General features: G+C 69.4%; 41 protein-coding genes. 23 read left to right on the top strand and 18 right to left on the bottom strand.

The genetic code is table 11. The features are described 5' to 3' along the window. The first annotated feature begins 187 nt into the window (after positions 1-187). The 11 genes from E3T54_RS02035 (at position 188) to paaZ (ending at position 14,431) form a co-directional block, all read left to right on the top strand. Complete coding sequence (locus E3T54_RS02035; protein WP_092324669.1) at positions 188-571, top strand: TIGR02611 family protein; 384 nt, start codon at positions 188-190, stop codon at positions 569-571. A gap of 100 nt (positions 572-671) precedes the next feature. Further along, positions 672-1,739, top strand: a complete 1,068-nt coding sequence (locus E3T54_RS02030) for an LLM class flavin-dependent oxidoreductase (RefSeq protein WP_092324671.1) — start codon at positions 672-674, stop codon at positions 1,737-1,739. 74 nt (positions 1,740-1,813) lie between these two features. Then, positions 1,814-4,108, top strand: coding sequence for a glycogen debranching protein GlgX (glgX, locus tag E3T54_RS02025; RefSeq protein WP_134474349.1), 2,295 nt, complete (start codon positions 1,814-1,816; stop codon positions 4,106-4,108). Continuing rightward, on the top strand, positions 4,105-6,435 hold the full coding sequence (treY, locus tag E3T54_RS02020) for a malto-oligosyltrehalose synthase (protein WP_134474348.1): 2,331 nt from the start codon (positions 4,105-4,107) through the stop codon (positions 6,433-6,435). The genes glgX and treY overlap by 4 nt, the downstream gene beginning before the upstream one ends. Continuing rightward, on the top strand, positions 6,425-8,320 hold the full coding sequence (treZ, locus tag E3T54_RS02015) for a malto-oligosyltrehalose trehalohydrolase (RefSeq protein ID WP_241977009.1): 1,896 nt from the start codon (positions 6,425-6,427) through the stop codon (positions 8,318-8,320). Before treY ends, treZ begins: the two co-directional genes overlap by 11 nt. Before the next feature lie 12 nt (positions 8,321-8,332). Next, complete coding sequence (locus tag E3T54_RS02010; protein WP_134474347.1) at positions 8,333-8,851, top strand: hypothetical protein; 519 nt, start codon at positions 8,333-8,335, stop codon at positions 8,849-8,851. Then, positions 8,844-9,377: a hypothetical protein gene (locus tag E3T54_RS02005; RefSeq protein WP_134474346.1), complete on the top strand. Its 534-nt coding sequence runs from the start codon at positions 8,844-8,846 to the stop codon at positions 9,375-9,377. Before E3T54_RS02010 ends, E3T54_RS02005 begins: the two co-directional genes overlap by 8 nt. A gap of 109 nt (positions 9,378-9,486) precedes the next feature. Then, on the top strand, positions 9,487-10,671 hold the full coding sequence (locus E3T54_RS02000) for an acetyl-CoA C-acyltransferase (RefSeq protein ID WP_134474345.1): 1,185 nt from the start codon (positions 9,487-9,489) through the stop codon (positions 10,669-10,671). Beyond that, a complete protein-coding gene (locus E3T54_RS01995; protein ID WP_134474344.1) occupies positions 10,672-11,463 on the top strand; it encodes an enoyl-CoA hydratase/isomerase family protein in 792 nt (263 codons plus the stop codon). It abuts the gene before it with no gap. After that, positions 11,460-12,374 carry a 3-hydroxyacyl-CoA dehydrogenase family protein gene (locus tag E3T54_RS01990; RefSeq protein WP_134474343.1) on the top strand — a complete coding sequence of 305 codons (915 nt, stop codon included), beginning with the start codon at positions 11,460-11,462 and terminating at the stop codon, positions 12,372-12,374. The genes E3T54_RS01995 and E3T54_RS01990 overlap by 4 nt, the downstream gene beginning before the upstream one ends. Beyond that, complete coding sequence (gene paaZ, locus E3T54_RS01985; RefSeq protein ID WP_134474342.1) at positions 12,371-14,431, top strand: phenylacetic acid degradation bifunctional protein PaaZ; 2,061 nt, start codon at positions 12,371-12,373, stop codon at positions 14,429-14,431. The genes E3T54_RS01990 and paaZ overlap by 4 nt, the downstream gene beginning before the upstream one ends. A gap of 99 nt (positions 14,432-14,530) precedes the next feature. On the opposite strand, the gene E3T54_RS01980 is transcribed toward paaZ, so the two are convergent. The 6 genes from E3T54_RS01980 to E3T54_RS01955 all read right to left on the bottom strand — a co-directional run bounded on the left by E3T54_RS01980 (position 14,531) and on the right by E3T54_RS01955 (position 20,702). Continuing rightward, positions 14,531-16,000: a dihydrolipoamide acetyltransferase family protein gene (locus E3T54_RS01980; RefSeq protein ID WP_134474341.1), complete on the bottom strand. Its 1,470-nt coding sequence runs from the start codon at positions 15,998-16,000 to the stop codon at positions 14,531-14,533. After that, complete coding sequence (locus E3T54_RS01975) at positions 16,000-17,019, bottom strand: alpha-ketoacid dehydrogenase subunit beta (RefSeq protein WP_134474340.1); 1,020 nt, start codon at positions 17,017-17,019, stop codon at positions 16,000-16,002. The genes E3T54_RS01980 and E3T54_RS01975 overlap by 1 nt, the downstream gene beginning before the upstream one ends. After that, entirely contained in the window at positions 17,016-18,155 is a 1,140-nt protein-coding gene (gene pdhA / locus E3T54_RS01970) for a pyruvate dehydrogenase (acetyl-transferring) E1 component subunit alpha (protein ID WP_134474339.1), read from the bottom strand. The genes E3T54_RS01975 and pdhA overlap by 4 nt, the downstream gene beginning before the upstream one ends. Positions 18,156-18,265: 110 nt before the next feature. Continuing rightward, on the bottom strand, positions 18,266-18,757 hold the full coding sequence (locus tag E3T54_RS01965) for an Lrp/AsnC family transcriptional regulator (RefSeq protein WP_134474338.1): 492 nt from the start codon (positions 18,755-18,757) through the stop codon (positions 18,266-18,268). A 34-nt stretch (positions 18,758-18,791) separates the two neighbouring features. After that, positions 18,792-19,892: a nitronate monooxygenase family protein gene (locus tag E3T54_RS01960; protein ID WP_134474337.1), complete on the bottom strand. Its 1,101-nt coding sequence runs from the start codon at positions 19,890-19,892 to the stop codon at positions 18,792-18,794. Between the two features lie 21 nt (positions 19,893-19,913). Further along, positions 19,914-20,702: an oxygenase MpaB family protein gene (locus E3T54_RS01955; protein ID WP_370254627.1), complete on the bottom strand. Its 789-nt coding sequence runs from the start codon at positions 20,700-20,702 to the stop codon at positions 19,914-19,916. Positions 20,703-21,028: 326 nt separating this feature from the next. Between E3T54_RS01955 and E3T54_RS01950 the strand changes: the two genes are divergently transcribed. Together E3T54_RS01950 and E3T54_RS01945 are read left to right on the top strand one after the other, a co-directional pair. Continuing rightward, positions 21,029-22,078, top strand: a complete 1,050-nt coding sequence (locus E3T54_RS01950; RefSeq protein WP_241977008.1) for a glycoside hydrolase family 3 N-terminal domain-containing protein — start codon at positions 21,029-21,031, stop codon at positions 22,076-22,078. 98 nt (positions 22,079-22,176) lie between these two features. Next, a complete protein-coding gene (locus E3T54_RS01945; RefSeq protein WP_134474336.1) occupies positions 22,177-22,740 on the top strand; it encodes a YceI family protein in 564 nt (187 codons plus the stop codon). A 60-nt stretch (positions 22,741-22,800) separates the two neighbouring features. On the opposite strand, the gene E3T54_RS01940 is transcribed toward E3T54_RS01945, so the two are convergent. The 4 genes from E3T54_RS01940 to sepH form a co-directional block, all read right to left on the bottom strand. After that, positions 22,801-23,838: an aromatic acid exporter family protein gene (locus tag E3T54_RS01940; RefSeq protein ID WP_134474335.1), complete on the bottom strand. Its 1,038-nt coding sequence runs from the start codon at positions 23,836-23,838 to the stop codon at positions 22,801-22,803. 4 nt (positions 23,839-23,842) lie between these two features. Further along, positions 23,843-24,760, bottom strand: a complete 918-nt coding sequence (locus E3T54_RS01935; RefSeq protein WP_134474334.1) for a winged helix DNA-binding domain-containing protein — start codon at positions 24,758-24,760, stop codon at positions 23,843-23,845. An 80-nt stretch (positions 24,761-24,840) separates the two neighbouring features. Beyond that, positions 24,841-25,131: a hypothetical protein gene (locus E3T54_RS01930; protein WP_092324697.1), complete on the bottom strand. Its 291-nt coding sequence runs from the start codon at positions 25,129-25,131 to the stop codon at positions 24,841-24,843. Positions 25,132-25,237: 106 nt separating this feature from the next. Next, entirely contained in the window at positions 25,238-26,341 is a 1,104-nt protein-coding gene (gene sepH / locus E3T54_RS01925; protein WP_134474333.1) for a septation protein SepH, read from the bottom strand. Positions 26,342-26,538: 197 nt separating this feature from the next. Between sepH and E3T54_RS01920 the strand changes: the two genes are divergently transcribed. Beyond that, positions 26,539-26,832 (top strand): DUF4193 domain-containing protein, encoded by a 294-nt coding sequence (locus tag E3T54_RS01920; RefSeq protein WP_134474332.1) that lies wholly within the window; start codon positions 26,539-26,541, stop codon positions 26,830-26,832. Positions 26,833-26,861: 29 nt separating this feature from the next. Here the strand turns inward: E3T54_RS01920 and E3T54_RS01915 are convergent, their stop codons facing one another. Then, entirely contained in the window at positions 26,862-27,326 is a 465-nt protein-coding gene (locus E3T54_RS01915; RefSeq protein ID WP_134474331.1) for a DUF3093 domain-containing protein, read from the bottom strand. 38 nt (positions 27,327-27,364) lie between these two features. On the opposite strand from E3T54_RS01915, the gene dut reads away from it, so the two are divergent. From dut to dxs, 5 genes are all read left to right on the top strand, one after another. Then, the gene (gene dut, locus E3T54_RS01910; protein ID WP_092324703.1) at positions 27,365-27,838 is read left to right on the top strand and encodes a dUTP diphosphatase; all 474 of its coding nucleotides are present in this window, start codon (positions 27,365-27,367) and stop codon (positions 27,836-27,838) included. A 35-nt stretch (positions 27,839-27,873) separates the two neighbouring features. After that, positions 27,874-28,464: a DUF3710 domain-containing protein gene (locus E3T54_RS01905; protein WP_134474350.1), complete on the top strand. Its 591-nt coding sequence runs from the start codon at positions 27,874-27,876 to the stop codon at positions 28,462-28,464. A 21-nt stretch (positions 28,465-28,485) separates the two neighbouring features. Next, positions 28,486-29,283, top strand: coding sequence for a DUF3159 domain-containing protein (locus E3T54_RS01900; protein WP_134474330.1), 798 nt, complete (start codon positions 28,486-28,488; stop codon positions 29,281-29,283). Positions 29,284-29,466: 183 nt separating this feature from the next. Further along, positions 29,467-32,301 (top strand): aconitate hydratase AcnA, encoded by a 2,835-nt coding sequence (acnA, locus tag E3T54_RS01895; RefSeq protein ID WP_134474329.1) that lies wholly within the window; start codon positions 29,467-29,469, stop codon positions 32,299-32,301. Between the two features lie 104 nt (positions 32,302-32,405). Continuing rightward, positions 32,406-34,361, top strand: a complete 1,956-nt coding sequence (gene dxs / locus E3T54_RS01890) for a 1-deoxy-D-xylulose-5-phosphate synthase (RefSeq protein WP_134474328.1) — start codon at positions 32,406-32,408, stop codon at positions 34,359-34,361. Between the two features lie 88 nt (positions 34,362-34,449). Here dxs and E3T54_RS01885 read toward each other — a convergent pair whose 3' ends face one another. The 4 genes from E3T54_RS01885 to E3T54_RS01870 all read right to left on the bottom strand — a co-directional run bounded on the left by E3T54_RS01885 (position 34,450) and on the right by E3T54_RS01870 (position 39,675). Continuing rightward, entirely contained in the window at positions 34,450-36,606 is a 2,157-nt protein-coding gene (locus tag E3T54_RS01885) for a 3-hydroxyacyl-CoA dehydrogenase NAD-binding domain-containing protein (RefSeq protein ID WP_134474327.1), read from the bottom strand. Further along, positions 36,603-37,808 carry a thiolase family protein gene (locus E3T54_RS01880; protein WP_134474326.1) on the bottom strand — a complete coding sequence of 402 codons (1,206 nt, stop codon included), beginning with the start codon at positions 37,806-37,808 and terminating at the stop codon, positions 36,603-36,605. Before E3T54_RS01880 ends, E3T54_RS01885 begins: the two co-directional genes overlap by 4 nt. 78 nt (positions 37,809-37,886) lie before the next feature. Next, a complete protein-coding gene (locus E3T54_RS01875) occupies positions 37,887-39,083 on the bottom strand; it encodes a ribonuclease D (protein ID WP_134474325.1) in 1,197 nt (398 codons plus the stop codon). Continuing rightward, positions 39,076-39,675 carry a DUF3000 domain-containing protein gene (locus E3T54_RS01870; RefSeq protein ID WP_134474324.1) on the bottom strand — a complete coding sequence of 200 codons (600 nt, stop codon included), beginning with the start codon at positions 39,673-39,675 and terminating at the stop codon, positions 39,076-39,078. Before E3T54_RS01870 ends, E3T54_RS01875 begins: the two co-directional genes overlap by 8 nt. Before the next feature lie 65 nt (positions 39,676-39,740). Here E3T54_RS01870 and E3T54_RS01865 point away from each other — a divergent pair, with 65 nt between their 5' ends. Beyond that, positions 39,741-40,982 carry a S9 family peptidase gene (locus tag E3T54_RS01865; RefSeq protein ID WP_134474323.1) on the top strand — a complete coding sequence of 414 codons (1,242 nt, stop codon included), beginning with the start codon at positions 39,741-39,743 and terminating at the stop codon, positions 40,980-40,982. On the opposite strand, the gene E3T54_RS01860 is transcribed toward E3T54_RS01865, so the two are convergent. From E3T54_RS01860 to E3T54_RS01850, 3 genes are read right to left on the bottom strand one after another with little or no spacing between them, the layout of a single operon-like run. Next, positions 40,894-41,676 carry a dihydrofolate reductase family protein gene (locus tag E3T54_RS01860; RefSeq protein WP_134474322.1) on the bottom strand — a complete coding sequence of 261 codons (783 nt, stop codon included), beginning with the start codon at positions 41,674-41,676 and terminating at the stop codon, positions 40,894-40,896. The two genes, E3T54_RS01865 and E3T54_RS01860, sit on opposite strands and share 89 nt — an antisense overlap. Then, positions 41,673-42,113 (bottom strand): SufE family protein, encoded by a 441-nt coding sequence (locus tag E3T54_RS01855; RefSeq protein WP_092324719.1) that lies wholly within the window; start codon positions 42,111-42,113, stop codon positions 41,673-41,675. Before E3T54_RS01855 ends, E3T54_RS01860 begins: the two co-directional genes overlap by 4 nt. After that, positions 42,110-43,018, bottom strand: coding sequence for a sulfurtransferase (locus tag E3T54_RS01850; RefSeq protein WP_134474321.1), 909 nt, complete (start codon positions 43,016-43,018; stop codon positions 42,110-42,112). The genes E3T54_RS01855 and E3T54_RS01850 overlap by 4 nt, the downstream gene beginning before the upstream one ends. A 146-nt stretch (positions 43,019-43,164) precedes the next feature. On the opposite strand from E3T54_RS01850, the gene zapE reads away from it, so the two are divergent. The 3 genes from zapE to E3T54_RS01835 all read left to right on the top strand — a co-directional run. Further along, the gene (zapE, locus tag E3T54_RS01845) at positions 43,165-44,217 is read left to right on the top strand and encodes a cell division protein ZapE (protein ID WP_134474320.1); all 1,053 of its coding nucleotides are present in this window, start codon (positions 43,165-43,167) and stop codon (positions 44,215-44,217) included. Positions 44,218-44,403: 186 nt separating this feature from the next. Continuing rightward, positions 44,404-45,624 carry an ammonium transporter gene (locus E3T54_RS01840; RefSeq protein WP_134474319.1) on the top strand — a complete coding sequence of 407 codons (1,221 nt, stop codon included), beginning with the start codon at positions 44,404-44,406 and terminating at the stop codon, positions 45,622-45,624. 481 nt (positions 45,625-46,105) lie between these two features. Next, the coding region (locus E3T54_RS01835) for a DUF222 domain-containing protein (protein WP_134474318.1) at positions 46,106-47,093 on the top strand (988 nt) is incomplete at its 3' end.

The following is a 47,093-nucleotide window of genomic DNA, read 5'->3' as shown; positions in this document are numbered from 1 at the left end:
GCCCTCGGGCCTGCCGTCCCCGGGCTTGCCATCCCCGAACTCATTGTCCGGGTAAGTCAGGTACTCAGTGATGAGGTCCATGAGAACAGTCAATACCCGACCACCGACATTCGAAGCGGCCTCGGATTCGTCCGGAGCCTGACGGTTCACTAGCCCTCTCCCAGACTTGCGGTTTACGCTGGCTGTTGTGTCCAGACAACCCCCCGGCGATGACGACCTCGCACGCAACGATGGTCTGCCACGCGATATCGAGATCGGCATCAGCCCGAGGCAGCCGATCCGGCGCTTCCTGCGCCGCTCCCGGGAATGGGTCGAACGCTACCCTCGGCTGCGCTGGGCATATCGCCTCGGCATCGCGGTGCTCGGCACGCTCATCGTCATCGTCGGCCTGATCCTGGTGCCTCTGCCCGGACCCGGCTGGCTGATCGTCTTCCTCGGGCTCGCAACGCTCGGCACCGAGTTTCCCGCGGCGGCCCGTTTCGGCGCCTACGTGAGGCGGATCCTCACCCGGCTCTGGCAGCGGTGGCGCGACCGGGGGACCCGAAGCGCGACCCAGACGCGCGGGGAGTGACGCCGCGCAGGAGTGACACCGCGGAATAGTGCGCGGGCGCGCGCGGTTCACTAGATGGATGCATATGCATGCACCGCAACCTCGGAAGGGCGCCTGCCGCATGACACACGAGCTTGAACTGGGTCTGGACACCTTCGGTGACGTCACCTGGGATGCCGACGGCCGGCCGCTGCCCCAGTGGCAGGTGCTGCGCAACGTCGTCGCCGAGGCCGTGCTGGCCGACCAGGTCGGACTGGACTTCTTCGGGATCGGGGAGCACCACCGGGAGGACTTCTCCGTCTCGGCCCCGGAGGTCGTGCTCGCCGCGATCGCGGGACAGACCGAACGCATCCGCCTCGGTTCCGCTGTGACCGTGCTCAGCTCCGACGACCCCGTGCGGGTGTTTCAGCGGTTCGCCACCCTCGACGCGGTCTCGAACGGCCGCGCGGAGGTCATCCTCGGGCGGGGGTCGTTCACCGAGTCGTTCCCGCTCTTCGGCTACGAACTCGACCAGTACGAACTGCTGTTCGAGGAAAAGCTCAACCTCTTCACCGAGCTCCTCACCGAGGAACCGGTGACCTGGCAGGGCGAGACCCGGGCCGGTCTCGACCGGCAGCGGGTCTTCCCGCCGACCGAGTCGGGGGCGCTCCGCACCTGGATCGGCGTGGGCGGCAGCCCGCAGTCGGTCATCCGTGCCGCTCACTACGGCCTGCCCCTGATGCTGGCCATCATCGGCGGCGAGCCCCTGTCTTTCGCGCCTCTCGTGGACCTCTACCACCGCGCCCTGGCCAAATTCGACCGAACGACGCTGCCGATCGGCCAGCACTCGCCGGGCTACATCGCCGCGACGGATGCGCAGGCCCGAGACGAGATGTGGCCGCACTTCGCCGCCATGCAGGAGCGCATCGGCCGCGAACGCGGCTGGGGGCCCATGTCCCGCGACCGGTTCGAGCATGACGCCGGCCCCGACGGCGCACTCTTCGTCGGCTCTCCGCAGACCGTCGCCACCAAGATCGCGAAGGTCGCGGAGGGCCTCGGACTGTCCCGGTTCGACCTCAAGTACAGCCTGGGCACCCTGCCGCACGAGAAGCTGATGACCAGCATCGAGCTCTACGGCAGCGAGGTCGCGCCCCTGGTGCGCGCTCGCCTGGCAGCGAACGCGCCCACCCCCGGCGACCCGAGGCGGTAACGTCGTTGGTGAGCCCGCCGGCGCAGCTGGTCTCTCACCCGACCACCCGATCTCCTATCCCCTGGAGGAGTCCCTTGGAAACCTGGCCCGGAACCGCCTACCCCCTCGGCGCAACCTACGACGGCAGCGGCACCAACTTCGCGTTGTACAGCGAAGCAGCCGAGCGCGTCGAGTTGTGCCTCTTCGACGACGACGGTGTCGAGACCCGCGTCGAGGTCATCGAGTCCAGTGCGTTCATCTGGCACTGCTACCTGCCGCACACGCAGCCGGGCCAGCGCTACGGCTACCGCGTGCACGGCGAGTACAACCCGGGCGAAGGCAAGCGCTCCAACCCCAACAAGCTCCTGCTCGACCCCTACGCCAAGGCGACCAGCGGCGCGATCGACTGGGATCCCGCGCTCTTCTCCTACAACTTCGGCGACCCGGATTCCCGCAACGACCAGGACTCCGCCCCGCACATGATGATGGGCGTCGTGGTCAACCCCTACTTCGACTGGCAGGGCGAACAGCCCCTGCACACCCCCTACAGCGAGACCCTCATCTACGAGGCCCACGTAAAGGGCCTCACCCAGCTGCAGGATGCCGTGCCGGAGGACCAGCGCGGAACCTACGCCGGCGTCGCGCATCCGTCGGTCATCGACCACCTGCAGAAGCTCGGCGTCACGGCGATCGAGCTGATGCCGGTGCACCAGTTCGTCAACGACGGCACCCTCGTCGAACAGGGCCTGAACAACTACTGGGGCTACAACACGATCGGCTTCCTCTCGCCGCACAACGCCTACTCGGCCAGCGGCGACCGAGGCCAGCAGGTGCAGGAGTTCAAGGGAATGGTGCGTGCGCTGCACGCGGCCGGTATCGAGGTCATCCTCGACGTCGTCTACAACCACACCGCGGAGGGCAACCACCTCGGCCCGACGATCTCGTTCAAGGGCATCGACAACGAGGCGTATTACCGCCTGATGGACGGTGACTTGCGCCACTACATCGACTACACGGGCACCGGCAACACGCTGAACGTGCGGCACCCGCACTCGCTGCAGCTGATCATGGATTCGCTGCGCTACTGGGCGATCGAGATGCACGTCGACGGATTCCGGTTCGACCTGGCCTCCGCCCTGGCCCGGGACCTGTACGACGTCGACAAGCTCTCCACCTTCTTTGAAATGGTGCAGCAGGACCCGATCGTCTCCCAGGTGAAGCTCATCGCGGAGCCGTGGGACGTCGGCCCCGGCGGCTACCAGGTGGGCAACTTCCCGGCCCAGTGGACCGAGTGGAACGGCAAGTACCGCGACACCGTGCGCGACTTCTGGCGCGGCGAGCCGTCGACGCTGGGGGAGTTCGCCTCCCGGATCACCGGATCGGCCGATCTCTACGAGCACTCCGGCCGGCGCCCGGTGGCCTCGATCAACTTCGTCACCGCCCACGACGGGTTCACGATGAACGACCTCGTGTCGTACAACGAGAAGCACAACGACGCCAACGGCGAGAACAACCAGGACGGCGAATCGCACAACCGCTCCTGGAACTCCGGTGTCGAGGGGCCGACGGATGACCCGGAGATCCGCGCCCTGCGCGCCCGCCAGCACCGTAACTTCCTCGCGACGATGCTGCTGTCGCAGGGCGTGCCGATGATCCTGCACGGCGACGAGCTGGGTCGCACCCAGCAGGGCAACAACAACACCTACGCGCAGGACAACGAGCTGAGCTGGATCCACTGGGACGAGGCGGACCAGCCGCTGGTAGAGTTCACCGCGGCCGTGTCGAGGCTGCGGAAGGAGCATCCGACGTTCCGGCGCAGCCGGTTCTTCGACGGCCACCCCGGGAAACGGGTCGACGGAGCCCCACTGGCCGACATCGTCTGGTTGAACAGCGACGGCGCGGAGATGCAGCAGCAGGACTGGGACGAGAACCGTGCCCGCACGGTCGGGATGTTCCTCAATGGCGACGGCATCCGGGAACGCGACGTGCGCGGCGAGCCGGTGATCGACGTGAACTTCCTGCTGCTCTTCAACGCGGATCCGGAAGACGTGCGCTTCACCCTGCCCAGCGCGGAGTACGCCAGGGCATGGGAGATCGTGGTCGACACGGCGGGCGCCGGAGCCGACTCCTTGCCCCGGCCGGCCGGGGAGACCCTGACGCTGCCGTCACGATCGCTGCACGTGCTGCGCGCGTACCAGCCGCCGGAAGTCGCTCCGGACCACTCGGTCGCCGCCTCCCTGGCGGCGCAGTCGGCGTCGCCGTCGCTGCCGTCGTTCAGCGCGGGGGCGGCGTTCACGCCGCCCGGCGAACCGTCGCCAGAGGCGGCCCCGCAGGCCAGGAAACCCGCGTCGGGGAGGCGCAAGGCCGCCACGCCCAGGGAATCGGAGTGAAGGCTCCGGTCACCACCTACCGGCTCCAGGTCACGGCCGGCTTCGACCTCGATGCGGCCACCGGCGTGCTCGACTACCTCGGCGACCTCGGCGCCGACTGGCTCTACCTGTCACCGCTGCTCAAAGCGGAGGACGGCTCCGACCACGGCTACGACGTCGTCGACCACTCCCAGGTCGATCCGGCACGCGGCGGCGCCGCAGCACTCGCCCGGCTCGCGGCGGCCGGGGCGGCGGCCGGGCACGGCATCCTGGTCGACATCGTCCCGAACCACATGGGAGTGCAGACACCCGCGCTGAACGCCTGGTGGTGGGACCTGCTGCAGCACGGCCAGGCCTCGCGCTACGCCGAGGCCTTCGACGTCGACTGGTCCTTCGGGGCCGGCAGGATCCGGCTGCCCGTGCTCGGCGACGACGAGGACGTCAGCCGGCTGACGGTCATCGACGGTGAACTGCGCTACTACGACCACCGGTTCCCGCTGGCTCCCGGCACCGCCGACGACGGGGCGGATGCCCAGGCCGTGCACGCCCGGCAGCACTACGAACTCGTGGGCTGGCGCCGGGCCGACGCGGAACTCAACTACCGGCGCTTTTTCGGGGTGAACAGCCTCGCCGGAATCCGGGTCGATGTGCCCTGGGTGTTCGCGGAATCGCACGCGGAGATCATCCGCTGGCTCCGGGAAGGCCTCGTGCAGGGCCTCCGGGTCGACCACCCCGACGGCCTCGCCGATCCGGGCGGGTACCTCGACCAGCTCGCTGCAGCCACGAACGGCGCTTACGTGCTCGTCGAGAAGATCCTCGAGGGGCGCGAACAACTTCCGACGAGTTGGCCGACCGCCGGAACCACGGGCTACGACGCCCTCGCCGACTTCGACCGCGTGCTCGTCGACCCGGCCGGGCAGGCACCGCTCGACGCCCTGGAGACCCGCCTCCAGCGGGACGCCGGCCGGCCGGAAATGTCCTGGCCGGAGCTGGTCTACCAGCGGAAGCGCGCCATCGCCGACGGGATCCTCCGCTCGGAGGTACTGCGCCTGGCCCGGCTCCTGCCCGCCGAGACCGGCACCGACGACGCGATCGCCGAGCTGCTGGCCTGGTTCCCGGTGTACCGGTCATACCTCCCGGTCGGCGCCGCCGACCTTCGGACGGCCGCCCGGCTCGCCGGCCTTCGCCGGCCCGGGCTGGCCCCGCTGATCGACCGGCTGCTGCCCCTGCTGGCCGACCCGGCGCATCCGGCCGCCGTGCGGTTCCAGCAGACCTCCGGCATGGTGATGGCCAAGGGCGTCGAGGACACCGCGTACTACCGCTACAGCCGCCTGACGTCGCTCAACGAGGTGGGCGCCGACCCGGAGGAGTTCGCCGTCGCCGTGCCCACATTCCACGAGCGCCAGCAGGCGCGGCAGGCGGCATTCCCCACCTCGATGACGACCCTGTCGACCCACGACACGAAACGCAGCGAGGATGTCCGCGCCCGCATTTCCGTGCTCGCCGAGATCCCCGCCGAGTGGGAAGCGACCCTGGCCGAGCTCCGGGCGGCTGCCCCGCTCGGCGACGCCCCGTTCGAGAACCTGCTCTGGCAGGCCATCGTCGGCGCCTGGCCCGCCTCCACCGACCGGCTCGCCGCCTACGCGCTCAAGGCGGCCAGGGAGGCCGGCACCTCCACGACCTGGACGGAACCGAACGCCGAATTCGAGGCCGCCATGCAGGCCCTCGTCACCGCCGACATCGACGACCCGGCGGTTCGAGGGCTGGTTAAGGAGTTCGTCGACCGCGTGCGACAGGCAGGCTGGAGCAACTCGCTCGCGGCCAAGCTGCTGCAGCTGACCGCGCCGGGCGTTCCCGACGTGTACCAGGGCAGTGAACTGTGGGAGACCTCCCTCGTCGACCCCGACAATCGCCGACCGGTCGACTACGGGCTGCGGCGCGAGCTGCTCGCCCGGATCGACGACGGCTGGCTGCCGCCGATCGACGAATCCGGCGCCGCCAAGCTGCTCGTCACCTCCCGGGCCCTGCGCCTCCGGCGAGACGAGGCCGAGCGCTTCGTGCGCTATGCCCCCGTCGAGGCCATCGGCGCCGCGGCGGTCCACGTGGTCGCGTTCGACCGCGGCGGGGCCGTCACCGTGGCGACCCGCCTGCCGCTCGGACTCGAGGCATCCGGCGGCTGGGGCGACACGGCCATCGTGCTCGCGGGCCGTGCGGTCGTCGACGTGCTCACGGGCGAACGGTTCGACGGCGGGCTGCTGCGCGTCGCCGACTTGCTCGGCCGCTACCCCGTCGCGCTGCTCGTGCCCGCGCCGCACCATGACGAGGGGAATTCCACTCATGATCGCTAAGCCGCAGAACGTGACCTTCGAGGTCTGGGCCCCCGCCGCCACAACCGTCGACCTCGTCTTCGCCCTCCCCATCCCCATCCCCGACTCCGATTCCCGCGAAACCGCAATTGTGCGCGCTAAAACGCCCCCAGAACGCGCACAACTGCAGTTTCGCGGGATGGAACGGGGGGAAGGGGGATGGTGGCGAGGGACGGTTGACGGCGGCGACGGGACAGGCGGCACGGGCGACGGGACAGGCGGCACGGGCGACGGGGCAGGCGGAGGGATGGACTACGGGTTCCGGGTGGACGGGGAGGGGCCGTATCCCGACCCGCGGTCCCGACGGCAGCCGCACGGCGTGCATGAGCTGTCGCGCACCTTCGACGCCGGAGCCCATTCCTGGCAGGACGCAGCCTGGACCGGCCGCCAGCTGGCCGGCAGCACGATCTACGAACTGCACCTCGGCACGTTCACCCCGGAGGGGACGCTGGATGCCGCGTCCGCCCGGCTCAACCACCTGAAGTCGATCGGCGTCAACTTCGTCGAGCTGCTCCCCGTCAACGCCTTCAACGGCACGCACAACTGGGGCTACGACGGTGTGCTCTGGTACGCCGTGCACGAGGGCTACGGCGGGCCCGCGGCCTACCAGCGCTTCGTCGACGCCTGCCACGCCGCAGGCATCGGCGTCATCCAGGACGTCGTCTACAACCACCTCGGGCCGAGCGGCAACTACCTGCCCGTCTTCGGGCCATACCTCGGCGAGGCCGGCGGCACCACCTGGGGATCGTCGGTCAACCTCGACGGACCCGACTCCGACCCGGTGCGCGCCTACATCATCGAAAATGCACTCATGTGGATGCGCGACTACCACGTCGACGGCCTCCGGCTCGATGCCGTGCACGCGCTCCACGACGAACGCGCGACCCACCTGCTCGAGGAGCTGGCCGCCGAGGTCGCCGCCCTCAGCGCCTCGGCGGGACGTCCGCTCACCCTGATCGCGGAATCCGACCTCAACGACCCACAGCTGATCACGCCGCGAGAGGCGGGCGGCTACGGCCTCGACGCCCAGTGGAGCGACGATTTCCACCACGCCGTGCACGTCGCGCTCACCGGCGAGACGGTCGGCTACTACGCCGATTTCGAACCGCTCGGGGCCCTGGCCAAGGTGCTCACCCGCGGCTTCTTCCACGACGGCACGTACTCCAGCTTCCGCGGCCGCGTGCACGGCCGCCGCATCGACACCGAGCGGATGCCCGCCTGGCGTCTCGTCGTCGGCTCGCAGAACCACGACCAGATCGGCAACCGCGCAACCGGAGACCGGCTGACCGCCCAGCTCGACGCCGGCCAGCTGGCGATCGCCGCGGCGCTGACCCTGCTCGGACCGTTCACCCCGATGCTGTTCATGGGCGAGGAATGGGGGGCCCGGACGCCCTGGCAGTTCTTCACCTCGCACCCGGAACCCGAGCTGGGCGAGGCCACCGCGAAGGGCCGCATCGGCGAGTTCGCCCGGATGGGCTGGGACCCGAACGTCGTGCCCGACCCGCAGGATCCCGCCACCTTCGAACGCTCCAGGCTCGACTGGGACGAGCTCGCCGAGCCGGGCCACCGGCGCGTGCTGGCGTTCTACCGAGCCCTCGGTGCGCTCAGGCGCGGGCATCCGGACTTCACCGACCCCAGGTTCGACCGGGTACGGGTAGGGTTCGACGAGGCCGAGCACTGGCTGCGCTTCCGCCGCGGCGAGACCGAGGTTCTGATCAACTTCGGCGTGGAGCCTCGAGTCGTGCCCTCGGGCGCCGGCGCGGTGCTGGTGTCCTTGGCTGCGTCCGGGGATGCCGTGCTCGGCCGCGAGCCGGGCTCCCTGTTGCTCGCGCCGCACGCCGTCGTCGTGCTCGATGCCGCGCGCTAGCGTAGGACCACCATGGGCATCTTTCTCGCACCGACAACGAGCGCCGCGCTCGCACGCCTCGCCGAACTCGACGGCGACACCGGTTCCGCGCCGCTCGAGCGGCTGCGCGCCATCCGCGCGCTGCTCGTCGCCCTCGACACCGACCCTGCCAGCCTGGCCGGCGTGCGCGCGGCCCGCGAGCAGGGCGCAAGCTGGGAGCAGGTCGCCGATGCCGCCGGGCTGAAGCCCGCCGCCGCCAAGTGGCGTTGGCAGGGCAGCGACGCGGAAATCGCGGCCAGGCAGGATGCCGGACGCAAGCGCGCGGCGCGCCCGAGCAGCGTGCCGACAGACCTCCCCGGGCTCTCGGTCGCCGAGGCGGCGGCGCAACTCGGGATCACCCCGCAGGCGGTGTACCTTCAGGTGAGCCGGGGCAGACTCGCCAGCCGAACGGTCGAATTGCCCGACGGGCGCAGCTACAAACGCGTGTTCCCCGGCGAGCCGCCCCAGGCAACGCCGCACAACCACCAGGACGACGGAGTGAGACATGACTAACCTGCCCCCAGCCACGCCAACCCGAACGCTGCCGATCGCCGAGACCGAAGTGTTGTCGTATGCCGAGGGCCGGCGCTCCGACGACCCGCCGGCCACGACCGCGGAGCCCGCGCCGTACCGTCCCGCGCCCGCCCCGTCTGCCGCCCGCCCGGCGGTTCCGCAGCGCACGACGCTCGTCATCCTCGCGGCCATGGGCGCGCTGGCGATCGCGTTCATCGTGCTGATGGTCGTGGGCGTCACGAACGAGTCCATCAACGCACTGGCCGTGTTCGCCACCCCGATAGCGTCGATGGTCGCCGCGTACTACGGCGTCACACTCAGCATCCAGCAGGTGAAGAACGAACGGGCCGAGAAGGAAAGGGCCCTGGAGCGGGCGGATGCCGCCGTCACGGCGAGCCGGGAAACCGAGGTCTGGGCCGCGCAGATGGAGTCCGGCCTCCGCGTCGCAATGGCCAAGCTCAACGCCGCCCGGGTCAACACCGACGAGGTCACGAAGGCCGCCGGCACTCCCGACGACTTCTTCTAGCCGGCCGCCACGGGCGAGCCGACGCGGTTTGACCGCCCGGCCATTCCTGTGACATTCTTTACGGAACGAACGGTCAGTTAGTAATTCGTAGGTCGAAGGTGATGGAGCCATGTCCGAAGCATTCCTCGTCGATGGTGTCCGCACTCCCATCGGCCGATACGGCGGGGCGCTTGCGGGGGTGCGGCCGGACGATCTCGCGGCGCTCGTGCTCGCATCCGTCGTCTCCCGCTCCGGCATCGATCCGGCCCTGATCGACGAGGTCATCCTCGGCGGGGCCAACCAGGCCGGCGAAGACAACCGCAACGTCGCCCGGATGGCGATCCTGCTGGCCGGACTGCCCGACAGCGTGCCCGGCATCACGGTCAACCGGCTGTGCGCCTCGGGCCTGTCCGCGGTGCACATGGCCGCCAACATGATCAAGGCCGGGGAAGCCGACCTGGTGATCGCCGGCGGCGTCGAGTCCATGACGCGCGCGCCCTGGGTGCTGGCCAAGCCGGAGAAGGCCTTCGCCAAGCCCGGCGAGATCGTCGACACCTCGATCGGCTGGCGTTTCACCAATCCGCGCCTCACCGCCAGGGACAAGGCCACCTTCTCCATGTCGGAGACGGCCGAAGAGGTCGCCACCCTCGACGGGATCACCCGCGAGGATGCCGACGCCTTCGCCCTGCGCTCCCACCGGCTGGCCGTGGCCGCCCGCACCGAAGGCACCTTCGCGCCGGAAATCGTGGGCGTGCCGACGAAGGCCGGCCTTGTCCTGGACGACGAAGGCCCCCGGCCCGAGACCACCCTGGAGAAGCTGGCCGGGCTCCGCTCGGTCGTGCGCCCCGGCGGCGTTGTCACCGCGGGCAATGCGAGCTCCCTCAATGACGGCGCCTCCGCCATCATCGTGGCCAGCGAGTCGGCCATCGCCCGGCTCGGGCTCACCCCCCGCGCCCGCGTCGTGGGCGGAGCGAGCGCCGGCCTGGCGCCGGAGATCATGGGCCTCGGCCCGGTCCCGGCCACCGAGAAGCTGTTGGGCCGCCAGGGGCTGACCATCGGCGACATCGACGCCGTCGAGCTCAACGAGGCCTTCGCCACCCAGTCCCTGGCCACGATCCGCCGGCTCGGGCTCGACCCGGAGATCGTCAACCGGCACGGCGGGGCCATCGCGCTCGGGCATCCGCTCGGCTCGTCCGGCAGCCGCATCCTGATCACGCTTCTCGGCCGGATGGAGCGCGAAGGCGCCCGGCGCGGGATCGCCACCATGTGCGTCGGTGTCGGCCAGGGTGCGTCCCTGCTCGTGGAGCTCGTCTAGATGGCCGGCGATTCCGTGGCCGAGGATTCTGCGCCTCGGGACTCTCTGCCCGCGGAGTTCTCCACCCTGCTCATCGACCGGGGCCCGGATCGGCTGCACGTGCAGCTGAATCGCCCGGAGGTCCGCAACGCGATCGACCAGGCCATGATCGACGAGCTGCACCTGGTCTGCGCCGAACTCGAACGCGAGCCGCGCATCCTGATCATCTCCGGCGCGGGCGGAATCTTCGCCTCCGGAGCCGACATCGCCCAGCTCCGCGAACGACGCGCGGCCGACGCGCTGCAGGGCATCAACTCCGGCCTGTTCGGGCGGATCGCCCGCCTGCCGATGCCCGTGATTGCGGCCCTCGACGGCTGGGCGCTCGGCGGCGGCGCGGAACTCGCCTACGCCGCAGACTTCCGGATCGCCTCCACCACGGTGCGCCTGGGCAACCCCGAGACCGCACTGGGCATCATCCCCGCCGCCGGGGCGCTCTGGCGCCTCGCGGAGCTCGTCGGGGAGCCCGTCGCCAAGGAGATCATCCTGGCCGGCCGGATCCTGAACGCGGACGAGGCGCTGGCCGTGCACCTCGTCACCGAGGTGCACGAGCCGGGCGCCCTCCTCGCCGCCGCGCACGCCCTCGCGGACCGCATCGCCAAGCAGGACCCCCTCGCCACGCGCATCGCCAAGCAGGTCTTCCACGCCCCGGCCGACGCGCATCCGCAGGCCGACAACGAGGCGCAGGCCGTGCTCTTCGAATCAGAGGCGAAATTCGCCCGCATGACCGCGTTCCTGGAAAGGAAGAAGCGATGACGACAGCCCAGGAGGCCCTCGGCCTGCCGAACACGGCCGGCGCGCCCGATTCTGTCGGAGTGCCCGCGTTGGTCGGAGTGCTTGGCGGCGGCCGGATGGGCGCGGGCATCGCCCACGCCTTCCTGCTCGCCGGGGCGCGGGTGACCGTCGTGGAGCAGGGTGACGACGCGGCCCGGGCCGCCCGCGACCGGGTCATGTCGGCCGTCGACAAGTCGCTCAGCCGCGGCACAGTGTCCGCCACCCGCGCCGACCTCGACAACCGGCTCACCGTTTCCACGGATGCCGCGGCCTTCGCCGGCTCCGGGCTCGTCGTCGAGGCCGTGCCCGAGATCCCCGCGCTCAAGACCCAGGCGCTCCGCACGGTCGAGGCGCACCTGGCCCCCACCGCCTGGCTGGCCTCGAACACCTCGTCGCTCTCCATCACGGAACTCGCCGAAGCCCTCGACCGCCCCGAACGCTTCATCGGACTGCACTTCTTCAACCCGGTCCCGGTGTCGACCCTGATCGAGGTCGTCACGGGGGAGGGCACCAGCCCGGAACTCGCCGACCTCGCCCGCGGCTGGGTGAGCGCCCTCGGCAAGACCCCGATCATGGTGCGCGACGCCCCCGGCTTCGCCAGCTCCCGCCTCGGCGTCGCGATCGCCCTCGAGGCCATCCGCATGGTCGAGGAGGGCGTCGCCAGCCCCGAGGACATCGATGCGGCCATGGTGCTCGGCTACAAGCATCCGGTCGGCCCGCTCAAGACCACCGACATCGTCGGCCTCGACGTGCGGCTCGGCATCGCCGAACACCTGCAAAAGACCCTCGGCGACCGGTTCGCCCCACCACAACTGCTGCGCGACATGGTCGCGCAGGGAAACCTCGGACGCAAAAGCGGCCGTGGCTTCTACGACTGGAAGGACGCATCATGACACTCCTCGAACCCACCACAGTGGCCCCCAGCACCGTCGTGCCGAGCTATGTGAAGGATGCCTGGTGGTCGCCCGCCGAGGGCGCGAAGACCCAGTCCGTACTCGACGCGAGCACCGGGGCCGAGGTCGCGAAGGTCAGCGCCGACGGGCTCGACCTCGCCGCCGTGGTCGAACACGCCCGCACGGTCGGCCAGGCCTCGCTCGGAAAGCTCACCTTCCACCAGCGCGCCCTTCTGCTCAAGCAGCTCGCGCAGTACCTCGGCGGTGTCAAGGAGGAGCTCTACGAGCTCTCCGCGAGCACCGGCGCGACCAAGCGCGACTCGATGGTCGACATCGACGGCGGCATCGGCGTGCTCTTCACGCTCTCCTCGAAGGGGCGTCGCGAGATGCCCAACAGCCAGGTCTACGTCGACGGCGACGTCGAGGCGCTCTCCCGCGACGGGTCGTTCAGCGGCCAGCACATCTACACCCGCATCCCGGGCGTCGCCTGCCAGATCAACGCGTTCAACTTCCCGGTCTGGGGCATGCTCGAGAAGTTCGCGCCGGCCTTCATCGCCGGCGTGCCCTCGATCGTCAAGCCGGCAACACCCACCGGCTACCTCACCGAGGCGATCGTGCGCCACATGCTCGCCTCCGGCATCCTGCCGGCCGGCTCGCTGCAGTTCGTCTCCGGCAGCGCCCGCGACCTGATCGACCACCTCGACTACCGCGACCTCGTCGGCTTCACCGGCTCGGCCTCCACCGCCCGCGCCCTCAAATCGCACCCGAACATCGTGCACGGCGGGGTGCGGTTCACCAGCGAGACCGATTCCCTCAACGCCGCGATCCTCGGCCCGGATGCCGTTGCCGGCACCCCGGAGTTCGACGCCTATGTCGCATCCGTCGTCACCGAAATGACGTCGAAGGCCGGCCAGAAGTGCACCAGCATCCGCCGCGTCATCGTGCCGGCCGGGATGCGCGACGACATCGTCGCCGCCGTCACCGAGCGCGTCGGCAAGCGGGTCAGCATCGGCGACCCGCGCACCGAGGGCGTCACGATGGGGCCGCTCGCGAGCATGGACCAGCGCGGAGAGGTGCTCTCCAGCGCCGCCCGCTTGGTCGACGGCGGCGGCCGCATCGTGATGGGCTCGCTGGATGCCCCGGACGGGACCGACCCGGCCGGCGCGTTCGTCGGCCCGCTGCTGCTGGCGTTCGACGACGCCGAGAGCGCCGCCGTGCACGAGATCGAGGCCTTCGGCCCGGTCGCCTCGATCATCGAATACGACAACCTCGACCACGCCGTGGCCCTCGCCGCGCTCGGCGGCGGTTCCCTGGTCGCCACGGTAGCGACCCACGACCCGGAGGTCGCCCGTGCCCTCGTGCTCGGAATCGCCGCCCACCACGGCCGCGTGCTCATGCTCGACCGCGACGACGCGCGCAGCAGCACCGGGCACGGCTCGCCTGTCCCGCACCTCGTGCACGGCGGCCCCGGGCGGGCCGGCGGCAGCGAGGAGCTCGGCGGCATCCGCTCGGTGCTGCACCACATGCAGCGCACGGCCATCCAGGGTTCGCCCGACATGCTCACCGCCATCACCGGCGAGTGGCACACCGGAGCCATGGTGCGCACCGGCATCCACCCGTTCCGCAAGTCCCTCGCCGAGCTCCGCGTCGGCGACCAGGTGGCCAGCGGGCTGCGCACGGTGACTCTGGACGACATCAGCGCGTTCGCCGAGTCCACCGGCGACAAGTTTTACGCGCACACCGACGAGGAGGCTGCCGCGGCGAACCCGTTCTTCCCCGGGATCGTCGCGCACGGCTACCTGCTGCTGTCCTGGGCGGCCGGGCTGTTCGTGGATGCCGCGCCCGGCCCGGTGCTGGCGAATTCGGGCCTCGAGCGCCTGCGCTTCGTGACCCCCGTGGCCGCCGGCGACAGCATCCGCGTCACCCTCACGGCCAAGCGGATCACGCCGCGCGAGACTGAGGAGTACGGCGAGGTGCGCTGGGACGCCGTGCTGCACAACCAGAACGACGAGGTCGTCGCCACCTACGACGTGCTCACCCTGGTCGCCAAGGTCTAGCTGTACTGGGCGACTTTCAGGTTGAGTTGCGGAAAAAGTACCTTCAATTTGCCAACGAAGGTACCTTCTCCGCAACTCAGCGCGTAGGTGAGGCGGGTCCTAGAGGTCGGCGAGCATCGCCACGGGGTTCTCGATGCAGCCGGCGATGTAGGTGAGGAATCCGGCGGCGGTTCCGCCGTCGCAGACCCGGTGGTCGAAGACCATCGACAATTCGACGACGGTGCGCACAGCGAGCTCGTGGTTGACCACCCACGGGCGTTCGATCATCCGCCCGATGCCGAGGATCGCGGCCTCCGGGTGGTTGATGATCGCCGCGGACCCGTCGACGCCGAGGGAGCCGAAGTTGTTCAGGGTAAACGTTCCGCCGGTGAGGGTGCTGGGCGGGAAGGTGCCGTCGGCCGACGCAGCCACGATGCCGGCGATGGCATCGCGCAGCTGCCGCGTGGTCATCGTCTGCGCCCCGTGCACGACCGGCACCATGAGGCCGCGTGAGGTCTGCGCGGCGAGCCCGAGGTTGATCGCCGCGTGCTGCAGGATCTCCTGGCTCGCGGTGTCGACGGAGGAGTTCAGCAGCGGGTACTTCCGCAGCCCCGCGACCACGAACCGGGCAATCAGCGCGGTCACGCTGAAGCGTTCCCCGGTGGCCGTGAGCAGGCGGTCCCTGGCGACGAACAGCTCAGTGGCATCGACGTCCATCCAGATGGTCGCCTCCGGGATTTCCCGGCGGGACGTGGTCAGGCGCTGCGAGACGACCTTGCGCAGCCCGGTGATCGGGATACGGATGTCTTCGAGCACGGCGGCAGGCAGGGCCGGCGTCGCGACCGGCCGGTCGGCAGATCGCGCCGGGGTTTGGGCGGGCGCTGCGGCGGGCGCTGCGGCTGGGGCGGCGACGGCCTGTTTCGACGCCTGCCGGCTTCGGATGTACGACTCGACATCGCCGCGCAGCACCAGGGACTGAGCGCCGCTCCCGCTCAGCTGGCTCGCGTCGAAGCCGTTCTCCCTGGCCAGCCGACGCACGAGGGGCGAGACCACCGGCGACCGGCGGGCAGGGTCGAGCAGCGCGACGGCCGGGCCCTGAACTGCGGGAGCGGCGGAAACGGCGGCCGGGGAAGCGGCGGCCGGAGTAGCCGGGGCAGCAGCGGCGGCCGGCCCAGGAGCCTCCGTCGGCGCAGCGGGCCGGCCGAATCGTCCACCGGCAGGCCGGCGAACCCCACGGGTGCTTTCGCCCGGCCCGTAGCCGACGAGCGGGCGCCCGGTTTCCCCGGCCGGGTCCTCCGGGGCAGCAGCCTTGACGGGCGGAACGGTCGCAGGGGCGGGTGCGACGGCGGCGGAGTCATCCGCCACCGTCAGCAGCACCGAGCCGGCGTGGATGACCTCGCCCACCTCGCCGAAGAGCTTCTCGACGACGCCGCCGAACGGCGACGGCAGCTCGACGATCGACTTGGCCGATTCGACCTCGATGACGGGCTGGTCGATGGCGATCGTGTCGCCCACGGCGACCAGCCAGTTGACGATCTCGGCCTCGGTGAGTCCCTCACCGAGGTCGGGCAGCAGGAAATCGCGTCCCATTATGACCACTCCCAGGTTCCGAGTGCGGCCAGGATACGGTCGGGCGTGGGCAGGAAGTACTCCTCGAGCTTGGGCGACGGGTAGGGGATGTCGAACCCGGTGATGCGCAGGATCGGCGCGGACAGGTAGTAGAAGTTGCGTTCGGTGAGGCGGGCCGCGACCTCGGCGCCGTAACCACCGAACTGGGCGGCCTCGTGGATAACGGCGGCGCGGGAGGTCTTGCGCACGGAGGCGCTGACCGTCTCATCGTCGAACGGCGACAGGCTGCGCAGGTCGATGACCTCGATCGAGAGGCCCTCCTCGGTGGCAAGTTCGGCGGTGGCCAACGCGGTCTTGACGGTTGGACCGTAGGCGATGAGCGTGACGTCGGTGCCCTCCCGGACCACAACGGCGGTGCTCATCGGCGCGGTCCGCACCGGCAGCGCGAGCTCAGCCTTCGACCAGTAGCGGCTCTTGGGCTCCATGAAGATCACCGGATCGTCGCTGGCGATGGCTTCGCGCAGCATCGAGTAGGCGTCGGCCGGGTTCGACGGAGTCACCACGGTGAGGCCCGGCGTGGATGCCCAGTAGGCCTCCGAGGAATCGGAGTGGTGCTCGACACCGCCGATGTCGCCGGCGTAGGGGATGCGGATGACGATCGGCAGCTGGATCTTGCCGCGGGTGCGGTTGCGCATCTTGGCAACGTGGGAGACGATCTGCTCGAACGCCGGGTAGCTGAAGGCGTCGAACTGCATCTCCACCACCGGGCGCAGGCCGTAGATGGCCATCCCGATCGCGGTCCCGATGATGCCGGACTCGGCCAGCGGGGAATCGCTGACCCTGGTCTCGCCGAACTCGGCGTAGAGCCCGTCGGTGACCCGGAAGACGCCGCCGAGCGGGCCGACATCCTCACCGAACAGCACGACCGACGGGTCGTCGACCATCGCGTCGCGGATGGCCGCATTCAGTGCCGCGGCCATGGTCATCGGGGCGGCCGGGCGCGTGGCCGGTGCGGTCTGTGTTCTGGTGTGCGAGGTCATGCCGCTTCACCCGTCGTTGTGGCGGCCGCAGCCTCGTGCTCGGCGATTTCGTTCGCCAGGAAGTCCCGCTGCTCGGCGAGGGCCGTGCGGGGGGTGGCATAGACGTGTTCGAACAGCTCGAGCGGGTCGATGACGGCTGTCTTCGTCATGCACTCACGCGTCGCAGCCGCGAGTTCTTCGGCCTCCCGGGTGATATCGGCCCGTTCGCCGTCCGTCAGCACGCCCACGGAGACGAGGTACTTCTCGAGGCGTTCGATCGGATCGCGGCCGCGCCAGGCCTCGACATCCGAGGAGTCACGGTACCGAGTCGGGTCATCCGAGTTGGTGTGCGCCTCCATCCGGTAGGTGAGTCCCTCGATCAGAGACGGTCCGCCGCCGTTCCGGGCGGTGTCGACGGCGGCCGAGACGACCGCATACATGGCGGCGACGTCGTTGCCGTCGACGAAGTAGCCGGGCATGCCGTAGCCGATGGCCTTGTCGGCGATCGTGCGGCAGGCCATCTGCTTGTCCAGCGGCACGCTGATCGCGAACTGGTTGTTCTGCACCAGGAACACGACCGGCGCCTGCCAGACGGCCGCGAAGTTGAACGCCTCGTGGGCGTCGCCCTCGCTGGTCGCGCCGTCGCCGAGCAGGGTCAGCGCGACCGTGTGGTCGCCCTTGAGCTTCGACGCGGTGGCCAGGCCGACCGCGTGCAGCGCCTGGGTGGCCAGCGGGGTGGCCTGCGGGGCGATTTTGTGCTGGTAGTAGTCGTAGCCGCTGTGCCACTCGCCGCGGAACGAGGCGAGGATGTCTTCCGGCGGCACCCCGCGGGTCAGCAGGGCGATGCTGTCCCGGTAGGTCGGGAAGAGCCAGTCGTCGGTTCCGAGCGAGGCGACGGCCGCGATCTCGCAGGCCTCCTGTCCGAGCGCGGAGGGGTAGGTCGCGAGGCGTCCCTGCCTCGTCAGGGCCGTCACCTGCACGTCGAAACGGCGGGCGACGACCATCCGTCGGTACAGGCCCAGCAGGATTTCGGGCGCCGGCAGGGCGAACCCGCCGGCCTCGGAAGGATCGACCGCGCGGCCGGCGTCATCGATCAATCGGAGGGGTGTGGGTGCCGCCTGCGTTAACACGGGCGCACTCTCGACGTTGAGGCTCATGACGTAATCGTGCGGCATGCGCGCCCCGCTGGCCGCATCATCGGGACAGTTGTGAACGATTGGCACGGTGTTGGTCGCGGCCGTGACAAACGGCTGGGATCAACGTGTTTTCAGCGCCAGATGTCCGGCGTCTCGCCGGGCGAGTGGCCCGCGATTTCCTCGAGGATCAGGTGCGAGCGGGTGGAGATCACGCCGGGCATGCTGTGGATGTCCCGCAGGATGGCCTGGCTGAGCTGCTCGTGGTCCGGGGCGCTGACGGTGAGGATGATGTCGATGTCGCCGCTGACAGCCTGGGCCTTCTCGACGAAGGGCAGTTCGGCCAGCTTCGAAGCGATAACGGCCCACGAGACGTCCCCGATCTTCACGACGACGAGGGCGGAGACGTGCAGCCCGAGGGACTTGCGGTCGATCTGCGCCCCGAACCCGGTTATGACGCCCCGACGCACGAGGTTCTGCACGCGCGTGTGCGCCGACGTGCGCGAGATGTGAACCAGTTCGGCGATGGCACGCATCGAGAGGCGGGCGTCGCGGGAGAGGGCGGCAACGATCTTTCGATCGATGCTGTCGAGCGCGGCGGGCTGGTCGGATGCCGAGTGCTGCATGGTCAAAACCTCAGGATGATCAGGGGTCTTCAGACTATCGCCCGTGGCCGGTGACTTCGTCGGTTTCGGCCGCCAGCGCGGCGACGAGCTCCGCCGCGGGGCCGCCCCGGCGAAGCGGCGCCGCCTGCCCCGCCCACAGCGAGACGAGATCGGTGTTGCCCTGGGCGACGGCGGCCGGCTTGAGGCGCCCGGTGAGCCAGTTCTGGGCCGGGAAGGGCGCCGTCCGGGCGGCAATCGTGAGCTCCCGCAGCATCCGGTTGGGGATGCCGCGGGCGAGGCGGCCGCTGAAGACTCGCGTCAGGGTCGTGTGCGCGGCGTCCTCGTGCCGCAGGAGCGCCTTGTGCTCGGTGCTCGCGGTGGACTCGTCGGTGCCGAGGAACGCGGTCCCCAGCTGAGCGGCAGCGGCGCCCAGGGCGAGCGCGGCGGCGATCCCTCGGCCGTCGGCGATGCCCCCGGCGGCAATCACCGGCACGCTCACGGCGTCGACGACCTGGGGAACGAGCGCGAACAGCCCGGTCAGGGAATCCTCGGCCGGGCGGAGGAACGACACCCGGTGCCCGCCGGCCTCGAATCCGGTCGCCACGATCGCATCCACGCCGGCTCGGTCGAGGGCTACCGCCTCGTCCACCGTCGTGGCCGTGGCGACCGTGCGGATGCCCGCCGCGCGGCACCGCTCGAGCACGCTCGCCGGGGGAACCCCGAAGACGAAACTCGCCACCATTGGTCGGGCGGCCAGGAGCGCCTCGAACTGCTCGTCGAAGCCGGGCAGGAAACGCTCCGGCGGGCTCGGCAGCGGCACCCCGAGTTCGGCGAAATACGGGGCCAGCGGCTCCAGCCACGAGGCGAACTCGGCCTCGGTGGGTCGCAGGTCGCTGCTTTCCTCGAACTCGAGCCAGAGATTCAGGGCGAAGGGCCGGTCCGTGAGGGTGCGCAGCTGCCCGGCGATGTCGCGGATGCGCTCCGGGTCGCAGCCGTAGAGCCCGACCGAGCCCAGCCCGCCGGCGTTGCTGACGGCCGCGGCGAGCGGCACGGAGGCAAGCCCGCCGAAGGCGCCCTGCACGATCGGAAGGTCGATGCCGAGCAGGTCGGTGACCGGCGTTCTGCGCCAGGGGCGGGGTGTGGCGCTATCCGTCATGCTGTCGAGCCTACGGGGTCGCTACTCCGACGTGCCCGGCTTCACCGACGCGCGCAGGGCGCGCAGGAAGTGCTCCTTGGGCCAGTGCCGCAGCCGGCGGGGGAGTGCCGGGTAGACCACCGCGATGAGGCGCACGGTGCGATCGAACCGGCGCTGCGAGGCGGCCGTCCACGGCAGGTTGTAGAGCCGGTGCACCTCCGGGGGCAGGAGCCCGACGGTGAGCAGACGGCCGAGCGGCATCGCCAGGCGCAGCCAGACCGGCCCGGTTCGCGGATGAAGCAGCTGCACGGCCACGGACCGGGTCGTGGCATCCGTTCTCAGTTCGGTGAGCCGCCGCCGCCAGTAGGCCCGGAAAGCCGCGCGGTCCGGCGGCCACAGGTCCGGCGGCACCTGCAGGGCCGTGCCCAGGCTCGCATACTCCCGGTAGACGGTGTCGGCCACCTCGTCCTCCATCGGGCCGTACACGAGCTCGTGCATGGTCACCGCGGAGTCATACAGGGTCGCGGCGACCCAGAGCTGGAGCTCGGGGGTGAAGGCGCTGTAGGCGGGTGTGCCGTCGGCGCCGTCGCCTCGCACCGGCCCGTGGGCGCGGTTCACCTGGCGGGTGGCCTGCGCGGCCTCATCCTCCGTGCCGAAGGTGACGGCGTAGACGTAGGTCAGGGTTCCGCGCAGCCGGTCGAGCGGCCTCGCGGCGAAGTCGCTGTGCCCGGCGACGCCGTGCCCGATGGCAGGATCGGCTATCTGCAGCAGGATTGAACGGCCCCCCGCTGCGATCAGCACGGCTTCGCCGCCCATGTCCTGGATCCCCACGCGTCACCTCCCGTTCGAATCCCGAGTGTATTGCGCAGCCCGGATCGCGCGCTCAGTTGCGGACAAAGTACCTTCCCCGGCGCCACGAAGGTACTTTTTCCGCAGTTCAACCCGGAGGGAGGTGGGAGGGGAGCCGCGGCGGGGTTAGCCTTGGCTGATGACCGGGGGCAGGCGAGTGCGGGGTGCGACCCGGCGCCTCCGCGCACTGGGAGCGTTCGCCGTCGCCGTGCTGCTGGACCCCCCTGGCGCTCGCCGGTTGCACGACCCCTGCCGCTCCGGGCCAGCCGGGCGGTCTCACCGCTCCGCGGAAGACATCCGCTGAACGCGTGGCGGCGTATGCCGACGACCGGCTCGCGTCGATGACCCTGACCGAGAAGGTCGCCAGCCTGCTGATGCTGCACCGACCGGGAACGGATGCCGCGGAGCTGCGTTCCTTCGCCGATTCCCACGGCCTGGGCGGGCTGATCCTGATGGGCGACAACGTTCCGACCAAGACGGCCGACCTGGCCGCGCTGACGGCCGGGGTCAGCTCCGACCCCGGGCTGCCGCTCCTGCTCGGCATCGACCAGGAGGGCGGAACGGTGTCCCGCCTGCCCGGCGATCGGGCATCCGGCGCCGACGAGCTGAAGTCGCTGCCGGCGCGGGCGACGACCGAGGCGTTCACCAGCCGGTCGACCCTGCTCGCCGGCGCCGGGATCAACCTCAATTTCGGCATCGTCGCGGACGTCACCCCCGATCCGCACTTCTTCATCTACGACCGGGTACTCGGAACGGATACCGCGCAGGGAGAACAGCGGGTCGCCGCTGCCGTCTCCGGTGAGCACGGCCGGGTGCTGAGCACGCTCAAGCATTTTCCCGGACATGGCGCCACCAACGGCGACTCGCACCGGGGCGTCCCCTCCACGGCACTCGGCCGCGCCGACTGGCTGGCCGAGGTAGCGCCGCCGTTCCGCGCCGGGATAGCCGCGGGGGCGGAGGTGGTCATGTTCGGCCACCTGGCGTACACCGCCGTCGACCACCGCCCGGCCAGTCTGTCTCCCGAGTGGCATGCGATCCTGCGCACCGAGCTGGGGTTCGACGGCGTGGCCATCACCGACGACATGCTCATGCTCCAGCAGAGCGGCCTGCCCCAGTACGCCGACCCGGTCGAGAACGCGATCTCGGCCCTCGCCGCCGGTAACACGATGCTGCTCTATGTGCTGCCCGCCGATCCGGCTGCCGCCGGGGTCGACATCCCGCTGATGATCACGGGAATCGTTGCGGCCGTCGACTCGGGCAGGATCCCTCTCGCCACGATTGACGACGACGTCCGCAGGCTGCTGGTGCTCCGCCGGACGCTGTCCGGCAGCACCGGGCCGTTCGTTCCGGTCGGCTGAAGATTCCTTTTTTCGTTCTCGGAATAACTGGAGAACATATGCGCTTGCATATACCTGAGGGCGCTACCTGTGTCGCCCCACGGACCTGAGGAGCACGCATGAGCGGCATCACCACCACGAACATCCCCGGCTACAAGGCCGGCACCTGGACGATCGACCCGACCCACAGCGAGGTCGGCTTCAGCATTCGCCACATCATGATCAGCAAGGTCAAGGGCACCTTCGACAGCTTCGAAGCGACCTTCGTCACCGGCGAGAACCCGCTCGACTCGACCGTTTCGGCCTCGGCCACGGTTGCCTCGATCAACACCAACGAGGCCAACCGCGACGGTCACCTCCGCACCGGCGACTTCTTCGATGCCGAGACCTACCCGACCATCAACTTCGTGTCGACCGGCGTGCGCGAGGAAAAGGGCGACTTCCTCGTCGACGGCGACCTCACCATCAAGGGTGTGACCAAGCCGGTCACGTTCGACTTCGAATTCGGCGGCTTCGCCGTTGACCCCTACGGCAACTACAAGGCCGGCGCTACGGCCAAGGCCCAGGTCGAGCGCGAAGACTTCGGTCTCACCTACAACGCGGCCCTCGAGACCGGCGGCTTCCTGCTCGGCGACAAGGTGACCATCACCCTCGAGCTCCAGGCCGTGCTCAAGCAGGACTAGGTCTTCGACCATCGACGGGGTCTCGCCACACGGCGGGGCCCCGTCGGGCCGTTAACCGAGCTATTCCCCGACGATTTCCTCGCGCACCCGGCGAAGGTCCTCCATCAGGGATCCGATCAGGATCCAGTGCTCCGGGTGCGGGGTGCGGATGATCAGCGGTGCGGTCAGGGCGGCGGGCTCGCCCGGTGACGGCATGCGTTCGCCCGCCGCGGCATCCGCTCCGGGCGCGCGCAGTCGGAGATCGTGCGCGGCCCGGCCGAGTTCCTGGGAGAAGGCCTGCACGGTCGGCTCAAGGTGCAGCGCATCGTCGTAGTGGTCACGGAACGCGCGGGTCATGCCGATGCTGCGGGTGACGAGCGCTTTCAGCCGCTTGTACTCCTCGATGTCGGCGTCCAGCACCCGACGGTGTTTGGCCTGCCGGGGGTTGAAGGCGAGGCTCTCCTCCGCGTCTTTGATCGCGCGTTCCGCCGCCTCCTGCATGGGACGGAGCAGGCGGGCGGTGAGCATCAGCTCCTCGAGCGCGAACGGCCGCTGGGGCGAGCGAAGTGCCGCCGCGAGCCGGTCGAGCGTGTCGGCCACCTCCCCGGCAAGCCGCCGGACGGCCCCGTGCGAAGGCCCCAGCAGCACGGGCGGCACGATGAGCACATTGACGATGAGGGCGATGCCGGCGCCGATGACGGTTTCGATGATCCGGTCGAGGGCATACGCGGGGGTGGACGTGCCGATCGAGAGCACGAGCATGGCGCTGATCGGAACCTGGTTGGCCGACCCGGGCGGCAGCTTCAGTGCCCAGGCGAGGAGGATGCAGATGACGATCGTCAGCAGCACGATCCAGCTCGACTGGCCGAACAGCAGGCCGACGCCGTAGGCGATGATCACACCGCCGATGACACCAAGGCTGCGCTCGACCGCCTTGCCGACGGACTGGTTGATGCTCGGCTGCACGACGAGCAGCGCGGCGATGGCGGCGAAGATGGGCAGCTCGCCGGGAAGCAGGAGTTGCGCGATCAGCCAGGCCAGGACGGTCGCCACCGCGGTCTTCACAGCCTGGAGCAGGGGAACCCGGCTGGAGGTTCGCAGGCTCGCCGTTAGTCGCACCTTCCTAGGCTAGTGGCGGCTCAGGCTCCGCCGGCGCGGTGGCCGGCGCGGCGGTGGGGTTGCCGCCCACTGAGAGGCCCAGGAGGTGCGCGTACTGGGCGACGGCCCGCTCGAATTCACGCGCCTGGCCGGCCGAGAGGGGGTCGAACGGTCTCGGTTCGAGGCTCACGGACCGCGCCGTCTTCGTTTGCCGCCAGGTGCCGATCACCCGCCCGGATGCCAGGATGAGCGGAAGGAACATGCCGTTGCCCCCCGGCACGACTCGGCCGAGGCTGCCGTCGTCGATCGCGAAGCTGCGGTCCTGGTAGCCAATCAGATACTCGTCGAAGGCGGGCAGCGCAAGCAGGGGGCTGCGCTGAGTCGGATGCCCCTTGGCCGCGTCGGCGTCGCCGGTGTCCGCCGCGGCCGCCAGGTAGTAGGTGACGCCGTCGACGACCAGCTCGGCCAGCCGGTCCGCGGCGACCGCGAGTCCCGCCCGAGCGTCGGCGACGGTGAGCTGCGACCACCAGGCGAAGTCCCGGAGCGTCGCCGGCCCGTGCCCGTCGAAATAGCGCAGGACGAATTCCCCGAGCGCCTCGTCCCGGTCGAGTCGCCGGGGGGAGCGCACCCACTCGTCCAGCAGCACCAGCACCTGCTGCCTCGGCTGGATGCAGCAGAGGTCGGCGGCGGGAACGAAGTGAAGCGTGCCTCGCATCGGCCAGGACCGCACGATCCGGCCGGAGTTGATGGCGGCGTCGACGTCGGCGAGCGTCGTGCCGGGCGCACGCACGCCGAGGGCCCACTTGGCGGCGGCGTAGTCCTGGGCCTGGAGGGCGAGCAGGCGGTCCGTGACCTCCGTCACGCCGCGCAGCCGGCCGTCGAAAAGTCCCTGGCGGACGAGCCGAATCCGGATCACGTGCCGGCGTGAGGCCTGCGTCGACATGCTCACAGTATGGCCGGTCAGGTCAGGGATGTCGCGGGGTCCAGGGCGCGGGGGCGAGGGCACGGGGCTGAGGAACAGGGCTAATCGAAGATGCGCACGAGCCGCCAGCCCAGGTCGCCGTCGCCCGGCTGCACGTCGAACACGTGCGTCTCGCCGTTGTCGGCCGTCGCCTGGAATCGCCAGCCGGCAATGGTCAGCGGCGGATGGCCCACGCCGAAGGTGTGCGGCTCGAAGGGGCGCCACCACTCGCAGGTCCCCACCAGTGCCGTCGGGGTGTCGGTCACCCGGAACCGCCGGGAGCGCCAGACCAGGCGCTCCGGCGTGCCGGCTTCTCCGGTCCAGATCATGACCGGTTCATCCACAGGGGGCATTGTGCACCGCCTCGATTCGTCGTCATTCGAACATACGTTCGATGAATCGACTATAACCCACACCTCACCACCGCGGAGGGGGTGGGTTTGGAAAGGAGGAGGGGAGTCAGGCGAGGTCGTCGTCGGTGCGGGCGCCGAAGACGATTTCGTCCCAGCTCGGCATCGAGGCTCGGCCGCGCTTGCCCTGGTTGCCGGTTGTGCGAGCCTGCGCCTTGGCGGCCTGGTTCACCCAGGCGTTCCGCGGCGGCTCTTCGACCGCAGGGGCCTCTTCGAGTTCCGGGAACGACTCCGCGGGGACATCGACGAGGCGCACGCCGGCGCTGGGCGCCAGGCGGCTCGTTCCGGGCGCCTCGGTCTCGAAGACGGCGGCTTCACGCTCGCCCCGGCGGCGACGCAGGGATTCGAGCAGGTCGGCCGTGTCGCCGAGGATCTTGGCGGGCTCGTCGGCACGCTTGATGGCCGCCTTGGAGACGGCATCCGTTGTGCCTGCCGTGCGTGAATAGGGAACGGGGTCGAGGATCGGGGCCGTGTCGTTCAGGATCTCGTCGGCCAGGGATTCCTTGAAGGCAAAGGCGCCGCTGTCGAAACGGGACACGTCGGCGAGGCTCGTTTCGGCGCCGACGGCGCGCAGCCGGGGGATGAGCGCGCCCTTGAGTTCACCCTGCTGGGACAGCGCGATGGCCTCTCCGCCCAACGGGGAGAGCGAGTTCTTCTTCGGTTCGAAGCTCCAGCGGGCGTCGTGGTCGATGTCGCCGGCGGTGAAGGAGAGTTTGACGATCCAGCCGCCGCCTGGCTCTTTCCAGCTGGCCCAGCGTTCGTCGGACGCCCCCAGTGAGGCGAGGCGTTCCCGGATGACGCTGCCGAAGTTCGCATCGTCGTCGAGCGGATCCGGGTCGATAGCCGTGTGCACGGGCACGCTCAGTGCCGACGACACGATGTATTCGCGCTCGGCCACGACCGGGCCCTCGAAACGGCGCACGTAATCCAGGGAGGCCCCCGTCACCGCGGCGACGTCTTCGGCAGACATCCCGGAGCGGATATGGGCCTGGATCTCCCGGGGGGAAAGCTTGGGACCCGACGTCGTTTCGGTCTGGGTTTGGCGAAGCCGGGACTGGAGAACTTCATCGATGGGGATCCTAAAACGATCACCCTCCTCTGACGCTGCGAGCAGCGCGCCGTTCTCGACTCCGATAACCTTCAATTCCTGCATGGCGAAAGCCCTCTCGCGATCACTGGTAGGTCTCAGAGTGCCATGCGATGGCCCCAATTCGAGGGAATACGCCGGGCGTGCCGGAAGTTGATCTCTGTGCCGGCCGAGATGTGAGGCGAACGGTTTGCTATTCGTCTCGGTTTGTTGCAAACTATGGCCGCCGATTCGTTCTCTCGGCGTAACTGAAATGGATGGGCATGGCAACCGATTACGACGCACCGCGGAAGACCGAAGACGACTCTGAGTCGATCGAGGCCCTGAAGGAGCGCGTGCCCGACAAGATGTCCGGAGTCGTTGATGTTGACGACGCGGACAACCCCGGTGGGTTCGACCTTCCGGGCGCCGATCTGTCCGACCTCGACCTCGATGTTGTCGTCCTGCCCCCGCAGGCCGACGAATTCACTTGTGTGGAGTGTTTCCTGGTGAAGCACCGCTCGCAGCTGTCGCACGAGACCAAGCTCGGCCCGGTCTGTAACGAGCACGACTCCTAGAAACGCACTCGGCTGAGCTGTCTACGAGCTCACGAAGCCGACGTACCTGACGCTGGTCGTCGCGATTCATTGATCGCGGCGGCCAGTTTTTTCGGGTGCCGGCTCGAGATCAGCCAGTACGGCGCGGGGTCCGAGACGTCCTCGATCGGCACGCGCACCACCGGGTCGACCCAGCCGCGGATGAGCAACCACGCCCGCATGTCAACCTTCGGTCCGCGCTCCCGCCGCGCATCCTCACCCTCGAATGCGATCGCCTCGCCGAGCACGGCCGTGCTGATCCGTGCCTTGCCGGCCTCCAGCACGCCGTCGTGCACGCGCACGACCGGCGACCAGGCGATGAGCAGCACGACGCAGCCGAGGTAGAGCCCGGCCGCCGTCAGGATGCCGACCGGCAGCGAAATCGGGACGAAGACGAGGATGCTCGCCGGGATCACCAGCGCCGTGGCCAGGAAGAGCCAGGGTGCGGCCCAGAGTTTTTCGCGATATTCAGGCATGGCTCTATTCGACCAGACTTCTGCACTACCCTCGACACGTGACAGAAAGCGTTGAAGTGCTGATAACCGCGTCCGTCCTCCCGAATTACGCGCATCCGGGCGATGCCGGGGCCGATCTGCACTCCTCGGAGGCCGTCGAACTCGCCCCCGGAGCCCGCGCTCTCGTCGGCACCGGGGTGTCTATCGCCCTGCCCGACGGCTTCGCCGCGTTCGTCGTTCCCCGCAGCGGCCTGGCCGCGAAGCACGGCATCACGATCGTGAATTCGCCGGGGACCGTGGATGCCGGCTACCGCGGTGAGATCAAGGTGACGCTGCTCAACACCGACCTGACGGAGCCCTACCGGGTCGCCGTCGGCGATCGCATCGCCCAATTGATCGTCATGCCCGTCGCCCGGGCCAACTTCGTTCCCGTCGAACGGCTGCCCGGCAGCCAGCGAGGAGAAGGAGGGTTCGGCTCGACCGGGCTCACCGCACAGCTCACTGGCGCAGCCAGCAAAGGAGACACCCCGTGACCGATATCGCGAACCAGAACCAATTCCCCGAACCCATGCCCAAGTCCGCTCCGGAGGACCGCGCCACCGAGGGGCCCCTCGACGAGACCGAGGCCAACCAGGTTCGCCCCTACGTCGATCTCGGCGGGGTGAAGGTCCTCCCACGTGAGGGACTCCACCTCCGCCTCGAGATCGAGGAGGGCAGCAAGCGCGTCGTGGCGATCGGCCTCGACTACGCCGGGTCCACCCTCCAGGTGCAGCCGTTCGCGGCGCCGCGCTCCAGCGGGCTGTGGCACGAGATCCGCGACCAGATCGCCGACCAGATCGGCAAGCAGGGCGGAACGACCAGCGAGCGCGAGGGCCCCTTCGGCCCCGAGCTCGTCGCCGAGATCCCCGTGGCCGCCGGCCAGGGACCGGGCGGAACCACTCGTCTGGCCCGCTTCATCGGTGTCGACGGCCCGCGCTGGTTCCTCCGCGGCGTGATCGCCGGTGAAGGCGCCGTCAACTCGGAAGCCGCAGCCGCGATCGAAGACCTCTTCCGCAGCATCGTCGTCGTTCGCGGCGACACTCCGATGCCGCCGCGCGACCTCATCCCGCTGCGGATGCCGGCGACGCCGGCCGGCGCCCCGGGTCCGAGCGACGCCTAGGCCGCCAGGGAGAACGCCCGCATGACGGACTCACCCGCCGCACCGGACGCACCGGAAGAGAACGAGAACGGCGCCCGGCCCCGGTCGGGACAACCGAACACGCCGCCGGCCCCGGCGCCGAGCGCGCCCGGCGCCGCCTTCGCCGACGGGATGGCCGCGGCGGCCCGGCGCGCCGGCTTCGCCTCGGCGGCCGAGGGGGAACCGATCAGCGGGCACACGCTGCTGGCCTCGATGGGCGGCATCCGCGGTCTCGTCGAGGCGGTGCTGCCCGGCCTGGTTTTCCTGGTCATCTACACGCTCACGCGTGACCTGGTCCTGTCGCTGATCGCCCCGGTTGCGGTCGGGCTCGTCTTCGTCGCCTTCCGCCTGGCCGCGAAACAGACCCTCGCCCAGGCGATCGGGGGGCTCGTCGGCATCGGAATCAGCGCCGTGCTCGCCCTGTTCACCGGGAAGGCCGAGGACTTCTACCTTCCCGGATTCTGGACCAACGGCGTCTACGGCTTCGTCCTGCTCGTCTCGGCGCTGATCGGCTGGCCGCTGATCGGTCTCGCCGTCGGCTTCCTGATGGGCGAGGGAATCGCCTGGCGGACCAACCCGTCGAAGCGCCGGGTGCTCACGATCCTCACCCTGTGCTGGGCCGGGCTGTTCGCGGCGCGGCTGATAGTGCAGCTGCCGCTGTACTACTCGGGCAATGTCGAGGCCCTCGGCGCGATGAAGCTCCTGATGGGGCTTCCGCTGTATGCCCCGCTGCTGGTCGTCTCCTGGCTGATGGTGCGCTCGATCTACCCCAAGCAGAGAGAACCGTCCGAGCCGGAATAGGGCGGGAATCCGTTCCCGGCACTGCTAGAGTTATCTCGACGTCAAGATAGTTTGACGCTCAGACTCGGCCGATCAACACACGCCCAGCTAGGCTGACCATGCCGGCACCGGGTGTGTTCGGCCACACGGATTGAGGATGGCCGCCGGGTTTCCCGGGCGGTTTCCCACAAAGGAGAGGACCTCGTGTCTGCGGTTAATAGTTTTGGAGCAAAGGACACCCTGCGCGTCGGTTCGACGGACTATGAAGTCTTTCGACTCGACACCGTCGCAGGCTACGAGAAGTTGCCGTTCAGCCTGAAGGTGCTGCTGGAAAACCTTCTCCGCACCGAGGACGGCGCCAACATCACCGCCGATCACATCCGTGCCCTCGGCCAGTGGGTTCCTTCCGCGGAGCCCGACACCGAGATCCAGTTCACGCCCGCCCGCGTGATCATGCAGGACTTCACCGGCGTGCCCTGCATCGTCGACCTCGCCACCATGCGCGAGGCCGTCGCCGAGCTCGGCGGCGACGCGAACAAGATCAACCCGCTCGCACCGGCGGAGCTCGTCATCGACCACTCCGTCATCGCGGACCTGTTCGGCTCGGAAGACGCCCTCGAGCGCAACGTCGAGATCGAGTACCAGCGCAACGGCGAGCGTTACCAGTTCCTCCGCTGGGGCCAGACCGCGTTCGACGACTTCAAGGTCGTCCCGCCGGGAACCGGGATCGTGCACCAGGTCAACATCGAATACCTGGCCCGCGTCACGATGACCCGCACTGTGCTGGATGCCGCGGGCAACAGCGTGCTCCGTGCCTACCCCGACACCTGCGTCGGCACCGACTCGCACACGACCATGGTCAACGGCCTCGGCGTGCTCGGCTGGGGCGTCGGCGGAATCGAGGCCGAGGCGGCCATGCTCGGCCAGCCCGTCTCGATGCTCATCCCCAAGGTCGTCGGGTTCAAGCTCAAGGGCTCCATCCCGGCCGGCGTCACCGCGACGGATGTCGTGCTCACCATCACGCAGATGCTGCGAAAGCACGGCGTGGTCGGCAAGTTCGTCGAGTTCTACGGAGAGGGCGTCGCCCAGGTTCCGCTGGCCAACCGCGCCACCATCGGCAACATGAGCCCCGAGTTCGGCTCGACGGCCGCCATGTTCCCGATCGACGACGTGACCCTCGACTACCTGCGCCTCACCGGCCGCAGCGACGAGCAGGTCGCCCTGGTCGAGGCGTACTCGAAGCTGCAGGGCCTCTGGCACGACCCCGCGCAGGAGCCCGCCTTCAGCGAGTACCTGGAGATCGACCTCGGAACCGTGGTTCCCTCGATCGCCGGACCGAAGCGTCCGCAGGACCGCGTCGAGCTCAGCCGCGCGAAGGAGCAATTCGAGACGGACCTGCAGAGCTACGCGACCCAGGACCTGTCCCGGATGGATGCCGCCGTCGAGGCGACCTTCCCCGCCTCTGACCCGATCGGCTTCACCGCCGAGGACGAGCAGAGCGCCCACCAGCTCTCGCACCAGCACGTGAGCCACGCTCCCGTGTCGGTGTCCAGCCCCGTCCCGATCACCACCAAGGACGGCGCGAGCTACACCCTCGACCACGGAGCGGTCGCCGTCGCGGCCATCACGTCGTGCACGAACACGTCCAACCCGAGCGTGATGCTCGCCGCGGGCCTGCTCGCCCGCAACGCGGTCAAGAAGGGCCTCACGAGCAAGCCGTGGGTCAAGACCACGCTGGCACCGGGCTCGAAGGTCGTCACCGATTACTACGCGAAGGCCGGCCTCACCGACGACCTGGAGGCCCTCGGCTTCTACACCGTCGGCTACGGCTGCACCGTCTGCATCGGCAACACCGGTCCGCTCATCGACGAGGTGTCGGCCGCGATCAACGAGAACGACCTGGCCGTCACCGCGGTGCTCTCGGGCAACCGCAACTTCGAGGGCCGGATCAGCCCCGACGTGAAGATGAATTACCTCGCCAGCCCGCCGCTGGTCATCGCCTACGCCCTCGCCGGGTCGATGAACTTCGACTTCGAGACGGATGCCCTCGGCAAGGGCACCGACGGCAACGACGTGTTCCTCCGGGACATCTGGCCCGACTCCGCCGAGGTGCAGGCCACGATCGACAGCTCGATCGACACGGCCATGTTCACGAAGGAGTACGGCGAGGTCTTCGAGGGAGACGAGCGCTGGCGCTCACTGCCGACGCCCGACAGCGAGGTCTTCGAATGGGACCCCGAGTCGACCTACGTGCGGAAGCCCCCGTACTTCGACGGCATGACGCTGGAGACCAGCCCGGTCACCAACATCGTCGGGGCGCGCGTTCTCGCCAAGCTCGGCGACTCCGTCACGACCGACCACATCAGCCCCGCAGGCAACATCAAGGCCGACAGCCCGGCCGGCGCCTACCTGCTGGAGCACGGCGTGGCTCGCGGCGACTTCAACTCCTACGGTTCGCGCCGCGGAAACCACGAGATCATGATTCGCGGAACCTTCGCGAACATCCGTCTCCGTAACCAGCTGCTGGATGGCGTCGAGGGTGGCTACACCCGCGATTTCACCGTGGAGGGTGCTCCGCAGGCGTTCATCTACGACGCGGCCCAGAACTACGAGGCCGCCGGCACCCCGCTCGTCATCTTCGGCGGCAAGGAGTACGGTTCGGGTTCGTCCCGCGACTGGGCGGCCAAGGGCACCAGCCTGCTGGGCGTCAAGGCCGTCATCGTCGAGAGCTTCGAGCGCATCCACCGCTCGAACCTGATCGGGATGGGCGTCGTTCCGCTGCAGTTCCCGGCCGGCCAGAGCTGGGGCTCGCTCGGGCTGGACGGCACCGAGGTCGTCACGATCACGGGCATCGACGAGCTGAACAACGGCAGCACGCCGAAGACGGTCCGCGTCACCGCCGCGCCGAGCGCGAACTCCGCGGCCGGCAAGGAGACCGTGGAGTTCGACGCGGTCGTCCGGATCGACACACCGGGTGAGGCGGACTACTACCGCAACGGCGGCATCCTGCAGTACGTGCTGCGGTCCCTGGTGGCCTAAGGCTCCCAGCTCCTCCCGCCCCTGGCGCGTAGACTCGACCTGTTCGAGTGCGCGCGCCAGTGGCATTTTCGGGCGCGAGTGCGGCAACGCGAAAGGTGGTATCGATGTCCCTTCTGGAGACGATCACGGGTCCTCGCGACCTCGACGCCCTCTCGAAGGAGCAGCTGGTCCAGCTCGCGGCCGAGGTCCGCGCGTTCCTGGTCAGTGAGGTCTCGAAGAGCGGCGGGCACCTTGGCCCCAACCTCGGCGTCGTCGAACTGACCATCGCGATCCACCGGGTCTTCGAGTCGCCGCGGGACTCGATTGTGTTCGACACCGGGCACCAGTCATACGTGCACAAGCTGCTCACCGGTCGGCAGGACTTCAGCAGGCTGCGCCAGCTCGGCGGACTCGCCGGCTACCCGCAGCGCTCCGAATCCGTGCACGACATCGTCGAGAGCTCGCACGCCTCCAGTTCGCTCTCCTGGGCGGACGGCATCTCCCGCGCCTTCGAAATGACCGGTCAGGACGACCGCCACGTCGTCGCCGTCGTCGGCGACGGCGCGCTCACGGGCGGCATGACCTGGGAAGCGCTCAACAACATCAGCGACGACAACACCCGGCGGCTGATCATCGTCGTCAACGACAACGGCCGCTCCTACGCGCCGACCATCGGCGGGATGGCGCGGTTCCTCAACACCGTGCGCACCCGCCGCAGCTACCGCAGCCTCTACCTGACCAGCCAGCGGGCCTTCGACCGGCTCGGCGCGCCCGGGCGGGCGCTCTACCGCGGCATGCGCGGCGGACTGCACGGCTTCCTCAGCCGGTTCTCGAACAACGAGGCGCTGTACTCAAACCTCGACATCAAGTACATCGGGCCGGTCGACGGCCACGACATGGACGCCATGCTCGAGGCGCTCCGCCAGGCCAGGGGCTACGGCGCCCCGGTCATCGTGCACGCCATCACCCAGAAGGGCAAGGGCTACGACCCGGCCATGCAGGATGCCGCCGACCAGTTCCACGCGGTCGGCCAGATCGACCCGGAGACGGGGGAGTCGACCGAATCGGCCGGCGCTCCATCGTGGACCTCGGTCTTCGCCGACGAGCTCGTGACCCTCGCCAGCGCGAACGAGCGCCTTGTCGGGATCACCGCCGCGATGCTGCGGCCGACCGGCCTGCACAAGATGGCCGAGCGGTTCCCCGGCCGCGTGCACGACGTGGGCATCGCGGAGCAGCACGCCGTGGCATCCGCCGCCGGCCTTGCCTTCGGCGGCCTCCACCCCGTGGTCGCGCTGTACGCGACCTTCATCAACCGCGCCTTCGACCAGGTGCTGATGGATGTCGCCCTGCACAAGGCCGGCGTCACCTTCGTACTCGACCGGGCCGGTGTGACCGGGCCGGACGGACCGAGCCACCACGGCATGTGGGACCTCGCGATCCTGCAGGCCGTGCCGGGCATCCGCCTGTCCGCGCCGCGCGACGGGGCCCGGCTGCGCGAGGAGCTCGGGGAGGCCGTTGCCGTCGATGACGGGCCCACCGTTCTGCGTTTCCCCAAGGGCAGCGTCGGAGTCGAGTTCGAGGCGGTCGACCGGCTGGAGGACGGGGTGGACGTGCTGCACGCCGGTTCCCAGAAGGACGTGCTGATCGTGACCGTCGGCCCGATGGCCGGCATGGGGCTCGAGGTGGCCGAGCGGCTCGCCGACCAGGGCATCGGTGCCACCGTCGTCGACCCGCGCTGGGTCGTTCCGGTGCCGAAGAGCATCATCCGCCTCGCCGCCGAGCACCGGATCGTGGTCAGCATCGAAGACGGCATCCGGGTCGGCGGCATCGGCACCCGCATCCGCCAGGACCTGCGCGAGGCCGGTGTCGACACCGCGGTCACCGAGCTGGGCCTGCCCGACGAATTCCTCGACCACGGCTCACGCGCCGAGATCCTCGAACGCGTCGGCCTGACCCCGCAGCACATCGCGCGCGACGTCGTTGCGATGGTGCTCGGCAGCAAGATCCCGCACGCCCGCCCGCTGCCCGAGGGCCACACGCCCACCGGCTCCATCCCCGTCACCCGCCCCCGCCGCGACTAACCGACCCCGCGAAGGGCCTGTTTCGCGAGACTGCAGTTGTGCGCGTTATGAGGCAGGTTTAGCGCGCACAACTGCAGTTTCGCGGGGATTAGGCGACGGGGGAGGGAGCAGCGACGCCCACGCCGCGGATCGGCGGGGTGTGGAAGGCGCCGCCGAAGGCCCGCTCGCTCGCGCCGACCCGGTCGAGGTAGGGCGTGACGCCGCCCATCTGTGAGGGCCAGTTCGCGCCGAGGATCATGCACAGGTCGATGTCTTCGGCCGCGTGCACGACGTCGTCGTCCAGCATCCGCTTGATCTCGTCCGCGAGGCCGTCCTCGACCCGCTGCTGGATCTCCTCCGCCGTCATTGGCGATGTGCCGCCCGCGACGATCTTGACGGCGCCCTTGTCGAAGCCCTTGATCTTGCCCTTGGCGTCGCGGTCGAGGACCTTGCCGTACTCGGCGAGCGTGTGCAGGTTCGTGCTTTCGAAGAACCGCTCCGGGAACGCCGCATGGTGGGTGTCGAGCACGTGCGCCCCGACCTTCAGCCCGACCAGCTCGAGCAGCTGGAACGGGGTCATCGGGAGGCCGAACGGCGCCAGGGCGCCGTCGACGACCTCGAATGAAGTGCCCGTGTCGACCGCGTGCATGGCCTCGCCGAGCAGCTTCGCCAGCAGCCGGTTGACCACGAAGCCGGGGGTGTCCCTTGTGATCACGGCGTTCTTCCGCAGTTTGCCCGCGACGACCATGGCCGTCGAGAGCGTGGCGTCGTTGGTCACCGGCGTCTTCACGACCTCGATCAGGGGCATGATCGCGACCGGGTTGAAGAAGTGGAAACCGACGAGCCGTTCCGGGTGGGCGAGCTTTGCGCCGATCTTCTCCACCGCCAGGGAAGAGGTGTTGGTGGCCAGGATCGCCTCGGGGGAGATGTGCTTCTCGATCTCGGCGAAGACGTCCTGCTTGACGCCGAGTTCCTCGAAGACGGCCTCGATGACCCAGTCGGCGTCGGCGAAGTCGGCCTTGTCCGTGGTGCCGGTGACGAGCGCGCGGAGGCGGTTGGCCTCATCCGCGCTGATGCGCTTCTTGGCCAGGAGGGTCGCGATCTCACCATGGATGTATTCGACGCCCTTGTCGACGCGGGCCTGGTCGAGGTCGGTGATGACCACGGGTACGCGCAGGCGACGCACGAACAGCAGGGCGAACTGGCTGGCCATCAGGCCGGCGCCGATGACACCCACCTTGGTGATCGGCCGGGCGAGCGCCTTGTCGGGCGCTCCGGCCGGCCGCTTGGCCCGCTTCTGCACGAGGTTGAACGCGTAGATGCTGGCCTGCAGCTGGTCGCTGGCGATGAGCTCGGCGAGGGCGTCGTCTTCGCGCTCGAAACCCTCGGCCTTCGTGCCGCTCTTCGCCGCCTTGAGCAGGTCGAGGGCGGCGTAGGGAGCGAGCGCGACGGTGCCGATGCTGGACTCGAGCGACTTGCGGGCGATGCCGATGGCGACGTCCCATTTCACCAGGCGCTCGATCTTGTTCGGTCGGTTCGGCCGCTCCACCTTCGTGCTGCCGGCGATGACGCCGTCGGCCCAGGCGATCGAGTTCTCCAGGAACGAGACCGAATCGAACATCGCGTCGGCGATGCCGAGCGCGAGCGCGTCGGCGCCCTTGAGCGTGCGGTATTTGAGCGGGTTCTCGATGATCACCTTGAGCGCGTTCTCGATGCCGATCAGGTTCGGCAGCAGGTACGACCCGCCCCAGCCGGGGATGAGCCCGAGGGAGACCTCCGGCAGGGCGATCGCCGGCACGGATGCGTCGACGGTGCGGTAATCGGCGTTGAGGGCAATCTCCAGTCCGCCGCCGAGGGCGAGGCCGTTGATGAAGACGAACGAGGGCACGCCCAGGTCGGCCTCCTTGCCGAAGGCGTAGTGGCCGAGCTGCGCGAGCAGCTTGCCGGCCTCCTGCGATGGGATCTCGCCGACCTTGCTGAGGTCGGCGCCGGCGGCCAGGATGAACGGCTTGCCGGTGATCGCGACGCCGTGGATCTCGCCCCGGCCGGCACGGGCGCGCAGCTCGTCCAGCGTTGCCGCGAACTCGAGCAGGGTGGCGGCGCCGATCGTGTTCGGACGGGTGTGGTCACGGCCGTTGTCCAGCGTGACGAGGGCGAGCGTGCGATTGCCGGAGAGGGGAATGTCGCGAACGAAACTGTGCGTGACCACCTCGTCTTCGGAGAGGGCAAGCAGCGGGGTGAAGTCGATTGCGGAGTAGTCGGTCATCGCTTTTTTGCCTTCCGGTTGAAGTGCGGGTTCTCCCAAATGATGGTGCCGCCCATGCCCAGGCCGATGCACATGGCGGTGAGCCCGTAGCGCACCTCGGGGTGCGCTTCGAACTGGTGCGCGAGCTGGTTCATCAGGCGAACGCCCGACGAGGCGAGCGGATGCCCGATGGCGATCGCGCCCCCGTACTCGTTGACCCGGGGATCGTCGTCGTCGATGCCGAAGTGGTCGAGGAACGAGATGACCTGCACGGCGAATGCCTCGTTCAGCTCGAAGAGTCCGATGTCGGTGATCGCGAGGCCGGCCTTGCGCAGCGCCTTCTCGGTCGAGGGCACCGGGCCGAGGCCCATCACCTCGGGCTCGACGCCCGCGAACGCGAAACTGATCATCTTCATTTTGACGGTGAGTCCAAGTTCCCTGGCGGCGTGGCCGCTGGCGAGCAGGCTGACGGCGGCGCCGTCATTGAGCCCGGAGGCGTTTCCGGCGGTGATGCGGCCGTGCGGGCGGAACGGCGTCCGGAGGGCGGCGAGGCCCTCCATCGTCGTCTCCGGCCGGGGCGCCTCGTCCTGCGTGGCCAGGCCCCAGCCGGCCTCGCTGCGGGTGGCGACGGGGATCAGGTCGGGCTGGATCTTGCCGGCGGCATACGCGGCGGCCACCTTCTGCTGGCTGCGCAGCGCGAAACGGTCCGAGCGCTCCTTCGTGTACGAGGGGAACCGGTCGTGGATGCGTTCGGCCGTCGCGCCCATGACGAGTGCGTCCTCGCTCACCAGCCGCTCGGACAGGAACCGCGGGTTCGGGTCGGCGTTGGCGCCCATCGGGTGTCGTCCCATGTGCTCCACGCCGCCGGCGATGGCGAGGTCGTAGGCCCCGTAGCCGATCGCCGAGCCCATCGTGGTCACGGCGGTCATCGCCCCGGCGCACATCCGGTCGATGGCGAATCCGGGGACGGATTTGGGCAGCCCGGCCAGGAGCGCCGCGGTGCGCCCGAGGGTGAGGCCCTGGTCGCCCGTCTGCGTCGTGGCGGCGATGGCGACATCGTCGATCCGCTCGCCGGGAACGGAGGGATTCCGCTCCAGCAGGCCGATCATGGCCTTCACCACCAGGTCATCGGCTCGGGTGTTCCAGTACATGCCCTTTTCGCCGGCGCGTCCGAACGGGGTACGAACCCCGTCCACAAAGACGACTTCTGCTCTCTCGGCCACAATGCCTCCATCAATCAGCTCAGGTCTGATTCGATCCTATGGGGGCGCCAATTTGCCGACGGAATCCTTTGACTCTTCCTACGAGTCCGACTCCGAAGGCAGGCAGATGCTTTGGTGGACCTCGACAAAGGCATCGGCAATCAGTTGTGCGGTTGCGGCAACCTGCCACGCCCGCGCACCGAGGTCCGCGAGGGCGGATCCGATCGAATCCGCGCTCACCGACTCGGGCGGCGACCAGGCGACCCGGCGCAGGAAATCGGGGGTGAGCAGGTTTTCCAATGGGATGGCCAGCTCGTCCGACACGGTCGCCAGGGCGGCGCGCGCCGCCTTGAAGCGCACGTCGGCCTCCGGATTGCGCTCGGCCCAGGCCCGGGGCGGCGGCAGCGTATCGCTGCTCGCCTTGAGCGCAGGCAGGTCGGGGCTGGACAGACCGGCCTGGATGGCGGCCCACCAGCGGTCAAGTTCGCTGCGGCTGGCTCGGCCGCTGAATTCGCGCAAATCGGCCAGGGCCTGCCGGCTCTCGGGCATCACCCTGGCCGCGGCGACCAGGGACGCGTCGGGCACCAGCCGGCCGGGGGAGACGTCCAGGTGCTGGGCCAGGGCATCCCGGGCGATCCAGAGCTCGCGGGCGACCGCCAGGTTCCGCTGGCCGCGGATGGAATGCACCCCGGACAGTCGGCGCCACGGGTCCACCCGGGGGGCCTTCGTCTCTCGCGCGAGCACGGCGGCGAACTCCTCGGCCGCAATCTGGGTCTTCTCGGACTCGACCAGCATCTCGACCATCCGGTCGCGCAGGTCAGGCAGCAGTTCGACGTCGAGCGCCGCATAGACGAGCCAGGCCTCGGGGAGCGGCCGGGTCGACCAGTTGGCCGCCGAGTGCTCCTTGGCGAGGTGGATTCCGAGCAGCTCTTCGACCACCGTGCCGAGGCCGACGCGCGGGAGGCCCAGGAGCCGGGCGGCCAGCTCCGTGTCGAACATGTTGACCGGGTCCAGGCCCACCTCGCGGAGGCACGCGAGGTCCTGGCTGGCGGCGTGCAGGATCCACTCAGCGTCCCGCAGCGACTCGTTGAGTTCACTGAAGTCACCGATGGCGGGCGGGTCGAACAGGAACGTGCCGGCATCACGCCGGTAGATCTGGATCAGGTAGGCGCGCTGGGAGTAGGTGAAACCGGATGCGCGTTCTGCGTCGATACCGATCGGCCCGGTGCCACCGGCCAGGGTCTCTATCGCTTCGAAGTAAGCGTCTCGCGTCTCGACGACACCGTGCTCAGCCACGTTTGGCTCGGCGCGCGGACAACGTGCTGACTCCTTCGCCGCCGGCAGGGGGAAGGCCGGCGAGCATGCAGAGAAGCTCACCCCAGCCTTCGACGTGGGCGGTGAGATTGTGGTCCAGGGGGGTCCACGAGGCTCTGAGCTCGATCTGGGCGCCGTCGCCCTGGCTGGCGAGTTCGCCGAAGCCGGAGGAGATGATCTTCGTGGCGGTGCCGGATGCCGCGGTGTACTGCGCCCCGTGGGCGTCGAGTGCGTCAACGAGCCAGGCCCAGGCGACCTCAGCCAGGAAGGGATCGAGCCCGATGTCGGTCTCCAGCGGAGCCTGTGCGAAACAGACAACGCGGAAGCGTCCGCCCCAGGCCTCGGGCTCTTCGGGGTCGTAGAGCAGGATGAACCGGCCGGTGCCGAGGTCGGAGTCGCTGCCGTGTCGGACGGGGCGCACGTCGGCGGCCAGAGCCACGGCGTGCGGAGCGAGGCTGCCCGGCGCGGGGATTTCGGTGACGATGAGTTCCGGCCGTCGGTGAGCGCGCCGAATCGCGTCGAGCGCTGCGGCAAATTCCGGCGGAAGCGTTTGCCTGTCCTCTGATTCGGGCACGTTTGCAGACTAGAGTTTTTTTCGGGCGCTGTCTGCGAGGCACGCCGACCGGTTCGGAGGTCTACGTGACCAGCACAAGCTCACGAGAACGCGGGCCGGGCACGGCCCTGCTCGTCACCGCCGCCGCCGTGGTCGGGACGGCCGCCCTGCTGGCCGCTACCGTCAGTGTGCTGTCGGCCGTGATGGCCCGCCGCATCGTCACTCCGCCGACCAAACGTGAGCAGGACACTCGCATCCATGCCGTCGATCTCGCCGCCGGCACGATCACCCTGCAGACCACCCCGGATACCGTGTTGCCGGGCGAGTACAGCCTCTGGTTCACGGACGAAACCGGGCACGCCCGGCTGGGTGAGATCATCCGCAGCGACGCCGCGGGCCTCACCCGGCGGCTGACCGCCGTCGACTTCGGGGACCTGGCGAGTGCGCGGCTCGGCCGCCTGGCCGGTTACCACTACCTCGGCCCGGCAGACCTCGGCTTCCCCTTCGAGGACGTCGTCATTCAAACCGGGCTCGGCGACGCGCCGGCCTGGCTTATCCCCGCGGCGGAGCCGGACGGCCGGTGGGTGATCCAGGTGCACGGCCGCGGGGTGCAGCGCCCGGAGACCCTGCGCGCCGTTCCGGCCTTCCGGGAGGCCGGGTATACCTCGCTGCTCGTGTCGTACCGCAACGACCGGGAGGCGCCGGCCAGCCTGGACGGCCGCTACGGGCTGGGCGACACCGAATGGCTGGACGTGGAGGAGGCCATCGGGTTCGCCCGGAGCCATGGCGCGACCAGCGTCGTGCTGATGGGCTGGTCGATGGGCGGCGCCATCGCCCTGCACGCGGCGAGCCGCACCGAGCACAAGGACATCCTGGCCGGGATCGTGCTGGATTCGCCCGTCGTCGATTGGGCCGATGTCGTGAGCTTCCACGGTGAGGCGCTCGGGTTCCCCTCGCCGATCATGGCCGGGGCGATGAGGGTGATGGGGCAACGCTGGGGCGGCCTGCTGACCGGTCAGGCGACGCCGATCGACTTCCGGCGGCTGGATGTCGTGGCCAGGGCCGACGACCTGTCCCTGCCGATCCTGCTCATGCACAGCGACGACGACGGCTACGTGCCGTCGACCGGCTCCCGGGCGCTGGCCCTGCGCCGGCCCGATCTCGTGACCTTCGTGCCGTTCACCATCGCCCGGCACACCAAGCTGTGGAACTACGACCCGGTGGGCTGGAACCGGGCGATCACGCGCTGGCTGGACGCGCTCGCTCCCAGCGGGCATACGTCGCCCCCGCATCATCCACCAGCAGCTGGCGAAGACCGAACCGAGTAGACCCGGCTGCGGGGGAGTCGAGCAGCGGGGAGTCGAGTGGCGGGGAGTCGAGTAGCGGCCGGCCGCCGAGCGTCACCTGCGGGCTCGTCGACAGGCAGAACTCGTCGACGAGGTCCGCCGCGAAGAGCTGCCCGGCCAGCACCGGGCCGCCCTCGCAGACGATGCGGTCAAGGCCCCGGTCGGCCAGGGCGCGAACGATCGCCGCCACCGTGATGTCCCCGCCCTCGTCGTCGAGGGGCACGATCGTGGCGCGGGCGGTCCCCACGCTCGCCCGGGCACGGTCGAGGTTGCTTCGGGCGCACAAGATGAGCACCGGATGCCCCGCGGCATCCGCCGGCCTGGCGTCGAGTCGGTGCCCGCTGAGGTCGCCGCTGGAGGTGACGACGGCCAGGGCCGCCTTCGCGGGCACGACGTAGCCTTCGGCGCGCACGCTGCCCGCCCCGACGAGCACAACATCGGACAGTTCCCGGATGACGCCGAGGATGCGCCGATCGAGCCGGCTGGTCAGCGTGTTGGAGGTGCCGTCGTCGCCGGTGGCGCTGCCGTTGAGGCTGGCGATCATGTTGACGCGGAGGAATGGACCGTCGCCCTGGCGGTAGTGGGCCAGGAGCCAGTTGCGGCCGGCCGCATCCATCCCGTCGAGCGACGGCGCGGGGCCAACCGGCTCGGTCGGGAAGATGCGGGTGAGGCTCACGCAGCCGCCAGTGCCCGCAGCTGGCGCTTCGTGCGGGCGAGCATGGCGGTCATCCCGCGCATCCGAAGGGGAGAGACGGCCCGGGTGATCCCGAGGGAGCTCGGGTAGTCGTCGGGCACGGCCAGCGCCTGCTCGACGGTGAGACCCTCGACGCCCTGGGCGATGATCGACACGAAACCGCGGGTCGTCGGCGATTCGCGCGGCGCGGTGGCGTGCAGGTGTACCGCACCGGCCTCATCCACCTCGACGAAGATGTACACCGGCGACTGGCACTCGACCACCCGTTCGAGCAGGTCCGGGTGGTCCTCGAAGCGCGCGGGCAGCGCCGGCAGCTCGTTGGCGAACTCGAGCAGGAGCAGCAATCGGTCCTTCTCTTCGAGTTCGAGGAACTCGTTCCTGATCTCGGCCAGCTGCTCCGGCAGTTCCACGGATGTCATCGGCGGGGCTTCGGCGCGTCGCCCGGCTCGGTGCCCAGCACGATCGGAACCCGGATGGCGTTGCCCCACTCGGTCCAGGAGCCGTCGTAGTTGCGCACCCCCTGGAAGCCGAGCAAGTGGGTGAGGACGAACCAGGTGTGGCTGGACCGCTCGCCGATGCGGCAGTAGGCGATGACGTTGTCGCCCTCGGCAAGGCCGGCCTCGCCGCGGTAGATGGCATCCAGTTCCTCGCGGGTGCGGAAGGTGGCGTCGTCGTCGGCGGCGCGGGCCCACGGCACAGAGACGGCGGAAGGGATGTGCCCGCCGCGGAGCGCGCCCTCCTCCGGGTACGCGGGCATGTGGGTGCGTTCGCCGGTGTACTCCTCCGGGGAGCGCACGTCGATCAACGGGTTTCCGAAGTGAGCGAGCACGTCGTCCCTGAACGCCCGGATCGGGGCGTCTTCGCGCGGGACGACCGGGTAGTCCGCCGTGCTCGTCAGCACGGTCTTGTCGGTGGTCATGTCGCGGTCCTCGGCGACCCACTTGTCCCGACCGCCGTCCAGCAGGCGCACGTCCTCGTGGCCGAAGAGGGTGAACACCCACAGGGCGTAGGCCGCCCACCAGTTGTTCTTGTCGCCGTAGATGACGACGGTGGAGTCGCGGGAGATGCCCTTGGAGCTCATCATGGCCGCGAACTCGCGGCTGCCGATGAAGTCGCGTTCCACCGGGTCGTTGAGGTCGGTGTGCCAGTCGATCTTGACCGAGCCGGGGATGTGGCCGACTTCGTAGAGCAGCACGTCTTCATCGGATTCGACGACGACGAGACCGGGGGTGCCCAGGTGCTCCTGCAGCCAGTCGGCGGAGACGAGGCGCTCCGGGTGCGCGTACGCGGTGAACTTCGGGGACGGATCGAGTTCAACGGACATGGGGGACCTCCGGGAGGGCGACTGACGCGGCGCGAGATATGGATTGAGTGCGGATTAGGCTTGTCACCTTCCCACACGTTAAATCTACGCGGTGTGGGCGCCGGCCGCACCGCGGTCATCCCTCCATACAGAAACGGGTGTTCCCCATGGCCCCAGAGGCCCACCGCCAGGCCCTCCGGCTCGTCGACCGCTCCCCGAGCATCACCGGTGCCGAAATCGTCGCCGAGCTGGTTCCCCCGCCGCAATTCGAACACGCCTCGTTCGAGTCCTACCGGCCGGACCTGAACTTCCCGTCACAGCTGGAGGCGGTCGAACGGCTCAACTCGTTCGCCGCGGCCTGGCGGTCCCAGCGCCCCAGCGGATTCTTCTCCCGCACCCGGAAGCCGAAGGACGACCTGCCGGGGATCTACCTGGACGGCGGCTTCGGGGTCGGCAAGACCCACCTGCTCGCCGCGCTCTGGCACACGGCGCCCGGGCCGAAGTACTTCGGCACGTTCATCGAGTACACCGCCCTCGTCGGGGCGCTCGGCTACGCCAACACGGTCAAGCAGCTGCGGGGCGCGAAACTGATCTGCATCGACGAGTTCGAACTCGACGACCCGGGCGACACGATGGTGATGACCCGGCTGCTCGGTGAGCTCGTGGCCTCCGGCACCCGGGTGGCGGCCACCTCCAACACACCACCGAACTCCCTGGGCGAGGGCAGATTCGCCGCGGTGGACTTCCTCCGCGAAATTCAGGCGATGTCAGCCAACTTCGAGACGGTCAGGATCGACGGTCTCGACTACCGCCGCCGCGACGCCGCCGGCAACGCCGTAGCGGTTCCGGATGAGTCGCTGCGCCACATGGTCGGAACGCTGCTGGGGCGGGGGTCGCGGGTGACCGAGGACGGCTTCGGCGCGCTGATCCGGCACCTCGGCACGGTGCATCCGTCGAAGTACATCAAAATGATCAGCGCGATCGACGTCATCGCCCTGACCGACGTGTTCCTGCTGACCGACCAGACGGATGCCCTGCGCCTGGTGGCCTTCATCGACCGCGTCTACGACGCCGAGATTCCGATCATCGCCAGCGGCCTGCCGCTCGGCGAGGTCTTCGATGCCGAGATGATGGCCGGCGGATATCGGAAGAAGTACCTGCGCGCCCAATCGCGCATGGTGGCGCTGACGACGGGGGAACTTCCCCCGCACGCCGAATGATCCGGCGAAACACGCTATTTACCCACGGGCCTCGCGTGTAACCGGCACGAAACATTGCGGTAGGCCCGGCGAAATCTCCGCGCCGCAGAATGATGCCGTACCCGAGACCTGACCGTCGACTACCTGCGTTCATTTTTGGACCTCGCGGTACACCCTGCAAACATTCGAGAGGTGTGAGGACAATCTATGGACACGGGAAGCATTGCATGGGGGATCACAGCAACCGCGCTGGTGCTGTTCATGACTCCGGGAGTCGCGTTCTTCTACGGCGGACTGGTGAAGGCGAAAAGCGTCGTCAGCATGATGATGATGAGCTTCGGGGCACTGGGGCTGATCAGCGTCCTGTGGATCCTCTACGGCTTCAACATGAGCGCCGTCGACAGCCCGCTGCAGTTCGCGGGTAACCCCTTCTCGGACTTCGGCCTGTCAGCGCTGGCATCCGGGGAGACCGGCAACACCGACCTCCTCGGCGCGACCTACGGCGCGACCTTCGCCATCATCACCGTCGCCCTGATCTCCGGGGCCGTCGCCGACCGGGCCAAGTTCGGCTCCTGGATGATCTTCGCCGGGATCTGGGCCACACTGGTCTACTTCCCCGTCGCGGCGTGGGTCTGGGGCGGCGGCTGGATCATGAGCCTCGGTGAAACCCTCGGCCTCCCGGGCGTCATCGACTACGCCGGCGGTACCGCGGTGCACATCAACGCCGGCGCGGCGGCCCTCGCCCTCGCCCTGGTCCTCGGCAAGCGCGTCGGCTTCCAGAAGGGCATCACCAAGCCGCACAATGTTCCGCTCGTGCTGATCGGCGCGGCCGTGCTGTGGTTCGGCTGGTTCGGCTTCAACGCCGGCGCGGAATGGCTGAACGGCCTCGAGAACGTCGGCATCATCGTCATCAACACCTTCGGTGCGACGGCGGCCGCGATCCTCGGCTGGATGATCGTCGAGAAGTTCAAGGACGGCAAGGCCACCTCGGTCGGAGCCGCCTCCGGAGCCGTTGCCGGCCTGGTCGCGATCACCCCGGCCTGCGCGAACCTGGAGCCCGGCTGGGCGCTCCTGCTCGGTGCCGTTGCCGGTGCCGTGTGTGCCCTCGCGATCGAACTGAAGTTCAAGCTCGGCTTCGACGACTCTCTCGACGTGGTCGGCATCCACCTCGTCGGCGGCGTGATCGGCACCCTGTACCTGGGCCTCTTCGCCACCGACACCGGCCTCTTCACGGGGGGCGACTTCGGCCAGCTGGTCGTGCAGGCGATCGCCGCGTTCTCGGTGCTCGTGTACTCGTTCATCGTGGCCTACCTCCTTGGCCTGGCGATCGAGAAGACCATCGGCTTCCGGATCAAGAGCGAAGACGAACTCGCCGGAATCGACACCATCGTGCACGGCGAGGAGGGCTACGCCCTCGACCGGGTCTAGGAAATTCCCGCGCGGCCGGTAGCCGCGCGCACCACGCCAAGGGCGGTGGGGCGGTTCGATACCAGCAGATCGAACCGGCTCGCCGCCCTGTCGCGTGGGCGGGGCCGCATTAATAGCCGTCCCCGTCCAAGATTGCTACCCCCTGCCACCCGGATTCAATCTCGGCCACACTGTTGGAACTGGTGGTGGACCCGAACACCGCGAGAATCCCCGTCAAGGATCCGGATTAGTCCGGTCCCTTGACGGGATCTTTGCGTTTACGGGGCGTTTCCGCCGAGAGTCGCCATTTCTACCCAGGGTCGCCGTTGCAACGGCAATTGTCGGCAGGAACGGCGACTCTCGCTGCGTGCGGGGGTGCGCGAGTGGCGCCGTTCCTGCGCCTGTCCTCCACGGGTCGGGCGTGCCGGAAGTTATGCACAAGAGCCGGTCAGGGGTGGTTTCGGGCCGCAGGAATGTCGGTGGTTCGCCGTACCGTTGGAGTATGAAAACCTTCACAGGACCACCCGGTCGGGCACTCCCGGCCGGCCCGAACCCGGGCGCGGACCCGGGAATGAACCCGGGCGCTGGCCCGGGTGTCGCCCCCGACCAGGGTCCGCCGTTGACACCAACAGCGGTCCACCTGGAGGAACTCGGCGCCCTCATCGACGACGTCACCGCCATCGACAAGGCGATGGCGGTGCAGGCCGCGGCGCGGGTGGTCGCGATCGACGCGGCCCGGGTCTGCAGCGAGCGGGAGCTCGGCGGCAGTGCGTTCAGTCCGGCGTTGACCCGCCGGTCGCTGGTGGCCGAGCTGGCCTGCGCGTTGCGGATCCCGGAGTCGACCGCTTCGGGCCTGCTGGAGAGCAGCCGCAGCCTGGTCCACGACCTGCCCGACACCCTGGCGGCCCTGGCCGCGGGGCGGATCGGCTACCGGCAGGCGATCATCCTCGTCAACGAAACCGCGGGACTTCCGGAGGCGGCGGCCCGGCAGCTGGAGCAGGAGGCGTTGCCGTCGGCCGGCCGGTTGACGGCGTCGCAGTTCGAAAGGAAGACCAGGAAGCTGCGGGAGCGGATCGATCCGGAGTCGATCACGGCCCGGCATGTGCGGAGCGTGGCCGACCGGTCACTCAGGTTCGACCCGGCCCGCGACGGGATGGGCTGGCTGAGCGCCTACCTGCCGGCCGGAGATGCTCTCGGCATCTACGGCCAGGTGACGGACCGTGCGATCGCCCTGCAGAGGCCGGACGAGCCGCGCACGCTCACCCAGCTGCGCGCGGACGTGTTCCGGGACCTGCTCCTGCAGGCCGGCTGCGCGGAGGCCGGCTGCGCGGAGCCCGGCTGCACGGAGACGGCCGGGGCTGCCGGCAGCCTGGGCGGGCTGCGGCCGAACCTGATCGTGACGGTCCCGATGCTCACCCTCCTCGGTGTCACCGAGGAGCCCGGCAGCCTCGACGGGTACGGGCCGATCGATCCGGACACGGCCAGGGCGT

It is taken from the genome of Cryobacterium sp. Sr8, from assembly GCF_004403225.1.
Lineage (GTDB): Bacteria > Actinomycetota > Actinomycetes > Actinomycetales > Microbacteriaceae > Cryobacterium > Cryobacterium psychrotolerans.
The sequence above is the reverse complement of the archived record's forward strand: the minus strand, read 5'-3'. Positions and strand labels throughout refer to the sequence as shown.

Coding starts and splice junctions, on each gene's coding strand:
- E3T54_RS01885 (WP_134474327.1), bottom strand. CDS start 36,606: ATGACCGACTACTCCGCAATCGACTTCACCCCGCTGCTTGCCCTCTCC.
- treZ (WP_241977009.1), top strand. CDS start 6,425: ATGATCGCTAAGCCGCAGAACGTGACCTTCGAGGTCTGGGCCCCCGCC.
- E3T54_RS01995 (WP_134474344.1), top strand. CDS start 10,672: ATGGCCGGCGATTCCGTGGCCGAGGATTCTGCGCCTCGGGACTCTCTG.
- E3T54_RS01900 (WP_134474330.1), top strand. CDS start 28,486: ATGACGGACTCACCCGCCGCACCGGACGCACCGGAAGAGAACGAGAAC.
- E3T54_RS01930 (WP_092324697.1), bottom strand. CDS start 25,131: ATGCCCCCTGTGGATGAACCGGTCATGATCTGGACCGGAGAAGCCGGC.
- pdhA (WP_134474339.1), bottom strand. CDS start 18,155: ATGAGCCTCAACGTCGAGAGTGCGCCCGTGTTAACGCAGGCGGCACCC.
- E3T54_RS01915 (WP_134474331.1), bottom strand. CDS start 27,326: ATGCCTGAATATCGCGAAAAACTCTGGGCCGCACCCTGGCTCTTCCTG.
- dxs (WP_134474328.1), top strand. CDS start 32,406: ATGTCCCTTCTGGAGACGATCACGGGTCCTCGCGACCTCGACGCCCTC.
- sepH (WP_134474333.1), bottom strand. CDS start 26,341: ATGCAGGAATTGAAGGTTATCGGAGTCGAGAACGGCGCGCTGCTCGCA.
- E3T54_RS01855 (WP_092324719.1), bottom strand. CDS start 42,113: ATGACATCCGTGGAACTGCCGGAGCAGCTGGCCGAGATCAGGAACGAG.
- E3T54_RS02010 (WP_134474347.1), top strand. CDS start 8,333: ATGGGCATCTTTCTCGCACCGACAACGAGCGCCGCGCTCGCACGCCTC.
- E3T54_RS01935 (WP_134474334.1), bottom strand. CDS start 24,760: ATGTCGACGCAGGCCTCACGCCGGCACGTGATCCGGATTCGGCTCGTC.
- E3T54_RS01990 (WP_134474343.1), top strand. CDS start 11,460: ATGACGACAGCCCAGGAGGCCCTCGGCCTGCCGAACACGGCCGGCGCG.
- E3T54_RS01945 (WP_134474336.1), top strand. CDS start 22,177: ATGAGCGGCATCACCACCACGAACATCCCCGGCTACAAGGCCGGCACC.
- E3T54_RS01850 (WP_134474321.1), bottom strand. CDS start 43,018: ATGTCCGTTGAACTCGATCCGTCCCCGAAGTTCACCGCGTACGCGCAC.
- E3T54_RS02000 (WP_134474345.1), top strand. CDS start 9,487: ATGTCCGAAGCATTCCTCGTCGATGGTGTCCGCACTCCCATCGGCCGA.
- E3T54_RS01980 (WP_134474341.1), bottom strand. CDS start 16,000: ATGGGACGCGATTTCCTGCTGCCCGACCTCGGTGAGGGACTCACCGAG.
- E3T54_RS01920 (WP_134474332.1), top strand. CDS start 26,539: ATGGCAACCGATTACGACGCACCGCGGAAGACCGAAGACGACTCTGAG.
- E3T54_RS01975 (WP_134474340.1), bottom strand. CDS start 17,019: ATGACCTCGCACACCAGAACACAGACCGCACCGGCCACGCGCCCGGCC.
- E3T54_RS02005 (WP_134474346.1), top strand. CDS start 8,844: ATGACTAACCTGCCCCCAGCCACGCCAACCCGAACGCTGCCGATCGCC.
- E3T54_RS01840 (WP_134474319.1), top strand. CDS start 44,404: ATGGACACGGGAAGCATTGCATGGGGGATCACAGCAACCGCGCTGGTG.
- E3T54_RS02030 (WP_092324671.1), top strand. CDS start 672: ATGACACACGAGCTTGAACTGGGTCTGGACACCTTCGGTGACGTCACC.
- E3T54_RS01960 (WP_134474337.1), bottom strand. CDS start 19,892: ATGACGGATAGCGCCACACCCCGCCCCTGGCGCAGAACGCCGGTCACC.
- paaZ (WP_134474342.1), top strand. CDS start 12,371: ATGACACTCCTCGAACCCACCACAGTGGCCCCCAGCACCGTCGTGCCG.
- zapE (WP_134474320.1), top strand. CDS start 43,165: ATGGCCCCAGAGGCCCACCGCCAGGCCCTCCGGCTCGTCGACCGCTCC.
- E3T54_RS01965 (WP_134474338.1), bottom strand. CDS start 18,757: ATGCAGCACTCGGCATCCGACCAGCCCGCCGCGCTCGACAGCATCGAT.
- E3T54_RS01905 (WP_134474350.1), top strand. CDS start 27,874: ATGCCCAAGTCCGCTCCGGAGGACCGCGCCACCGAGGGGCCCCTCGAC.